Below are 46,458 nucleotides of genomic sequence, written 5' to 3'. Positions count from 1 at the left end.
ACTTCTCTAAGTAAACTTATTGAAATTCTCCGTTCGACTTGCATGTGTTAGGCACGCCGCCAGCGTTCGTCCTGAGCCAGGATCAAACTCTCCAAAAAAAGTTATCTCACTTCAATGAAGAAGATGATTCGCTCATGATTTCTTTTGAAACTCTTTCGAGTTTCTCTCATTGGCTGTCCTTGTTGTTTAGTTTTCAAAGACCATCATTTTCTTTGGCTGTTTAAGGCCGGAATTGTATCTTAGCATTTTCAACTATCGTTGTCAATAGCTAATTTGTGTGGTTGCGATTAAAAACTTTACTATTTTTCAATAATCAGCGTTTAATCGTTGTGCGTCTTTGTGGCACTCAGTTATAATACCATTTTCATCATTTGTTGTCAACAAGTATTTCTTCTTTTCAACATTATCTTTCCTGAGGCTTTACCCCCAAGAGCGACATTGGAAATGTTAACACATCCCTCGTTAAAGGTCAACATATTTGTACACCAGATGTAGTATAACCAATAATATTTTTTATAATTAAAGCGCATCTCTTGTCTTATTTGGAAAAAACAATACTAATATGAAGCTCAAGACAGATACAATACAAACACCGTAAAAGACATAGTGCAACGAAATTGTCAGGCCTGACGTCATCAGATCTATGACACCATTGGGAAGCGCTCCCCTCTTATCTGGGTCAAGTAAGACGTTAACAACATCTACACTATATGCCTCTCCACTCACACCCTTTAAATAGCTAGTCAATTTAGTATTTAAAACTCCGCCCAAAAGAGCTGCACCCATTGTATTCCCTAAAATGTTCATAAACATATTAGAGGCTGTCGCCACTCCACGCATTTGCCACTCCACACTGTCTTGAATCCCAACGATAAAGACCGTCCTAGCAAATCCCATTCCTATCCCAATTAGAAGCGAACCTACTCCGGCCCAGAGCCACCCTCTTTCAGGAGCCATTGTTATTAAAAACATCGAACCCGCAAGGATCCAAAACCCTCCAATAATCGCAATTCGTCTGAAACCGAATTTAAACATAATCTTACCAGCTATCGACGCACCCATCACCCAGCCCATTGTCATAAAAGCAAGAACAAAACCCGATATAATTGGAGACTTCCCCATCACACCTTGAATATAAGTAGGCAAAAATGACGAGATACCGATTATCACAATACCTGTCGTTAAAGTTGCTAAGTTGGAAACTACCAGTAAAGAATCAGCCCAGATCTCCAATGGCATAATGGGCTCTGTAGTATGCTTTTCCTGCAATATAAACAGATAAAACCCAACGACAGATAACCCCAATAAAAGAAGTACCGGGGCAGATGACCACGCCCAAACAGTTCCCGCCTGTATAAAAACAATCATCAAGGCACTGACCGAGATAAAAATCAGCCCCGAGCCAATGTAATCAATAGTATGTTGTTGCTTATGTACTGCCTCTCCAAGAAAAAACCATATTCCTGCTACAGCGAGCATACCGATGGGCACGTTTACCCAAAATATCCAAGCCCAATGAACATATTGCACAAAGAAGGCTCCGAGGGCTGGGCCAATAATTGAAGAAACTCCCCAAACACTAGAAATATAACCTTGAATGCGCGCACGTTCTGACAGGCTGAAAATATCGCCGATAATCGTCGTGGCTATAGGCTGAACAGCTCCAGCACCAATACCCTGAAGCAATCGGTAAATGATCAACATATTCATTGTTTTTGCAAAGCCACAAAGGACAGAACCAATAAGGAAAACTATAATTCCAAAGGTAAATACAGGTTTTCTCCCAAACAAATCAGCGAGTTTTCCATAAATCGGGATTGTAACTGCTTGAGCCAAAAGAAAGGATGAGAAAACCCAACTAAACAGGGAAAAGCCACCGAGATCTCCAACAATACTAGGGATTGCGGTTGCCACAATCGTCCCTTCTATAGCGGCTATGAAAATTGCTAACAGAACACTAGCCAAAACAATAGCTCGATTTGTCTTTATAGATTTACGAATATAAACTTGCTCACTCTCGTGCATTACAACTAACAAACTCCTTCTACTTATTGGATTTTTAAACTCATTACAAAAATACCGCAATTAAGTCCTTCCCTCGCACACGCTTTAGCGAAGGAAGGACTCGGAAGTATAGTTAAACTCTTATCCAGGCACCCATAGACACTTATTGACTGCTCACTTTTTTGTTTTCTATTCTTTATTACCGATAATTTTATGCTTTTCCAAAACTGCCCGGATTGTAAACCACTCCACCTCATCAGTGAGAAGATCTTTAATGGGACGTAATCTTTCTCCACCTACTTGCTTAATTGCCTCCAAGATGTGGGTTTCTTGTTCAAATGGAATAAAATCATCCCACGGAACAGCCTGTCCATCTAGACTGCAGCGCACAAAATGATTTTGAACAGTTATAGGAGTAACCTTCCTTATTTTTGCAATATCTTCTAAAGAGTATCCTTCTTTGTACATTAGAAAGGTCTGCAAATGACTGGAAACTTTCCCGTGAGGAGAATTCTCAAGATTAATTATATCTTGGCAACCATGTTCGCTGTCCGTTTGATCATCACGCTTCTCTTCGAGGGGATTATTCTTTAAGTCCGGCTTCTCTACACTTTCAGAATCCTTACAAAAAATCCTGATTGCCTCCAGAAATTCATCCCCGTATTTTTCTAACTTTCTCTCCCCAACCCCGCTGACGCGAATCATTGATCTGTGATCGATTGGACACGCTTGGGCCATTTCTCTCAAGGTACTGTCTGCAAAAATCATGTAGGGAGGGAGGTTTTCTCGAATAGCTATTTCTCTGCGCAATGTACGCAACCGATCAAATAGGCTAACCTCTTCCGACTCTTTACGATACGGTTTTGGTGACACTTTCCGATCGACTTTCGCTTCCCCTTTTAAGACGGAAACTGCATTGGGCTGGAGTTTAACCACTGGATATTCTCCGGTTGATAATTGCAAATACCCCTCTGCCACTAAATAATTTATTAGATCTTTGATTTCTTGCAACGCAACTTCGTGCATAATCCCATGGGTTGAAAGTTCATCAAACCGAAGTTCCCTAATCTTCGCTTTGCGTGAACCTTTTAAAACCTCAGCCACCATGCCAATCCCAAAACGTTCCCGCATACGATAAATACAGGAAAATACTTTTTGAGCCTCCAAGGTAATATCTACAATTTCTCTCTTATCGTTACAACTGCTACAGTTACCGCATTCTTCTTGTACGTCCTCTTCTCCAAAATACTCTAGAATCGACTTCCGCAAGCAACGGGGTGTATGACAGTAATCAACCATCCCTTGAAGCTTTTTGAGCTCATTCATTTTTCGTTCAGGCTGAAAAATGGTTTGTTCAATCAAATATCTTTGCAACACTACATCTTGAGGAGAAAACAACAAAAGGCACTCTCCCTGTTCTCCATCGCGCCCTGCACGACCTGCCTCTTGATAGTAAGCTTCCATATTTCTTGGCATATTATAATGGATAACATATCGAACATTGGATTTATCAATACCCATTCCAAACGCGTTGGTAGCTACCATGACGGTTACTTCATCAAAGAGGAAATCTTCTTGGCTTTTTAAGCGATCTTCGTCGGTCATGCCCGCATGATATTTTCCAACCTTTAAGCCGCTTTTGGTTAAAAAGCTCTGGAGATTGTCCACTTCTTTACGCGTCCCGGCATAAATAATTCCAGGTTGATCGGCATGAGCTTTGGTATATTCAAGTAAAAAGTCCTTCTTGTTCTCCCCTCGAAACGTAGAAAACATAAGATTCGGACGATCAAATCCTGTGACAAATATACCAGGTTCTCTCAATCCCAACAGTCGGACTATATCAGCCTGAACATCCTCAGTTGCCGTTGCAGTAAAAGCTCCAATTAGCGGTTTCTGAGGGAGGGATTTAAGAAAAGGCCCCAAATGCAGGTAACTAGGGCGGAAGTCATGTCCCCACTGGGAAACACAATGAGCCTCATCAATCGCTAGGAAGGAAACCCGCAAAGAGTCCAGAAGACTTCGGAAACTATCTGACTCAAGTCGTTCAGGTGCAATATATAAGAGCTTATATTTACCACTTGCCACCCTGTCAATCCGGGACCTAACTTCCTTGAGAGACAGAGAACTATTGATAAAGGTTGCTGGAACTCCGTACTGTTGCAATGCATCCACTTGATCTTTCATTAAGGAAATTAGAGGAGAAATCACGAGAGTTGTTCCCTTAAACAATAGGGCTGGAATTTGGTAAGCAAGTGATTTTCCTGCTCCAGTCGGCATAATGGCTAAAGTATCCGAGCCCTGGAGTAAACTTTCAATCACTTTTTGCTGGCCATCTCGAAATTGAGTATACCCGAAATACCTTTGCAATACCTCCAAGGCTTTGTTTATCATAATTAAGAACATCTCCTTAAGGTTGTGTACTTTCGAAGCTGTCCTTATTATAACAAAAAAAGTGTGATAACGGGGTCCTTCTGAAGTAAGTTTCCTATATCTAAAGGCTAGCCGGATCTAACTTCCTGCTTCTGCCTCCTTCCACCCCTTTGTACCAATCAGAGGAACAAAACGTACTGCTCCCAAATCTTCTTCTATTAATTCACTTAACAGTGTCTTCTTAACACGCACCAGATGTTGATCTTCTTTTTTCCCTACCGGTATTACCAAGCGGCCACCCGGAGCTAACTGCTCGATTAAGGAATCTGGAATTTTAGGACCTCCCGCCGTTACTAAAATTGCGTCAAATGGTGCTTTTTCTGTCCATCCAAGCGTGCCGTCTCCCACGCGCACTTCAATATTTTCATAACCTTGACTGTTAAATCGTTCTTCCGCAAGATGGGCGAGTAAGTTATGGCGCTCAATTGTATAAACTCTCTTGGCCATTCGAGATAATATCGCGGCCGAATAACCAGAACCCGTTCCTATCTCTAAAGCTTTATCACTCGTTTTGAGCTCCAACGCTTGAGCCATGAGAGCTACAATATAGGGCTGACTAATAGTTTGCTCTGCTTCTATTTCCAAAGCGGTGTCGTAATACGCAAGCTCTTGCTTATCTTCTTTTACATACCTGTGTCGCGGAACAATTAGCATACTTTGAATTACTGCCTCATCTGTGATGTCTCGACTTCTGAGCTGGGTTCGAACCATCCACTCACGCTCTGCCTCACGTCCATTTAAATCATCTTTCCAATAATCTTTGCCCAAATTCTCCTCACCTTTCAATTATTTTCTTTTATTTTATCCACATTTAATTTTTTTAATTTGTAAGTTCAAGGAAGTTAATGAAGCAAAGACGTAGCGAGAGAAAAACTAACTTTTTGTAGGGTATCAATTGTACGGTCTATTATGTTTATAGTTATTATAGTTGCTAATATTTATCATGATAAGCGTACTTAACTATATATAGTTTTAATTAAAACCCACATTATTGGATAGCCCCCCGTTCAATTGATTGGACGGGGGCTAAACTGTTTGCAACTAAGTTTTGTGATGGCCGAATAGTACTTAATAGGAGCTCATTGCAGGCGTCTCCTTTTAAACTCTTGGCATTCTATAATTATGAAAAAAAAAGAAGGCCTATCCACGTATTTTATAGGCCTTCTTTCTCCAGTTCACGTTATAATACACGATTTAGCATTCAGCTTTTTCAAGCTTCGCAATACCTTTAATAATCTCAACCAACAAATCAGCTGTCCTGTACAGATCCTCTTCCTCAATCGCTTCCTCAGTTGTATGGGGTTTTTTCATCCCAGTACCTAAAACAGCGCACGGTATCCCGTAAACATTATAATAATTGGCATCACTGCCTCCTCCGGTTGCCCCTGTGATGACTTTTAAACCGGCGGCTCGGGCTGCCTGACTAGCAATGACTACGACTTGAGACTCCTCAGCAAGGGTAAAGGGCTCATATAACCGGATCACTTCAATTTCTGCAACTGCGCCCATTTCCTCAGCACAGTGTTTAAACGCTTCACACATCTGGGACGTTTGACGTTCGAGCTTAATCAAGTCTCTGCTTCTTGATTCGCAAGCAATATGGACTTCGTCGGCCACAATATTCGTAGCTCTGCCCCCTTGAATCGTACCGATATTGGCTGTTGTTTCCTCATCTATTCTGCCTGTTGGCATACTTGAGATCGCCTTAGCAGCTACAACAATTGAGCTTATTCCATCTTCTGGAGCAAAACCAGCATGAGATGCTCTGCCTTTAATCATCACGTTAAGTCGATCTTGCCCTGGGGCAGCAAGAATTATTTCTCCCGGTCCACCCACGCAATCCATAACAAATCCCAGATCAGCTTTCAAGAGCGTTTTATCTAAGTTCTTAACGCCGTTGAGACCCCCTTCTTCGGCAACACTGAAAACAACCTGAATATCGCCGTGTGGGATATTTTGCTCTTCTATAGTTCTTAGTGCTTCCAGGATTGGTGCTATCCCTGATTTATCATCCGCTCCTAAGATCGTTGGCCCGGCTGAAGTAATTATTCCTCCCTGAAGTTGCGGCTCGATGTTTAGGCAAGGCTCCACCGTATCCATGTGGGCCGAAAACAAGACGACTGGAGCCTTTGGCAGGTTACCTTTTAAATAGGCAAAAACATTGCCGCAGTTACCTTCGAATCTTTGCCCAGCATCGTCTTCTGATACTGTCATACCAATACTCAGAAGACGATTTTTTAGTATATCAGCTATTTGGCGCTCATTCTTGGTCGGAGAATCAATTCTAATAAGTTCCAAAAACTCAGCCAACAATCTTTCCCGATTGAACATTTTTATGTATGCCACCTCACAGTGCCTGCGTCTCCATTATATCGAGGGATAACATGTATATGCCAATGAAAAACTGTTTGTCCTGCAGCAGTTCCTACATTTGCTCCCACATTGTAACCATCAGGATGGAACCGCTCGTCTAACAACTCTTTAACATTTGTGAGAAGTTCTCCGACACAAGCCATCTCCTCCGCAGTTGCATCAAAGAAACTTGAAGCATGTTTTTTAGGAACAATAAGAACATGTCCTTCACTGACTGGATACTTGTCATAAAATGCCCGGGCTAGTTCGTTCTCTACAAGGTTGACTCCCTCTGGCAGTGTACAAAATACGCACTCGTTCATCCGCATCCTCCTTACAGTTTTATCCCCGCCCAATAAATGGACTTTTATGTTAATATTGCCTGTTTTTTACTCAAAGTCAAGTAATCTTTATAAAACAATTCCTGCTTTATCAATTCCAAGACACCCACTTCTTCAAGTGGGTGTTCCTTATTCTACTTTTTAGTTCTGCCATATACTGCCCAACCAAACAGCATGGATGCTACAATAATAAATGCCGGGTGGATATTAAGGAAATAAAGGAGCGCAACCGTTATAACTGCTATTCCCCACGTGCTGCTGGACGGGAAGGCCTTCTTCCCCATGTCATAAGCAGTCTCAGCAACAAGTACAACTACCACTGGCCGGACTGCCTTCAGCATTGCTTGAAGCTCTGGAGAATCCGAATATTTCACAATCAAACTTCCTAATAAAACTACCACAATTATAGTAGGAGCTATTGTTCCAATTATAGCGGCTAGAGCTCCCATCCAACCTGCAACCTTATATCCGATATAAGCTGCCATCTTTGTGGCAATTGGCCCTGGCAAGGCATTACCGATAGCTAAAGAATCCGCAAACTCTTCGTTATCCACCCAATGATATCGATCCACTGCTTCTGCTTTAACGAGAGGAATTAGTGAAGGACCTCCACCAAATCCCAGGTTTGAAGCCCGGGTAAAGCCAATAAATAGGTCCCATATTTTTCTAAGCACGAAGAGCACCCCTTTTTAACACCGTATTAATAGGAGCATATTGTTAACTTACTCTGAAATATCTCCATCTGAAATTCAGTCAAATCCAAGGGTTTAGCGAAAAACCAACAATCCAAAGCCCATAGATACTAAAATAATTAGCGCAGGATGCAATTTCAACCAAAATACAGAAACCACCGTAGCCAAAGCAATCCCCCATGTTATTAGGTTCGGAAATGAGCCGATACCCATGTCAAGGGCAGTTTGCGCTATTAAAACTACGACAACAGGGCGCACTCCTTTCAACATTCCCTTTAAGACCGGAGAATTGGAGTACTTCATTAACACCCGTGCCAATAAGATGACCGCGAGTGCGGTTGGTAAGATAACCCCAATGTTCGCCACCAAGGCTCCTAACCATCCGGCCTCTTGATAACCAACATAACCTGCTAATTTTGTAGCGATTGGGCCTGGTAAAGCATTTCCAACGGCAAGCGCATCAGTGAATTCAGAGTTGGTCATCCAGTGATACCGCTCCACAACTTCGATCTTAATGAGAGGAATGACTGCCGGTCCGCCTCCAAAGCCTAAGTTGCTAGCCCTGCCAAAAGCAATTAACAGATCCCAGAGTTGTGATAACATAGTGCTCTCCTTTCACTTAGATTTCCCAAATCCCTTTGAGAATGCCTACCTGCCTGGTAAGCTTGAATTCTTAAGTAAGTATATAACCTTAAGTTCAGTAATTCAATACATTTGGTATACCAAATTACTGATTTTTGTATACCAAATATGAATCGTCTTTTTGTAAGAGGAAAAAAGGTTGTCACCTTAACATTCTTAATCGCAATATGCCATTTCCAAAAACGCTTTGCTCGAATTTTTGGCATGTTTTTTCGCTACGGCTTCGGCTTCAGAGCTGTCATGTTTGCTTAGAGCCTCAATAATCGCCTTGTGTTCCACACATACTTCTGCAGGGCGACCAGGTTTAGAATAGGCAACTTGGGTGAATTTTGTTATGTACTCGTGCAAAGTATTAAGAAAACTGTGGACTCGCGGACTTTCAGCTGCTCTATAAATTATCTCGTGAAATTTATCATTCAACTGATTAGACTTTTTTAAATTGCCCTTTTCGTGTTCATCTGAAATCTGTTTAGCTAGCGATTCCAAACGTTTCAATTCTCGAGGTTTAATCTTAGCAGCTGCAATACTGCAAATAAGTGCTTCCAATGATGTTCTAATGACTAGAATCTCTACAATATCGGCCTTAGTAAATCCGGAAACCACTACCCCTTTACGGGGCACATGGGTTACCAGTCTTTCCAATACAAGCTTGTGAATTGCTTCTCGAACCGGAGTTCTGCTAATCCCCAATTCTTCTGCAATACTGCGTTCAACAAGCCTCTGTCCCGGTTCTAACTTTTTATCTAAAATAGCATTTCTTAAAATAGCAAACACTGAATCTCGGATATGGCCTTTGTCATCAAGCTTAATTGGTGAAAAATGATACGCCACTTTCCTTCTCCCCTTTAGAATCTTCATTATGCCCACTTTTAAACCAATTATAATTCCTTATACTGCATAAAGGCAAGGGATGTTGGTATACCATATTCCAAAAACCAAACCAATTTCTTTAGAAACAAAAAGACGTATAATCTTCTCGAAGTGACACCTAACCAAATGATTTCCTAATCATATAATAGATGAAGGAATCTATTATATGAAGGAGGATTAGCATGTTTAGTTATAGCAAACCTCTGTTCTATCCGGTTCAAGTGGAGGCTCGAGACCCAGTGTTTGCCCAAATACTACTTGAGCACTATGGGGGAAAGGATAGCGAATATTCCGCGGCAACCCAGTACCTAAATCATCGCTCAAATATGAGTAATCGTTATCTTCGTGATCTATTGGGAATGATTGCGGCCGAGGAAATGGGGCACATGGAAATGATTGCAGTCGCAATTAACAAGTTAGGAGGGCCACCCTTAAGTTTTGTTGATTCACAAGGAATCCCTTGGAATATATGTTATGTGGATCAAACCTTAGACCCCATTGGGATGCTTCAGGCTGATGTTGAAGCTGAAGTTCGTGCACGCATCCTATATAATCATCATTTCACGATGACAAACGACCCCTGGCTTAAAAAGATGATTCATTTCTTAGGTTGCAGAGAAGATGTGCATAAACTCCTTTTCAAAAAAGCTCAGATATTGATCCGAAAAGGAGCTCCACCGGAACAATTCAACGAACTAATTATTGATTATAAAATGAGTTTGAAGAATAATTGAAGAAAACAACTGCAAATAAATGGTCATAAATTAAAGCAAACTGTATCTGCCATGATACAGTTTGCTGATTTCTCGACCATATTTTTTACCCAACTTTCGTTGTAACCTTTTCTAGACGTTGATTATTATCGGACAATTTCCAGATCGTAGGGATCATATGCAAATTCCCCAGGCAGAATATCTAAGTGTACTATAATAAAGACTCCCATCTCATCGCATTCAATTCGTACAACCGTTCCAATACAGTGACTGCATGTCTCAACACGGTCTCCAACTTGAAACCGGTATTGGTGAAGAAGGGAAGAATCCGATTGGAATTCATGATATTTCTCAATCATAATATCATACCTCCCATTTTGTATCACGATGCCTTTACTATTGTGTTTAGCCTGCACAGAAAAATTCGTTCTCGAATAATGGATAAATATCCACTTACCGTTAGCCAGTAGTTTTATTTAAGTGATTAACACTGATTCATCGTCTGATTAAATTAATAGTTCCCCTTTTTCTGCATTTTGGCCTCATAGCGTTGCAATTGCAGACGCAACTCGTATAAAGCTCCTTGTCCAAAGCGTTTTAACTGCAATAACTGACTGTCATTTTTTTCAAGCAGTTCTTCGATAGTATCTATCCCAGCAATTTTCAGAAGGTTATAGGTCCTTGAGCTTAACCCTAAAACAGATATATCGGGAGACTCAAGTAATTTAGCACAGAGAATTTCGCATTTTTTAGCATCTTCCTTCAGTCTATACGTCCTCTGACAAAGAGAACAAACGTATATAGTAATTTGTGTTTCTAGAATCATCTTGCATCCTTCCCTCTTTAAACTTTTTACGACTTTTCCCACTTTAATAAAAATGAAGAAAAAGGAGTCAATAAACATTAATCAATTTAACATAATTTAAAGTTCAATCCCCTACAATGACTGTTTAAACAGGTTGCTTTGAATCCATTCACTCCCCTCATTTATACTTCAGCCTAACTCAAGTAGAGTCTAACATTGTACTATAACAATGTCTATAGTTTATACATATCGCCATAATCAATAATATTTATCGCAATCCTTAAATTGCAAATTCCTAGGTGAACATGAAAAGTAAGTAAGAAGGCCTCTAGAAAAATCGAATTTTCTAAAGACCTTCTTACTTACTATATGATTACACAAAAAACTTTCTCTATTATCACCTTTTGAAGCAAGTTGTACTGCCTCAATAATTTCTGATGATAACAATGTTATTATCCTTTTCTGAACACAAAAATATCATTTACCTAGAAACAAGTGAACGGTCCATTTCTTCTTCTCTTACTAATTTCCGTTTGATTTGGGATTGAACCGCCACCTCAAAGATTATTGGGTAGATTTTCTTTACTAATTCTGAGGGGAGCTTTAATTCATCACCCAGACTAGTGAGCCTTTGCATAACTTCCTTTTCTCGAGTATTATCCTTCACCCTATCCAAGCGTTTCTTATCCGCAACTTTGCTTACTATCTGCATTCGAGCTGCTAACCGTTCGATAATCGTTTGATCAATGTCGTCAATTTCATTACGCAGAGATTCAAGGGTCTCCTCCTCATTTTTCTGGCTGCAAGTGAAGACTCTATTCACTGCTTCAGCCACAACACCCAATTCCCCTGCCAGCTGAACAAATTGTTCAGGATGCAATGATTGAGGTCCATCACTGACCGCCTCTGCCGGATTCGGGTGCATTTCGATCAACAAACCATCCGCACCAGATGCAATTGCTGCCTTAGACAGGGACGAAATTAAATCTCTTCTGCCTGCAGCATGACTTGGATCGACTATAACCGGCAGATGAGAAAGCTCTTTAGCTACCCCGACTGCACTAAGATCTAAAGTGTTGCGTGTACTGGGTTCATACGTGCGAATTCCCCTTTCACAAAGGATAACGCGAGGATTGCCTGCGGATAAAATATATTCTGCAGCTAAGAGCCATTCTTCTATCGTAGCTGATAAACCCCTTTTAAGGATAATCGGTTTGTTGATTTTACCAGCCATTTTCAGAAGTTCAAAGTTTTGCATATTCCGAGCACCGATTTGGATGATGTCTACCTGCTCTGCTACTAACTCAAGACTTGCAACATCAATTGCTTCAGTAACACAAAGCAAATCTTTTTCTCGAGCGGCTTGCACTAAATAATTAAGTCCCTCTCGACCCAAGCCTTGAAAACTATAGGGGGAAGTACGCGGTTTGAAAACCCCGCCACGCAGGATTTTCCCTCCCGCCTTTTTTACTGTTTCAGCAGATTCCCTCATCTGAATACCAGACTCAACTGCACAGGGTCCACCTATAAGGATAATTTCTTTGCCTCCTATCGTTACCCCATTAACCTCAATTGCACTGCGTTCAGCCTTTAGCCCTGCTAATTTTAAATCTTTCATAATAATAGCCCTCCTTCAAATTTTAAATTAAAAAAGTCCACGGCACATCCCATTTACAGGGACGAAAGCCGTGGACTTCCGCGTTACCACCCATTTTGACCAAAATCGGTCCTCTCAACTAAAGGTACAGGTATATCAAAGACTCGTATTTGTCGAATTCCGTAAGGTCCACTTAAAATAAAAAACTTCTCATCCCATGCAGGGACGAGAAGTTATATCTCGCGTTACCACCCAACTTAAGCCAAAAAGGCCACTCGACAAAGGTACGGGAATTAATAATCCGATACCCCCTTCCTGTTAACGGTGAAGAACCGTCCTAGCCTACTTGATTTCGTTCAGCCGGCAGCTCGGGAGGGAACTTCATCTATCACTACACATAGAAGAGCTTACAGTCGAGACTCTTCCTCCCTGAAAGGTAATAAACAGACTACTTTTCTCCGTCTTAGCCTTTAAAGATTTAATTGAATTTTATTATAACACTGCTGTCAAATTTGTCAACTATATTTTAGAGTATGTGTTTTATCGTTACTCACAACAGAATAAAAAAAGCTAAACAATTCCCTTCTTTATTCAAGAAGAGTTGTTAAACATAAAAACAGAGTCCGGTAAACCGGACTCTGTTGGATGACTTATTCACGTTCTACTTAGGATTTGGACCAAGCCAATAAGGCTGTAGCGATTGTAATCAATGCCAAGGCGGTAATATAACTTGTCAATCAGTCTGAATTTGCCATGAAGTTCATCTCAAAACATAGCATAACCTGTTTTATTTAGTTTTATACATAAGTTCCTAGAGTTTTTTCTATAGTCTTCGAATGCCCTAGCTTAACTGATGAATAAACAATCCGCTTCTTAGTTTGGGTTCAAACCAAGTCGACTTTGGCGGCATCAATTGACCGGCATCAGATACTTCAAATAATTCATTGATTGAAGTCGGAAACATCGAAAATGCAAGCTTCATATCACTGTCAACTCGTTTTTCAAGTTCTTTAAGTCCCCTTATTCCACCAACAAAATCTATTCTTTTATCAGTTCTTATGTCTTTGATATCGAGCACTGAAGTCAGTAAATGATTTTGAAGCAATGATACATCCAGCCCATATACGGGGTCCGTTGAACGGATCTCGTTTTTTGCCGTTAGCTTATACCAAGCTCCTTCTAAGTACATTCCAAATGTGGCCTTTTCTATCGGTTTATAGGGTTCGGCTCCCATCTCTTCAACTAAAAAATCTTTAGATATTTTAGTCAAAAATTCTTCTTTGCCATAACCATTTAAATCTTTCACTACACGATTGTAGTCTAAAATCATTAATTGGTCGTGTGGAAAAAGCACAGAAAGGAAGAAATTAAATTCCTCTTCTCCTGTATATCCCGGATGTTCCGCTCTCCTCTTTAGTCCGACTTTTACGGCTGAAGCTGTTCTATGATGCCCATCTGCAATATAAATGCTATTTATCTTCTTAAATTCATTATATATTGCTTCAACATCACTTGGATTATCTATTTTCCACACATAATGCCTGACCCCATCTGGAGCAACAAAACCGTATAATGGTGTATTATTTTTCACCTTATTTACCAGTTCATTAATAATCTTCTGTGACCGATAGGCTAAAAATATGGGTCCTGTTTGAGCATCACAAACATCGACATGGTTTATTCTGTCAACCTCTTTGTCCTCTCTCGTTTTCTCATGCTTTTTTATTACATTATCCAGGTAGTCATCAATGGCTGCACATCCTACTATACCGGTCTGGGAACGGCCATCCATCGTTAGTTCATAGACATAATAGCAGTTTTGCCCTTCCTTAATGAATATACCTTCCTCTATCATGTCCTGAAGAGTATCTCTCGCTTTCTCGTAGACCATAACATCATAAGGATTAAAGTCCATATCAAACTGAGTTTCTGCTCTATCAATTTTTAAAAAAGATAAAGGTTCCTTCAATACTTCTTCTAAAGCTTCTCGACGATTATAAACATCATAAGGAAGTGCTGCTACTTTGTTTGCAACATCTGCCCTGGGTCTTAGCGAATCAAAAGGTCTAATAGTAGCCATTGCTCTTCCTCCACAGCTATAAAGTTCTTTCCAACAGCAAGTTTCCTGTCCATCGTTCCAGTATATTCAAGGGGACAAATATATCTTGGTCCCCTTGACCCATTCTGGCCTACTTAATGATTCTAACTTTTAATACCCCGTCAATTTCTCTGATTTTCTTTGCTAATTCAGGGGTCGAAGGGGATTCAATATCGAGTACAGTATAAGCATACTTTCCTTTGCTTTTATTAATCATGTCGGGAATATTAATATTTTCTTTAGCGAAGGTTGATGTGAATTGGCTGAGCATGTTCGGAATATTTCTATGATTAATGGCAATACGTCCAGCTTGATTACATACTCCCATGTCGCAATTTGGATAATTAACTGAGTTTTTGATATTCCCGTTTTCAAGGTAGTCCATTAGTTGCTTTACTGCCATAATTGCACAATTATCTTCTGATTCACTGGTTGAAGCGCCTAAATGAGGAACGGTAATAACCCCTTCAACTCCGCACACCTTGGGATTAGGAAAATCCGTCACATATCTGCCGACTTTTCCAGACTTTAAAGCTTCAACAATATCCTCATCAATGACTAAAGAATCCCTTGAAAAATTTAATATTTTAACCCCGTCCTTCATCATCTCAAAGGTTTCTTTGTTAAACATTCCTTTGGTTGAATCCGTTAAAGGTACATGAACCGTAATAAAATCACATTCTCTATAGATTTCTTCTAAAGACTTAGCCTGCTTGATAAATTTCGAAAGCTTCCAGGCCGCATCGACAGAAATAAACGGGTCAAATCCATAGACCTCCATATCCAGCTTATTCAAGGCATTAGCAACTAAAACCCCAATCGCTCCAAGTCCTATGACCCCTAGTTTTTTTCCTTTTATTTCGGTCCCTGCAAACTTTGATTTATTTTTCTCGACGAGTTTAGCAACCTCCGGATCTTCTTTACAGGAATTGACCCAGTTAACTCCTCCAAAAATGTCACGTGAAGCGATAATCAGTGTCGCAATTACAATCTCTTTAACTCCATTGGCATTGGCGCCCGGAGTATTGAAGACTACGACTCCATTTTCTGCACATTTTTCCAGAGGAATATTGTTGACTCCGGCACCGGCTCTTGCAATAGCGTCTAACGAATGGGGCAACTCTAACTCATGGACACTTGAACTCCTTACCAGTACTGCATTGGCATCATTAAATTGATCAACCATTTCATAATGCTTAGTAAATAGGTTTAAGCCCACATTAGCAACAGGATTCAAACAATTTATTTTAAACATAATTATATCCACCCCTAATATTTATTTGCCCGATGGCCCGAAATCTTTTCGCATTTTAAAACGTGATATTGCCTTTAGTGGATTTCCGCTTATGCGTCAGGCGTTCATCAGATGTGATCAGATTTTGTTCTCAGCTTCAAATTTCTTCATGAATTCAACCAACAACTTGACGCCTTTAGTTGGCATCGCATTGTATATACTCGCTCTCATACCGCCAACAGTTCTATGTCCCTTTAAGCTTTCAAATCCAGCTGCTTTAGCTTCCTTAATAAACTTAGCATCCATTTCATCAGAGCCTGTAACAAAAGGTATATTCATTAAAGAGCGATCCTTCTTAACAACCGTACCTCGAAACAACTTACTGGAATCAAGGTAATCATATAAGATTGAAGCCTTTTCCAAATTAATTTTCTTCATCGCCTCAAGTCCGCCAAGATTCTGAACCCACTTAAATACCTTACCGCAAATATAGATTCCATAGGCCGGAGGGGTATTATAAAGGGATTTGTTATCTGCATGCACCTTGTACCGCAACATTGTGGGGGTTCCTGGCAAAACATCCTCCGTGATTAAATCTTCGCGAATGATGACTACCACCACTCCTGCTGGCCCAATATTTTTCTGAACGCCTGCAAAAATAAGACCATAGTTTGTTACATCGACCGGTTCAGATAATATATCAGAGGACATGTCAGCGACTAAGATCTTGTCTCCTGTTTCAGGTAATTGATTGTATTTCGTTCCATAGATCGTATTGTTATGGCAGATATACACATAATCTGCATCGTCAGATATCTTTAAGTTTTTCAAATCCGGTATATATGAAAACATCCTATCTTCAGAGGAGGCAATAACATTGATCTTACCAAATAGTTTTCCTTCTGCGATCGCTTTTTTTGCCCATTGTCCCGTATTAATGTGGTCAGCTACTCTATTTTTCATTAGATTCATGGGAATCATGGCAAACTGTTGGGATGCTCCTCCTTGAAGAAATAAAACCTTGTAATTATCCGGAATGTTCATCAAATCTCTCAATGTTTTTTCTGCCTCAGTAACTATTTGTTCGAAAGCTTTTGAACGATGACTCATCTCCATAACCGACATTCCTGTTCCGTTATAGTCTAGCATCTCCTCTGCTGCCTCTTTAAGCACTTCTTCCGGTAACACAGCTGGACCTGCAGCAAAATTGTAAACTCTTGACATTTAAATTCCTCCCTTTTTCTATGTATTTAAATCCATCAGAATCTAGTAACTCCTAATTTCCTGGAACCAGGACTAGGCCCATTAATAGTAATTACTTATATAATATTCCTCCTTTTTAAAATTATAAATAAAATGGGTAATATTGGTTATTGAGAGAAAAACAAAACCCACCCCAGCATTGGGGCGGGAATTCCGCGGTGCCACCCAAGTTTTAACCGATTATAGGTACATGAAAACAAACGCTTAAAAATATAAAAACCCCTTGTCCCAAATAGGGACGAGAGGTTATTCCCGCGTTGCCACCCATGTTGCCGAATCGGCCAACTTATGTCCGCTTTATCGGGCGGAACCCGTCACAATTCTTCATTGGCCACTCCAGGATGGAATCCTTCAACTCAGCAGACTGACTTGCACCAACCGTCAGTTCTCTAAACTCTATGAGCTGGGGACTTCCCTTCATCGTGTTAAGTGTGTTTTTAATTATTTAGATTCTAATCGATTCCTCCCATCCTGTCAAGTCTTTCCTTTTTATTTTCTTTTTTTATTTGCTTTTATGGTCTTCCTCTTTTCATGTCCTGTCATATTTCATAAGAGCTTTTTGAAACTATCCATGGCTTTCTTAATCTCTTCTAGTACCCCTGCCATCGCTTAGCTTTATCAACGTTAATTCCAAGTTGGTCCAGAATCTTCATGACATGATGATTGATCATGTCTTCGATACTTTGCGGATGATTATAAAAAGCTGGCATGGGCGGAACAATTCTAACTCCAATCCTTGATAACTTCAGCATATTTTCAATATGGATAGCGCTTAGAGGAGTCTCTCTAGGACTCAGTATTAGCTTTCTTCCTTCCTTGATCATGACACCAGCTGTTCGAGAAATCAGATTATCATCATATCCATTGGCAATCGAACTTAAAGTTTTCATACTGCAAGGCACAATAACCATTCCATCTGTAATGAAGGAACCACTCGAGGTTTTTGCCCCTAAGTTCTTATTATCATAGACAACGGCTGCTAAACTTTCTACCTCTTCTAAGGAATAATTCGTTTCTATTTTTAAATTTTCTTTGGCCCAGTCACTCATAATAAGATGAGTATTCACGTTATCTCTGTCTTTCAAGGCCCTTAATAAATTAATTGCGTAAACTATTCCCGTTGCCCCTGAAACCCCAACTATTATCTCCATATTCCATCACCTCCCAGTATGATTCTTTGATTTCATCTTACCCGTTTTCATTGAAGAATGACTTATTCCTGATCCGATTGTAAATTCCTTCTTTAAAATTCTAAAGAGTAATCAATGAGTCTGTGCTAATCTCTCAACAAAAGTAGACTTAACAAATCGCTGTAGTTCCATAAAGGTACGTATAGTTTGTCGATCTTAATAAGTGCTATACTTCTCTATGCCTGCAATAATCCCCTGCCTCAAACTTGGATGAAGTTTCTCGAAGTGTTTGTGATCGTCTTTAATTTCCCATTATTGTGGTGTGCTATTTATTTTTTTGTTTTATTAGCATTTAGCTCTTGCATTAAAGTTTATTCTTGAGATACTATTATAAATATAACAACGACTTTAGTTCTCGCCTTAGGGCGATCATAAGCAAAGCAATGGCGCTTTGAAATCACTCGAACAAACGAGTATTTCTAATGCGCCATTTTTTATTTGCACCTGTTAAAATGTCCTAGCTCATTAATTACAAAAGGAGGTATTTGACATGGAAAGGCCTCAAACTGTAACTACTGGCTTTACTTCTTTGGATAACGTCATTCAACATCTGAGAATGGGGGATAATGTTGTTTTTCAGGTTAGAAACCTTGAAGTATATAAGAGGTTCGTCACTGCATTTATCCAAGCGAATATTGATTCATCAAAAAAGATAATCTATATTCGCTTTACACAGCACGATCCGCTCATAACTAATGACAGCATTGAGGTTTTCCCAGTCAATGCCGATAAGGGATTTGAAGAGTTTTGTTCCCAAATCCATGAGAAGATTACTCTTGAAGGACGAGATGTATTTTATATTTTCGACTGCTTATCTGAGCTCCTAGATCGTTGGGCTACTGATTCAATGATTGGAAATTTCTTTAAGGTTACTTGTCCCTATCTTTATGAGCTAAATACTATTGCATATTTCGCAACTTTTAAGAATCATAACTCCTTCCATACCACAGCCGTCATTCGTGATACAACTCAGGTCTTATTTGATATTTTTCAAGTTGACGCTAAAACCTATGTGTATCCTTTGAAAGTCTGGAATCGTTACACACCCACATTATTCCTGCCCCATCTTGTTCATGGAGACCGATTTATACCTGTAACCAGCAGTGGGGACGTTGCTGCGCTCTATTCTCAACTCGGCGAAAATGATGAAAACCCTGAAAGAGATCTTGATTATTGGGACCGTCTTTTTATAAGGGCCGGAGAACTCCGCACCTCCTCATTAACTAAAAATCAAATAACAGAGCACATTAATCAATTATCTAAAATATTCTTGACCCGCGATGAGAGGATTCTCGAATTGATTTCGGTGCATTTTTCTCTTCAAGATATATTGTCCATAAAGTCACGTTTAATTGGTTCTGGATTTATCGGTGGTAAAGCTGTCGGGATGCTTCTGGCACGGAAAATTCTAATTCAAGCATCTGAAACATGGAGCAGCAAACTAGAACCTCACGATTCATTTTATATTGGCTCAGATGTTTATTACTCTTATTTGGTTGATAATAATTTATGGAAACTTAAAATGGAACAACGACGAGCCCCAAAAGAAAGTCTGGGAACAGCCTTAAACCTCAGAGTGAAAATCCTCCAAGGACAGTTTAATGAGGCAATAAAACACAAATTCCTCAGGATGCTGGAATACTTCGGTCAATCCCCAATTATTGTACGCTCCAGCAGTCTTTTAGAAGATGGTTTTGGAAATGCCTTTCCGGGTAAATACGAAAGTATCTTTTGTATTAATCAAGGCACCCTAGATGAACGCTATCAGCGCTTTACTAAGGCCGTTCGAGAAGTCTTTGCCAGCACACTAAGCGAAGAAGCCTTAGCTTATAGGGAAAAGCATGATCTTAGCAATTCAGAAGAGCAAATGGCCCTCCTTGTCCAAAGGGTATCCGGATCTAATAAGCAGGACTACTTTTTCCCGGATATCGCAGGGGTAGGATTTTCCTACAACACGTTCGTTTGGGACCCACAGATAAATCCAAAGGCTGGTATGATACGACTTGTGGTCGGGCTGGGTACCAGGGCTGTGAATCGCCTAGAAGGAGATTATGCTAGAATTGCCGCTTTAGATCGGCCCCAATGTTTCCCTTATGACGGACTGCGAAGTTTTAAGGCCTATTCACAGCAGAAAATTGATGTACTAAACATCCGTCGTAATCGACAAGAATGTCTTTCAATTCAAGAACTGATGGATCAACCGATCGACTTGCATCAAACAATGATCGCCGAACGAGATCATGAAACTGAACAAAGAATCCAACAACTCGGGCTAAAACGCAAAGAATCCTGGGTTTTTAGTTTTAATCCTTTTTTTTCACACACGGATTTCCCTTCAACCTTTTCTAATCTTCTCAAAACCCTCGAATCCGCCTATCGTCATCCGGTCGATATTGAGTTCACAGTGAACTTCAATAGCAATGGCAACTATCAGATTAATCTCTTACAATGCAGACCCTTACAGGTTCAGGGGTTTAAAAAACGTATAGAATTCCCTAAAGCACTTCCATTAAACCAAGTTCTTTTTAAAAGCAAGGGTTGCTTTATGGGTGGCAACATATATACAAATATCCATAAAGTAATCATTGTCGAGCCACATGCTTATAACCTGCTAAGCCAATCTGACAAATACGAGGTTGCCAGAATCGTTGGCAGGCTCAATCAGCAAATCAATAAAGAGACAACTACTGTTCTTCTCCTCGGTCCCGGAAGGTGGGGATCCCGTATCCCTTCATTGGGAGTTCCAGTTGCTTTTGCGGAATTCAATCATGTTTCGATTTTAGGCGAGATCGGCTACCATAACACCGGATTCCTCCCAGACGTATCGTTTGGAACTCATTTTTTTCAAGATATGATCGAAAGCGAGATTTTTTATCTGGCCCTCTTTCCGGAAAAAAACGAAACAATTTATCAGTTGGATCTGCTTAAAAACTTCGCTGAAACTATAGTGGATATGATTCCGGAAAAATCAAATTTGAGAAATGTGATAAAGGTCTATAATATTACCCCCGGGAAACCCGGATTACAATTAATTTCAGATATTTCAACCCAAGAGATTCAATGTTTTTTCACTGATACCCACCGAAGCAGAGCACGGGGGCCCACTCCCACTTGAAGAAATGCGAGTCTTACGATTGGATAAAAAGGGATACCTGGCTCAAAAAACCAGGTATCCCTCTTATTCGTACTTCTTTATAATCTCTTCCGCTACCAGAACCTGAGGAAGACGCAAGTCCATGGCTTTTTTCTGGATAAGGCGGAAGGCTTGCGGCTCGCTCAAATTTAGTTTTTCCACAAGCATCCACTTCGCCTGTTCAACAATCTTTCGCTCATCCATCCGCTTCTTTAAACTATCCCGTTCAGATACTAACTGGGCCATCGAATTTCGTACTGACAGAGCGAATCGAACAGTTTGCAACAATGTTAAGCGATTAATGGGCTTAGGCAGAATCAGTGCATTAATTTTCTCAAGACTGCATTGCATATCAAGCAGATGTTCCGGCCTTGCGATTACTACTATTCCTGCAGATGTTTTCTCGTGAACATCAAAGACCAGATCTGTACCATGTTCATCGGGCAGCGGAGTACTTATAATTACTATGTCTAATACGGTGTTAAAGAAATTCCTGCGCGCTTCATTGGCTGAATGAGCGCAGCTAACCGGATAAAAACCTTCTTTTATGAGCATCGTTTGCATGCTGCTCGCCATTTCAGCTTTTCCACAAACGATTAAAACACTCCCTGCGCTCACTACAATCACCCCTTTGAGCAGGGATACAATAGTTAATAAGATTTCAGATACTTATCAATCTCCCATGCATGAATGGAGTTATCATAGGATTCCCATTCCAAAGCCTTTGTGGCTAAGTATTTATTAAACGTATGCGCACCAAGTGTCGATTGAATTAAAGGGTCTTTCTTCATCTCTTCAAGAGCAAACAAGAGATTTGAGGGTAACCGCTCAAGCTTAAGTTCTTTCTCCTGTTCAGGCGTCAAATTGTAAATATTAACGTTAACTGGATCAACCAGCGGCAAACGATTGTTTAAACCATCAAGCCCTGCCTCCAGTACTAACGCTAAGGTTAAATAAGGATTACAGGTAGGATCAGGACTTCTAAGTTCGAGTCTTGTCCCCTCCCCCCTAGGCGCAGGAACCCTTAGCAAAGGACTTCTGTTCATATGGGACCAGGCGATATGCACTGGAGCTTCAAAGCCCGCTTTTAACCGTTTATAGGAGTTCACAAGGGGATTGGCGATGGCTGTAATTCCTTTGATATGACTCAACAGCCCTGCAGCAAAATACTTTGCCGTTTCAGATATATCGGTGGTGCCTGGGCCCCCGCTAAAGAGGTTGGAACCATTTTGGGTCAATGACATATTGATGTGCATTCCCGAACCATTGACGCCGGGAAGCGGTTTAGGCATAAAAGTAGCATGCAGACCATTTCGTTGAGCAATGATCTTGACTACCATTTTAAAGGTCATAATATTATCTGCCGCAGTTAGAGCATCGGTGTATCTGAAATCAATTTCATGTTGCCCTGCCGCTGTCTCATGATGCGATGTTTCGATTTCAAACCCCATTTCCTCTAAGACCATGCAAATCTCCCGACGGGTGTTTTCTCCCTGGTCAATGGGTGCCAGATCACAATAACTAGCCGAGTCATGGGTAATCGTGGTTGGTTGACCTTCATCATCGTTGTAAAACATAAAAAACTCACATTCCGGACCAACTTGGAAGGTATAGCCTAAGTCTTGAACTTTCTTCAAGGTTCGTTTGAGAATATAGCGGGGATCTCCTTCAAATTGAGAACCGTCATGGTTTTTAATATCACATATGATTCTTGCAACCTTGCCCTGTTGCGGCCTCCAAGGAATGACTGAGAAGGTACCCGGATCTGGGAAAAGAAACATATCAGACGATTCAATACCGGAGAATCCCGCCACAGCTGAGCCGTCAAACATAACTCCGTTTTCGAAAGCAATGGCAAGCTGTTTATCTGTGATCGCAATGTTCTTCATGTTACCGGCAATATCCGTAAACTGCAGACGAATAAATCGAACATCATTTTCCTTTACAAACTTTAGACAATCTTCTTTTGAAAAATGCAATTGAGGTGCTCTCCTTTCTCAAAGTGAAAAATATGAACTAAATCGCCATTATTAGACTTATTATATCCCATATAAATCTTGTTTGCAGTCATAGTCCATAATCCCTTACAACCACAATAAAGATTGCCAGCAGATCTTTTATTATCAGGAATTAACTCAGAAAATGGTTCATCTAAAATCTGCTCATAATCCCGCTAAAATATCCTGCATAATCTTTAACATAGCGATTAAGCTTTTACGGTGAGAAGGGACCTTCCAGAAAGTATATAACGTAAAGCTATACTTTCTAACTAGTATAAAAAAGACGCTCCTAAGAAACTGCACTTAAATCAAGTACAAAATTTCTTATGAGCGCCTTTGCTCTATACATTAACTAGTTTATACACTTAAAGTAACATAGAGACTACCTCACATTCAACTGTTTTAGCCCATGTATACAATATATATTTTTTACTTGGTAATTTGTCAAATAAATCTTACAAAACCGAAATTAGTGTTTATTCCATCATCTTTTTCTCATTAGATTTCCTGCAATCCCTATTGATTTACTCCAAGGGTCGAGACATTAGGCGGCAGTCTGGAGGATCATCATCGCCCAAAGTTTCAGGTGTACCGTTTAAAATATAATTCTAATCAATCGTCAAACAACTTTTCAACGATGGCAGTAAAAGCAACCGGAAGAGGGAGCAATCCCAACTCATTGGTGGAAACCCACCGTTGCTTATCAAGCTCGTTTACTTCCTTAGTTTCTGCCCAATACTTCTCATCTATTTCTCTCAGGGAGTAAGCGTTCGTCGGTTCTGCCCGAAACGTTTCAGACAAATCAATAATTGACCAGATTATTTTCCAACGCCGATGGCTAAAGGTGTACCAAACTGGACCATTAAACTCTATCCCTTTCTCGATTTGGTCATTCACTTGAGCATCAAACGCTCTGTCAGGCACCGCCTGTTTGAAAAATTCGAAGCACTCGTCCATAGTAATGACAGGCAGACTGTCTTTCAAACTATGAATGTCTCCGAGACTCAATTCCACACCAGGGAACTCCCATAGGTCAGCCAGCAACCCCTTGGAAGGGCGTTTTTGAATATATACCCGGTTGCCTTTACGCAGAACAAAAGTCAACCGAGTAACCTCTTGGCGCTGAGCCTTGAGCTTCTTTACAGGGTAGCGCAGGAAGTCGCCTTGCAAATACCCGTTGCAAACTTCGGCTAAAGGACATCCTTTACAGTCCGGTTTCGTGGGGGAACAAACCATCGCGCCTAGTTCCATCAAGGCCTGATTGAAATCCCCCGGCTTTTGAGCTGATTGCCATGCCATAAGATGATCTTTAAAGTGGCGATAACTGCGAACTGTCTCTACCGGCTCCGACCAAGCTAAGAGACGTGATACAACCCGCTTTACATTTCCATCTATAGCCGCTACTCTTTGCCCAAAGGCAATACTGGCTATAGCTCCTGCAGTATAGTCGCCGATCCCCGGAATTTTCAGAAGTTCATCATAATCTCTCGGCATTTTCCCACCCAGTTTTTGAATCAGATAGTTAGCCCCTTCCCACATACGACGGGCTCTTGAATAGTAGCCAAGTCCGCTCCACATCGTTAATACATCCTCAAGGCTTGCCGTTCCAAGTTTTTCAACGCTGGGAAAGAGTTTTAAAAATCGTTCATAATATGGAATAACCGTTTTTACCTGAGTTTGTTGGAGCATGACTTCAGACACCCAAATTGCATATGGGTCTACGGTCTTCCGCCATGGCAAGTCCCTTTGCTCCGCTGTATACCAAGTTAATAATCGTGCAGATAAACTTAAACCCTGATCCTCCGCTATACCATTTGAGATATCATCTAATAAATCCATCTTATGTCGTCTCCTATAGTTGCTTAAAATTGTTCAGTTTAATAACTATTACTTGTTGATTAGTACCAATCCTACCATGCAAAATACCACCCCAATAATTTGGTTAACTGCAAAACCCTCTTTGTAAAACAATATTCCAATGGGAATAAGCATAATAGCAAGAATAATATTTGCTACCAAAGATCCGACGCTTAAATTCCACCCAGCCCTGTAGGCAAGCAAATAACCTAATTCAAGGCCTATTATAGCAACACCTAGGGCAAAGCTAGTCCAATTTAACTGATGAAAGGATTGAAAAAAACCCTTATCCGTTTTATAAAAAGGAAAGGCTATTAGAGTTAAAACAGCTGCAGTCAAATAGGTAACCAGCAGAGCCGAAAAGGGATTGGCACTGTGAGGGGTAGACTTTTGACACACATTATAAATAATATTTGACGTGACTATAAGTACAATAGGGAAAAAATACATTATCATTATCAAAAACCTCATTCTTTTCGCATATCTGTTCCTCATCTATTAAACCATAAAAACAAGCGCTAAGCCTAGTAGCATTTCGCTTGTTTTAGCAACATTCTAATTCCTTGAAGAAACCCTATTGACCAAATTTAATCTGAGATCCAGAAGTTTTTAATGACAGGAAGCATACTGTCTACCGATCCAGCGTTGCACACCTTTTTCCATTCATCAGGAAACAATTTTCTATAGGATGCTTTTGAGAAGCGTTCATCTATTAGTAAGACAATCCCTTTGTCTTTTTCTGTTCGAATCACCCTGCCTACTGCCTGTAAGACTTTGTTCATCCCTGGATAAAGATACGCAAATTCGAAACCTTGATGGCTTGCTGTTTCATAGTATGTGCGAAGAATTTCTCGCTCCATACAAACCTGCGGCAAGCCAACTCCTACTACTATCGCTCCTGAGAGCCTGTCCCCAATCAGGTCGATACCTTCGCCGAAGATCCCGCCCATCAAAACAAAACCCACTAGGGTTTGCTCGGGGTTATGTGAAAATCTTATTAAAAAAGCCTCTCGTTCCTCTTCAGTCAAACCGGAACTTTGGCAAATTACGTCTACTTGAGGGTTTTGTGCCTTAAATCTTAGATAAACTTCATTCATATAGTGATACGAAGGAAAATAGGCTAAATAGTTCCCCTTTTTGTATAGAACCACCGCCGAAATCGCTTCTGTAACTTGCTCGTAAGTCGCGGCCCGTTGCTTATACTTAGTAGATATACGATCATTTATCAGCAGACAAAGATTCTGTGGGGGAAAAGGAGACGTTAGTTTAAGTTTGTAAGATGTTTGGTCCCCGCCTAAAACGTTCATAAAGTATTCCATCGGACTCAGTGTCGCCGAAAAAAGCACAGCGGAGCGACCTCTTTCCAGAGCTTCCTTTAGGCGCATAGAAGGATCAAGGCAGAACAACTTAATTTTGAAATCATCCCTTGTTAAATACTTATAAGTAACATATCGCTCATTATAACTATCTGCTGTTCTGGTAAAACTTAACGCCTGGAAATAGTGTTCAACCAGTTGTTCCCGCCAAGAAAACAGTTGCTTGTTCGTTTTTAGGAAATATTCAGCCGCTTTAACAAAGTTCCTTAATGCTTGAATCAGTTTTGTTGGGGATTCCTTTTCAACACTCTCCCCATTTTCACCAGCTTCTGTGCAACCCTTTTTTTCTTTAACTAAAGCAGAATTAACTTTTGTCAAACTTTTAGTCAGCCTCAAGTCGTCTTCTTTTGTTAATCTCTTTAAACTCAGCCAAGATTCCTTCCCCAGCTCGGCTGAAAACATATCCCTTGCTCTGTCTACTAAATTATGTGCTTCATCCACCAAAAAGGTGTACTCTCCTCCTTCTAGAAAAAAGCGCCTTAAATAGACGCGTGGATCAAACACATAATTATAATCACAAATCACCACATCTGCCCAATTTGCCATTTCCAAGGAGAACTCAAAAGGACAAACAACGTGCTTGCGAGCATATAGCTCGATTATTTGTCGTGTCCAAGCTTGTTCCTTAAAGACGTCCTCCACAGCTCCTCTCACCCGATCATAATATCCTCGTGCAAACGGACAGTCTTCGGGCAGGCATGACGCTTCGGAAAGAAAACACAGTTTACTTTTAGCCGTTAACGTCAGACGTTTAATATCTAATCCTTGTGACTGTAAATCTGTCAGGGCTTTTTCGGCAACCGTGCGAGTAATAGTTTTCGCTGTAAGATAGAAAATCTGCACAGTAAACCCTTCAGCCATAGCCTTTAAGGCAGGAAACAGTGTGCCAATAGTCTTTCCAATACCTGTTGGGGCTTGGGCAAACAGCTTCTGACTTTGTTTAATCGTCTGATAAACGGCTACTGCTAATTCTCGCTGACCTGGTCTGTAGGTTCCAAAGGGAAATTGCATTGTCCGAATGCTGTCGTCTCTCTTCAGCGCCCATTCTTGCAATTGACATGCCCAAGTCAAATACTGCTCGACCAGATTAAAGAAGAACTCTGTTAGTTCTGTCCGTGAAAAACTTCTCAAGAATTTCTTGGTTTGGACGGTATCAAGCTGAACATAAGTAAGTTGTGTCTCCATTGTTTCTAAGCCTTCTTGCATTGCATACATAAATGCATAACATTGGGCTTGAGCCCAATGCAAATCACTAAATGATTCATCGATCAGATCTAAGTCCAAGGAAGTAGTTTTGATCTCATCAATACAAGCACCGGATTCCTTCATTATGATACCGTCGGCACGCCCTTTAATTTCTAAGCAGAGGTTTTCGCTTATGCTCTTGGGCACCCAACTGTCTTGGGTTTCCTGATTAGGATAAAGGTAACTGAGCGTAACTTCAGGTACATAGTCTGCTCCACTAATTTTTTGGATATATTGATGGGCTTTGATTCCTTCTAAGGCCCTTGAAGCACCTATGGATCCCGGTTGCAAGTCTCCGCGTCTGAGTACAAATTCAACCAAATTACGCACTGAAATTTTGATTATCACAATTGATTAGATCCTTCCTCAGAACATTTTTCTTTTCGCTAAAAAAATAATACCGCCAAAGCAGAGGACGACAGACATGCCAACGATAATCACAAAACCATAGTCAGATGTCTGAAACGGAATTCTTACATTCATTCCGAAAAAGCTGGCCAGCATCGTTGGTAGGGCTAAAACAATCGTAATGGACGCTAAAAATTTCATCACCATATTTAAGTTATTCGAAATAATAGAAGCAAAAGCATCCATCATGCTGCTCGAAATGTTGCTATAGGTTTCCGCCATCTCTACTGCTTGTTTATTTTCTATAATAACATCTTCCAGCAAATCCTGATCCTCTTCATAGATTTTCAAAACCCTTGTCCTTAGCATTTTTTCCATAACCTTTTCATTGGATTTCAAGGAAGTCGTAAAATACAAAAGGCTTTTTTGAAGATTGAGCAACCGAATTAATTCCTTATTCTTCATCGATTTGTGAAGTGTTAACTCAATTTCGTTAGTCTTCTTTTCAATCTCTCTTAGTAAGGTTAGATATAAGGTAGCACTTTTATAGAGGATTTGAAACAAAAACCGGGTCTTTTTATGAGTATTCATTCCGCGGATTTTCCCGGTCGCAAAGTCCTTAAGAACCTCAACGTCCTGCAAACACACTGTCACAAAATGATCTTCTGTCAATATGATTCCAAGAGGAATTGTATCGTAAATGACCGTCGCATTTTGAATAATCGGCACATTAATAATAACTAAGATTTGGTTATTCTCCGACTCAATTCGGGGCCGCTCTTCATCGTCTAATGCATCCCTGATAAAATGATCATTCTCAATTTTTATGGCCTTAGTGACGAGAGCTATTTCGTCTTCCGTCGGATTTATCATATTTATCCAAGAGCCCTTTTCTTCTGGTTTGTCAGTTTTTACGAAATTATTTCCGATAGTATTATAGACTGCTAACATTTTTTCCGCCTCCCACTTTGGATCTTCCAAACCAGTCTTTTGCCTTTTAAAAAGGACGAGAATCGCTCTTTTATTAATACCCTAATTTCTTTGATCAATCACACTCTATAGGTTACCATTAACTAGGTTTGTTTACAATTTTCCCAATAATTTTCATCCTAAAATCAATTATCAACTTTAGACTACATAAAAAGATTCGAAAACCGCAGGAATTTCTATGATCAAGTAGAATTATATATCTAAGCTATATGAAAAGAGAGTAAGAGGTTAAACGATATGTTGGGAATAGGGAAAAGGGATTTTGTCTTATTTTTATTGGCCAGTGCGGTAATAGGCATTACACAAAGTATAGATACTTCTTTCTTTAATAACTTTTTGAATGATAATTATCAACTAACCATATCTCAAAGAACATTTCTAGAAATACCACGTGAATTCCCCGGGTTCGCAGTTGTCTTTGTAACTGGTTTATTGTTTGCCTTCGGAGACGTGCGGACGGCTGCTGTGGCAAACCTCCTTGGAGGTTTGGGGGCTCTCGGACTGGCATTCTGGTCGCCTGAATATCTGCCTATGATTGGTTGGCTGACGCTTTACAGCATGGGCCAACATTTATTTATGCCAATGTCCAACAGTATCGGAATGAACCTTGCAACAGATGGTCAGATGGGAAGACGGTTAGGTCAAATCAATTCGGTAAACACCGCTGTCTTTCTAGCGACAAGTCTGGCAACTGCTTTTTTATTTAGGTTTATGAAAATAGACTATCATTTGGCCTTGTCTATTTCGGCAGGGGCCTTCTTTTTATCCGCTATTCTTATATTATTAATGAAACCCCACTCTGGCAAGAGAGTCGGAAAACGCTTTGTTCTACGCAAGGAATATAAAGTCTTCTATGGACTTAGTATTCTTTATGGAGCAAGGAAGCAGATTTTTATTACCTTTGGGCCTTGGGTCCTGATCAAAGTATTTGATCAAGGAGTAGCTACTTTTGCCGTTCTTAGCTTTCTTATCGCCGGATTGGGAATTGTCTTTAAGCCCTTTATTGGTTATTTAATTGACAGTGTGGGAGAAAGATTTGTTCTGGCTGGAGAAGCTGTGTCTTTAATCTTTATTTGTCTGGGTTATGCCTTTACTCAAGGAATATTTGAAAATTTGGGTATGGACAAAATTGCTCTATACACTATTTGTGGATTATTTGTACTAGATCAAATGCTGGCATCCGTGAGTATGGCCAGAGCTACCTATGTCAAAAAAATCGCCCTTAGTCCAGAAGATGTTTCTCCCACATTGTCTATGGGAATAAGCATTGACCACATAGTCTCTATGTTTGTACCATTTCTAGGCGGTTTTATCTGGACTATTTTCGGCTATGAATACGTTTTTGTGATCGGCGCCGCTATTGCAGCACTAAATTTGTTCTTGACCACCAAGATGCAACCATTTTACAAACTGCCAGATAATGAGTCTGCCATCTAAATCTATTACAGATAGAAATTTTTATTTCATACCGCTCTCAAGGTACCAATAACTTAATGTTATTAATCAGTGAACTCGTTCACCTAAAGCCGAACATCGAGACTTCGGTGACGCAAGTCTCCAGTACGATAGTCTCCGGTGGAGATTATCGCCGAAAGCGCACGGCCCGTAACGAATACAATTGCGCTGAGGATAGACTTATGCCGAAGGGGCATATCCACAGACGAATACATTCGCGCCGTAAGATGGAGTCTACCTCCTTCGCACCAAGTGTTCCTATTGTGAAAGGTGCTCCGCGATACTCTATCCTACGCCGGTAGGCATTCCTATTGGGACCACGGCTTCGGCGATACTCTCCACTGGAGACTATCGTAACCGAAGTAGAATAAGGAACACCCACTTGAAGCGGGTGTCTCGGAATTGAAAAAAGGACCCGCATCACCAACCTTGAACGGTGTTGCGGGTCCTTAATACTTACTTATTTAATGACACTTTTACCCATTAGGTATTTATCGACTTCCCTTGCGGCAAGCTTTCCTTCTTGGAGAGCCCAGACTATGAGACTCTGACCTCTTCTCATATCGCCTGCGGTGAATACCTTATCCACATTGGTCTCAAAAACCTCATATTCTGCTTTCACATTGCTGCGGGGGTCTCTATCAAGCTTAAGCTCATTCGCTATCATATCTTCCGGACCTAGAAATCCCATGGCCAGAAGCACAAGGTCAGCTTTCCAGACTTTGTCGCTCCCTTGAACTTCTTGAGGCACCATTCTTCCAGAAACATCCCTGACCCAGGAGATTTCTACCGTGTGAACTTCCGTGACCTCACCGTTTTCATTTCCCACAATCTTTTTAGTGGATATAAGGTAGTTTCTAGGATCCTTTCCATACAGGCTTATAGCTTCTTCCTGACCGTAGTCCACATTTAGCATCTTCGGCCATTCAGGCCAAGGATTATGCTCTTCTATTCTCTTAGCGGGCGGTTCAGGCAAAATTTCAAACTGGAAGACACTCTCACAACCATGCCGTATAGACGTGGCTACGCAGTCCGTTCCTGTATCCCCCCCACCGATAACGATGACGTTCTTGCCTTTGGCGCTAATGAAATTGCCGTCCTGAAGATTTGAATCCAAGAGGCTTTTTGTATTAGCCTTTAGAAAATCTACAGCAAAGTGAACCCCTTTTAGGTCTTTTCCTTCAACATCAAGTCCTCGCGCTTTGGTTGCACCGGCGCACAGTACAACGGCATCATATTGATCAACTAAATCCCGCGCACTGATGTCTTTGCCCACCTCTGTGTTAAGCACAAATTGGATTCCTGATTCCTTCAGCAGTGTAAATCGTCTTTCCACAATGCGTTTTTCAAGCTTCATGTTCGGAATCCCGTACATCATTAAGCCGCCGACTCTGTCGCTTCTCTCATATACAGTTACGTCATGTCCCACGGCCTTTAAATAGTAGGCAGCAGATAGTCCCGAAGGGCCTGAACCGACAATGGCAATTCTCTTTCCTGTAGCCTTACCCTTCCTGGGTTTTACCCACCCTTCTGCAAAAGCTTTCTCAATGATTTCATATTCGAGACTGTTTATGGTAACAGACTCCATGATATAGCCTTCTGTGCAGGCCCCTTCACACGGTGCAGGGCAGACTCTGGACGTAAATTCCGGGAAAGGGCTGGTTCTGGTCAGCCTTTGGTAAGCTTCCTCCCACTGCCCCTTATAAATAAGCTCATTCCACTCAGGAATAAGATTGTGAAGAGGACATCCCGAAGCCATGCCATTTAACAGCACACCGCCGTGACAGAAAGGGACTCCACAGTTCATGCATCGTGCACCCTGAGTTTTAATTACCTCAGGATCTCGCGGCAACCTTATCTCGCCCCAGTCTTTGATTCTTTCTTCTGGAGATCGTTTTTTCGGTTTGATTCTCTCATACTCTAAAAATCCAGTTGCTTTTCCCATTTCAGTCCCACCTCGCCCTTAAATCCTGGAAACATCTTTAAAATTCTCTTCAAATGCGGCCATCAAGGCCTCTTCGCCGCTTAGGCCCGCCTTGTGAGCCTTAGCAATGTTCTCCAGCATACGTTTGTAATCTTTAGGAATAACCTTAGTGAATCTCACCGAATAGCTTTCCCAGCTGTCAAGAACTCTCCTACCTTGAGGACTGCCGGTACTCTCGACATGTTTTTGTATCATTTCCTTGATTTCATTCATTTCTTCTTCAGATTGAATTTTCTCCAGTGTCACCATCGTCTTGTTGCAGTAAGCTTCATCAAAATCCAGAATATAGGCTATCCCACCGGACATCCCGGCTGCAAAGTTCCTTCCAGTCTTGCCCAAGATAACTACTTTACCGCCTGTCATATATTCACAGCCATGGTCACCTACACCTTCGACTACTGCTTTTACCCCACTGTTCCTGACACAGAATCTTTCCCCAGCTATCCCGTTGATGTAGGCCTCCCCTGAAGTTGCCCCATAGAAAGCGACATTTCCGATCAGAATATTCTTCTCAGGCTCAAAGTCAGAAGTTTTGGGAGGATAAACCACAATTTTTGCGCCTGAAAGGCCTTTTCCTAAATAGTCGTTTGAATCTCCTTCTAATTCCAGAGAAAGCCCTTTCGGAGTAAATGCACCAAAACTTTGTCCGGCTGATCCTACAAAGGTAAGCTTGATTGTATCTTCAGGAAGTCCAGTTTCACCGTATCTCTTGGAAATTTCGCTTCCGATAATTGTGCCGACAACTCGGTCCACATTATTGATCTTGAGTTTAGCTCGGATAGGTGTTTGATTCTCAAGTGCCGGTTTACAGATTCTAAGCAGCTTTTTTAAATCCATTGATTCTTCCAGCATATGGTTCTGAGACTGAGTGTTGAATCGGCTGACATCGGCACCGGCGTACGGTTGATATAGAATTGGGGACAGATCTAAGTGCGCCGCCTTCCAGTGCTTAACTTTCTCTTTGGTTTTAAGACGATCCGAACGTCCAACCATTTCATTGATTGTCCTAAAGCCGAGTTTAGCCATGATTTCGCGCATTTCTTGAGCGATAAATTTCATGAAGTTCTCAACATGTTCAGGCTTTCCTGTGAAGTTTTTCCTTAGATTTTCATCTTGAGTCGCTATCCCTACAGGACATGTGTTAAGATTACAAACCCTCATCATGACACATCCTAGGGCAATTAGCGGTGTAGTCGCAAATCCGTATTCCTCAGCTCCTAGCATTGCCGCAATGACAACATCCCGGCCTGACAGCAACTTGCCATCTGTTTCAACAACCACCCTGTCTCTCAGCTTGTTTAAAACCAAGGTCTGATGAGTCTCGGCAAGCCCCAGCTCCCAAGGAAGTCCCGTATTTCTGATACTTGTTCTTGGGGAAGCACCAGTTCCTCCGTCGTATCCACTGATAAGAATAACGTCTGCTTTACCTTTAGCCACTCCTGCAGCGATTGTCCCTACTCCAACTTCTGAAACGAGCTTGACGTTAATCCGCGCATCCCGATTGGCATTTTTTAGGTCAAAAATCAGTTCAGCCAAATCTTCGATTGAATAGATATCATGGTGCGGCGGAGGAGAAATAAGATTTACGCCTGGGGTTGAATGCCTTACCCTGGCAATTTCCGGATAAACCTTTCGTCCCGGAAGCTGGCCGCCTTCACCGGGCTTTGCTCCCTGAGCCATTTTAATTTGAATTTCCTGGGCATTCACTAAATAGTTACTGGTAACGCCAAAACGTCCTGAAGCCACCTGCTTAATGGCACTGTTCTTCGTGTCTCCGTTTACCATAACCTTGAATCGTTCGCTGTCCTCGCCGCCTTCACCCGAGTTGCTTTTCCCTCCCAATCTGTTCATGGCAATGGCCAGACACTCGTGGGCCTCCTTGCTAATAGATCCGTAGGACATAGCTCCGGTCTTAAACCTTTTAACGATTGACTCAACTGATTCCACCTCTTCAATGGGAATGGTGTCGCCTGCATTAATCTTAAAATCAAGAAGACTCCTTAAGGTGTAGATTTCGTCTTCGTTTATCTTTTTTGAATAATCCTTATAAAGAGGGTAATTTCCTTCTCGGCATGCTCTTTGAAGCATGTAGATGGTTTCAGAATTGTAGAGATGGATTTCCCCATCCTCCTTACACTGGAAGTATCCGCCTATTTCAAGGGAGTCCGTATACAGTGAATTCTCATCATAGGCGCTTTCATGCCGCATTTGATTTTCTAGAGCGATCTCCTCAAGTCCTATTCCTTCCAGTCTGGAAGGTGTCATTGTGAAATACTTATCAATGAGCTCCTTTTTAAGGCCTACTGCCTCAAAAATTTGAGCTCCGTGGTAACTTCTCATGGTAGAAATACCCATTTTAGTGAGTACTTTGAGCACTCCTTTAACCGAAGCCTTAATGAAATTCTTTTTAGCCTCTTCGTAATTCAGTCCCTCTAACAGTCCTTTTCCAGCGAGGTCTTTAATGGTTTCATAAGCCAAATAAGGATTGATTGCCGTAACTCCATACCCAATCAGCGTACAAAAATGGTGTACTTCTCTCGGCTCAGCAGATTCCAGCACAATTCCCAGATTAGTTCGGATTTCTTTTCTGATCAGGTGGTGGTGAAGTCCTGAGGATGCCAAAAGTGCTGGTATTGCTGCCAGCTTCTCATCGGCGCCCCGGTCTGAGAGAATAATGATATTAGCTCCTTCATTGATCGCCTTGTCCGCTTCTCTGAAAACTCTATCTAAAGCCCTTTCCATAGATTTTGCCCCTTCTGAGGCTTGATAAAGTATGGAAAGGGTGGCAGCTTTGAGCCTGCCATCATTTAGTTGCTTAATCGTTTGAAGCTGTTCATTGGTTAGTATCGGTTGCTCAAGGGACAAGCTCGCTGAGTTTCTTTGATCAGGGTCCAGAAGATTTCCGGTATCTCCAAGCAACATGCTTCCCGAAGTGACTATGTCTTCCCTTATTCCGTCAATGGGAGGATTGGTAACCTGAGCAAAGAGCTGTTTGAAATAAAGGTACAGCATCTGGGGTTTCTCAGATAATACGGCAAGAGGGGAATCCATACCCATGGCTCCTATAGGATCTACACCCTCTATTGCCATAGGCTGAATAGTTTTAGTGATGTCCTCAAACGTATAGCCAAAGGCTTTCTGTTGCTTAATAAGGTCTTCCCTTATCTTCTCTTCCTTAGCATTCTCAACCGAAAGATCACTTAGTTTGACGATATGGCGGCTGTTCCATTCTTCATAAGGATGCATCATCGCTACACTTTGCTTTACTTCTTCATCTGAAATGATCCTCTTCGCTCGGGTATCGATAAGCAACATTTTGCCTGGTTCCAGCCTGCCTTTATATTTTACATTTTCAGGCTTGATATCAATTACTCCGACTTCTGAAGCCAGGACAACTTTGTCATCTTTTGTAACATAATACCTTGATGGTCTGAGTCCGTTTCTGTCCAGTACTCCACCAATGACCACACCGTCTGTAAAACCCATGGCAGCGGGACCATCCCAAGGCTCCATTAAAAAGTCATGGAATTGGTAGAAATCCTTTTTGTCCTTAGACATCTGCTCATTCTTTTCCCAAGGTTCAGGGATCATCATCATCACGGAGTGGGGAAGCGACCTGCCGGTAAGGTGAAGAAATTCCAGGCTGTTGTCGAACATCGCAGAATCACTGCCAGACTCATCAACGATAGGGTAGACTTTCGAGAGATCATCAAACAGGGGCGAAGCGATACACTTTTGTCTCGCCTTCATCCAATTTACATTCCCTCTAATCGTATTTATCTCGCCATTGTGAACAATGTATCTGTTAGGATGAGCCCTCTCCCAACTTGGAAAGGTGTTGGTGCTGAACCTTGAATGGACCATAGCGAGTGCTGATACAAAATCAAGGTCGGAAAGGTCAAGATAGAAATCTCTCAGTTGCTCTGCTGTAAGCATGCCTTTATAAACGATAGTTTTGGAGGAAAGGCTGGCAACATAGAATGTCCCTCCCTTATCTTCGCACATCGGGACCATGACTTTTTCTGCTTTTTTTCTTATGATATACAGTTTTCTTTCAAAGTCCATTTCGTCTGATATGCCGGTATTCTTTTCGATAAAAACCTGAATAAATCTGGGCATAACCGCCTTTGCGCCTTCGCCGACTGTAGTCATATCGATAGGAACTTCCCTCCAGCCAAGGATCTTCTGGCCTTCCTCCCGGGCAATTTTTTCGAAGGTTTCCATCTGGATTTTTCTGAAATCATCATACTTATGTGCAAAAATCATGCCTACGCCATAGTTGCCTTTTTCCGGCAAATTAAAACCCAGAACATCACATTCTCTTTTGAAGAAACCATGCGGAATCTGAATTAGTATACCGGCACCGTCACCGGTATTTTCATCCGCTCCGCTTGCACCTCTGTGACTTAAGTTTTCCAATACAGTTAAAGCTTCTTCTATAATGCCATGAGACTTTTCACCCTTGATATTCACAACGAATCCCATACCGCATGCATCATGTTCTAATGCTGGATCGTAAAGTCCCTGTTTCTTTGGCAAACCATAACTTTGCATATAACTCACCCTTCGTTGCGAATTTAATATTTATAAAACAAAAAAGCGCCCTCAAAAGAATGCACCTCTGGTCTGGAAGTACAAAACTTTTTCGAGCGCCTTTGCCCTACATTATTAAATTAATTCAAGATTAAACAATTTAGTTGTTTAATTTAACTTAACATAAGAACACCAATGATTCAACTGTTTTAGCTACATTATACAGTAAACAAGAGAAAAATGTTCTATACCTGCCAACTTACACAAACCCTTTGCTTGGCATCAAATTTCTAATTTGGCTCCTTATTTATCAATTCCGAGACCTACTTCAAATAGGTGTTCCTTATTCTCTTTCGGTGACGTAAGTCTCGATGTTCAGCTATTAGCTGAACGAGTTCACTATTCCTGCTTAAGAAAAACGAATAAATCGGCAACAAAATAATTTAATACTCAAAGCCCTTTGGAATGACAACTCCAAAGGGCTTTGAGTATATGTCTGATTTTCAGGGTCCATTTTACTAAAATGTTCCCCCTCTTTTTTTATTCTATTCAGCTTTGGCTGGCCGCAGCGGCTTGAATTTTCGCCTTCTCCTCTTCTACAAGCTGGCGCCGCAAAACTTTACCTACGATCGTCCTAGGTAATTCATTTCTAAACTCAACAAGACGCGGGACCTTAAAAGCGGCTAATTTGTTCCGGCAATAATCAATAAATTCTTGTTCAGTTGCTTCGGTATTAGCTTGCAAGACGATAAATGCTTTTACCGTCTCGCCTCGATAGGCGTCAGGCACTCCTGCCACAACTACTTCTTTAACTTTAGGATGTTTATATAAAACTTCTTCAATATCACGGGGATATACGTTGAACCCCCCTGCAATAATCATATCTTTCTTACGGTCGATAATATAACAGAAACCCTCTTCATCCATTCTTGCCATATCGCCAGTATGCAGCCAGCCATTACGCAAGGTTTCAGCCGTCTCCTGCGGTTTTTCCCAGTATCCTTTCATTACTTGCGGACCACGAATACATAATTCTCCTATTTCCCCTATGGGGAGTTCCTTATCACCCGTTTCCAGATCAGTGATTATATAATCCGTGTCGGGAAGAGGTAATCCAATGGAGCCGGCTCGCGTAGGGCGGTCAAGCGGATTGCAATGGGTTATTGGGGATGCTTCGGAAAGCCCGTATCCTTCCACCAGATTTCCCTTACCATTCGTCACCATACCAAACTTCTGAGCAACCTCTAAGGGCAAAGGAGCGGAACCACTCGTGCAAACTTTTATTTCAGCTAAGCTCTCATGGTATTCCGCAATGCGGGGGTGCATATTCAAGGCCATAAACATAGTTGGTGCCCCAGGAAACAAAGTAGGCTTGTAGGCACGAATCGTTTCCAATACCTGATCGGGGTCAAAACGAGGCAATATTATCTGAGTAGCGGCTACTGCCACTGCATAATTAACGCAGTCAGTCATACCATAGACATGAAATACTGGCAAGATCGTGAGAATTCGTTCATCTCCATACTTCATGTCAATTGACCATTCAATAACTTGTTGGGTATTAGCACTAAGATTATTGTGAGTGAGCATAACCCCTTTAGAGATACCCGTAGTACCACCCGTATATTGCAAAACCGCCAAATCTTCTGCAGGATCAATGGCTACTTCAGGAAGAGCCGGCTCACATTTGATAAGATCATCGTATGAATACATGTCCGGGGCTGCTTTGACCGGTGCCAAAAAATTAAACACTATAACTCTTTGCAGGGGGGTCTCCTGGAGTACATTCTTTACACGGGGATACATCATTTCAAACACAATGATCGTGGTTGCCCCTGAATCATTCATCTGATGAGCAATTTCCGGTTCAACATACATAGGGTTTGTCTGGACGACGATCGCACCCAATTTGAGCAAAGCAAAGAAAGCGACTTCCCATTGAGGACAATTAGGCCCCATCAGCCCCACACGTTCCCCTTTTGTAACACCCAGATCAGCTAAAGCAGTGGCAAAGCGATTGACCTGATCACCAAATTGTCTATAAGTAACGGTATGACCTGCAAAGATCATGGCAGGAGTATCCGGCATTTTGGAGACTGTCTCGTCAAACATCTGACCTAGTGACTTATTGGGATAATCAATATGGTACCTTACATTGCCAGGATAGCTTTTTAACCATACTCTCTCGTTTTCCGTCATCCCTTTTCCTCCTCTTACTTTTAGGGTATTTAATCATAGGCATAAACAGCGAAAATAGATCTTTTCTAATATCTTCGCCTTATGACCTATAAAACTAATTCTTAAATCTCCTCACCTTTTCTTCTTGGCATTATTCTTAACCACCTAACACAGATAAGACTTGTCAATCAACTTTTTCCCATCGTAGCTTAAGTCCGATGAATAAGGTTTGAAAAAAACTTTTTCATCTCTAAACTCTAATTCTGTTTTTCTTTTAACAGCCTTCGTAACACTTTTCCCGCTCCTGTGGCTGGTAAGGACTCGCGAAATTCTACATAGCGCGGGGCCTTGTATGGGGCCATTCTTTGTTTAGCCCAGTCCATAATGTTCTGATCAGTAATATGAGTGCTCTGACCCGATTTGAGAACGATATAGGCTTTTACTACTTCCCCTTTTTGGGCATCGGGTACACCTGTAACTGCTGCTTGGGCTATCCCTTCATGCCGCATCAGCATGGCCTCCACTTCCTCAGGGAACACACTGTACCCGCTAACCTTAATCATCTCTTTGAATCGTCCGCAGAAGATTAAATAATTTTTCGCATCCAGCTGCCCCATATCTCCAGTGTATATCCATCCCTCACGCAGAGTCTGAGCACTTTCTTCAGGCTTATTCCAATAACCTTTGAAAGCACCTGGAGTGGAGATAACTATTTCTCCCATTTCTCCAACAGGCTTTTCCTTGCCAGTTTCCGGATCAACAATGCGTATCTTTGTTTCATAGGTAGGAATACCTTGTGTTCCCCACTTAACAGCATTTGAAGGCATAAAGGTGTCCGCGGTGTGAGTCTCACTTAGACCGTAGGCCCCCTCACAAATCTGGCAGCCTCCCGTGAACTTAGCCCAAGCCTCAGCAATCTCCTGGGTCAGGTTAATCCCAAAACTGGTACCTCTAGTTGTTCTTAAAGAGGAAATATCATATTGTCCAGCATTTGGTACCTGCATAACTGCGACATTCATAGGAACAACGCTATACCACCACGTACATTTATACTGATCAATGGCTTGCAAAACGGTAATCGGATCAAACCGATACAAAAGCACCATACTCGCGTTAGCATAAATCGGGCAATTAAGCCCCAATAACATCCCAGCGATGTGGTAAAGCGGTACCACAGTAAGAAAAATATCCTTCTCCAATATTCGGTTGCTTTGTGTTGCAGCCGCGGTTTTAAAGAGAGCATTACCGTAAGAAAGCATAGCCCCCTTTGGTTTACCCGTCGTACCAGAAGTGTAAACCATTAGACTAATATCATCCATGTTAACGTCCACAGCGGGTACTGAGCCTTTCACATCGTTAATAACCGAAAGCATGTCTTGAACATCCGATATGATCGGCTTAGGTTTGCAAATCTCGGCTGGGACATTCAACGAAGGTTCATCCGGCAGAAATTCCCCATAATTCGTTAGAATAATCTGTTCGATTTTAGTTTTAGATTGTACCTTAGCAACAACATCGTACAGACTGTCCGCTGCTACAATAACCTTAGCTTCCATGTCAGTTAATTGGTACTCCAGTTCCCACTCCTTAAACAATGGACTGCATGGACTGACAACCGCCCCGATTTTCTGGATGCCATAATGAGCAATAAAATACTGTGGACAATTGGAGAGAAAAAGTGCTACACGCTCACCCTTCTTGACTCCAGAACTCGATAAAAAGGATGCAAACCGCTCGCTAAGATCATCTAACTCCCCATAGGTAATCTCCCGCCCATACCATATAATCGCAATCCTCTCCGGATTTAGACGAGCATTATCCCTCAAATACTCGTGCAAAGGCTTCTGCCCCTTAAAATAAGTCAAGTTCGGATCTAAATTACCAGGCCAATCTTTGCGTATACGTTCATCCATAGCCTGCCTCCTCAAATTTCTTTTGTTAAACTTGACAATACATAAATTGTGCCACTCGCTGAAACTCCCTTTCCAAGTGATGATAGAACAGCATTTTACTTATTAATATGAATTTTCTGATAATTTATATTAAAATTTTTTACACCTTTATAAATCTATTTTAAATTCCTCCCGTTCGTTCCCAAGTCCCCCCATCTCCCTGTTCCCACCCCCGTCAACCAGAAAGCAAGGGGACAATTGCCAAGTGAATCCATTCGTGGAAGTTCACGTTAAAGCGAGTGCCGACGCTGAAGGGCAATTTCGCCCAGGTTCACATCTCGCGCCACCCAGAGGTTGGCGAAATTCCTTCAGCATCCAGCGAGCCAGTGAACGGGAACGTGGGTGAACGGGCAATTTCCCCTGTCTTTCACAAGACCCCAAAAACCAACCCAAGAACCGTCCCCAACGTCCCCCGTTCCCTTCGCCCCAACCCCCGTCGACCAAAAAGAAAGGGGACAATTGCATAGTGAACCCATTCGTGGGAGTTCACGTTAAAGCGAGCTCCGATGCTGAAGGGCAATTTCGCCCAGGTTCACATCTCGCGCCACCCAGAGGTTGGCGAAATTCCTTTAGCATCCAGCGAGCCAGTGAACGGGAACGTGGGTGAACGGGCAATTTCCCCTGTCTTTCACAAGACCCCAAAGACTTATACTATCTCGTAAACCCCAGCAGCCCCCATACCACCCCCAATGCACATAGTCACCATACCATACTTCAACTTCCGCTTGGTCATCTCACTTAAAAGTGTAGCTGTAAGCTTAGCGCCCGTACACCCAAGTGGATGTCCAAAGGCAATCGCCCCACCATTAACGTTCACCTTTGCAGGGTCAATCTCCAGCGTCTTTAAAATCGCCAAGGACTGAGAGGCAAATGCCTCATTTAACTCAAATAAATCGATTTGATCAAGAGTCAAACCTACCTGCTTAAGAACTTTAGGAATAGCCTTGATCGGTCCAATCCCCATAAGTTCCGGTTCCACCCCGGCCACAGCAAATCCGCGCCAAACTGCTAGAGGTTTCAACCCTAAAGCCTTGACCTTTTGCTCCGACATCATAAGAGCCATTGCTGCACCATCACTGGTCTGAGAGGAGTTTCCCGCCGTCACCGAGCCACCAGTCATGAAAGCAGGCTTCAGCTTGCTCAAAGATTCCGCCGTAGTCTCTGGACGAATCCCCTCATCTTTGCCAAACCATTTTTCACCCGGTTTTCCCCATGTCGGCAAGGGAATTGGAACTATCTCATCATCAAAGCGTCCACTACTCTGAGCTGCCCAGGCTTTCTTATGGCTTAAGGCTGCAAATTCATCTTGTTGTTCACGAGTAATTTCATATTTTTTAGCGACATTTTCAGCAGTTATGCCCATTGAAATATACGCCTCAGGTGCATTTACGATCATATAGGGATTTGGGGCTGGTTTAGTCCCGCCCATCGGAACCATAGACATGCTCTCGATTCCGCCGCCAATCATAACGTCCGCTTCACCCAAACGAATTCGATCGGCAGCCATTGAAATGGCCTGCAGACCGGATGAGCAAAAGCGATTGACTGTCACACCGCAAACATCAATTGGAAGACCCGCACGCAAGGCCATGACCCTGGCCGCGTTCATCCCCTGTTCTGCTTCAGGAAAAGAACAACCTATTACACTATCTTCAATATCTTTTGGATCAAGAGCAGGTACATTTTTAAGGATGTCCTGAATAACATATACGCCTAAATCATCGGGTCTGACCTGTGCCAAGGACCCTTTTCCCGACTTTCCAACAGCCGTCCGTTTGGCCTGCACAATATAGGCTTGTTGCATCTTTTTCCCCCCTAATTCCGTAATGGCTTCCCTTTAGCAAGCATATGGCGAATGCGATCCTGGGTCTTTGCTTCGCCAAGCAAGCTCATAAAGGCTTCTCGTTCAAGATCTAAGAGATATTGCTCATCCGCCAGCATCCCTGCAGGCCGATCTCCACCGGTCATAGCGTAGGCCAGCTTATTGCCCAAATACCGATCATAATCAGAGATATAATTTCCTTGGCGCATTCCATATAAAGCTAACTCCAAAGTTGCACGAACACCTGGACCTGCAAGTTTAACTTTAGTTGGCAGATTAGGCCTAAAATTACGAGCCAAATCAATAACTCGGGCCTTAGCGTCCAAAATGACGTGTTCAGAATTCATGCTGTAACGATCATGATCCCGCAAGAAGCCAAGCTGACGGGCTTTTTCAGCGCTCGTCGAAACTTGGGCCATGGCAATTGCCTCAAACCGCTTCCCAAAGAAATAATCCGGTGAAACTTGTATACCCGGCAAAACTCCTTCCATCGCCCTTACTGCCATTTCTTTAGTTCCTCCGCCGCCAGGAATCAAGCCAACCCCCACTTCAACAAGTCCCATGTAAGTTTCTGAAGAGGCCTGAATAGCGTGGGTATGCAAGCAAATTTCTGCACCCCCGCCAAGGGTCATCCCGAAAGGAGCTGCAACCACAGGTTTCTTGGCATATTTCAGAGCCATTGTTTGATTTTGTAAAGCACGTATCATCAGGTCGATCTGATCCCAATTCTGTTCTTCAGCTTCCAAGAGAATGAGCATAAGATTTGCACCCACGCAGAAATTCTTACCTTGATTTCCGATAACCATTCCCAGATAGTTATCTTCAACTTCTTGCAACGATTTTTGGATCATAGTGACGATATCTTCACCAATAGAGTTGTTTGGCGAGTGAAATTCTAAGCAAGCCACACCGTCTCCCAGATCTATCAAGCTTGCTCCATTATTCCCCAATATAACCTTACCTGCTTTATGCGCTTGCTTAAATGAAAAGGAGTAAGGACTCAAGGTTTTTTCATGATATGTTCCGGTATCGTAATAAGCCGTCTGTCCATCTTCTGTCTTCTGATAGAAACTCGTATGTCCTTTAGAAAGCATTTCCTCCACAAGTGTGGGAATCGTGCCACCTTCGGCAAGGATACGGTCCGCAGTTGCCTTGACTCCCAAGGCATCCCACAACTCAAAGGGACCCAGTTCCCAGTTGTATCCCCAACGCATTGCTTGATCGATTGCTGTGATGTCATCCGCAATATCCTTAACGATCGTTGCAGCATATAGTAAGGATGCCTTCAAAACATTCCAAGCAAACTCTGAGCCAATATCATCACCGTTCACTAAGGTACAAAGTTTTTCCGGCAAACCTTTTGCCTGTTTTGCCTTTTCTAAAGAAGCAAATTTCACAGGTTTCTGTGGGCCATATGTCATGGTTTGAATGTCTAGTACTTCAATGACTTTGCCTTTAGGGCCTTTAGACTTTTTGTAAAAGCCCTGTTTGGTTTTATCACCCAACCAACCATTTTTTAGCATGGTTTGGATAAAATCCGGCAATATAAAATCATCTTTTTCTGACGGTACGCCTTCGGCGACGTTATTGTTGGAATGGATAAAAGTATCCAATCCGACGAGGTCTATCGTTCGAAACGATGCACTCTTCGGACGACCCATAACAGGTCCGGTCAAAGCATCAACTTCTTCTACAGTCAGACCTGTTCGAAGCATTTCCTTAAGTATTACTGGAGAGCCGACTGCACCAATCCGATTGGCAATAAAATTAGGAGTATCTTTGGCCATGACAACTCCTTTACCCAAGACCCGCTCTCCGAATTCGCTTAGGAATGTGATGACCCCCGGATCGGTATTAGGCCCAGAAATTATTTCCAAGAGTTTCATATAGCGAGGGGGGTTAAAAAAGTGCGTTCCCAGGAAATATCTAGTGAATTCTTCTGGAAGCCCCTCCACCATAGCTTTCAAAGAAATACCCGACGTATTTGAGCTGACAATTGTCCCCGGACGGACATTGGCAGCGATCTTTTTAAAAAGGTCTACTTTGATATCGAGGCGCTCTACTACAACCTCAATTACCCAGTCTACTTCACTTAAACGCCCCAAATCATCACTTAAGTTTCCTGCCTCAATTCGTTCCGCAAACTCCGGGACTAAAAAGGGGGCGGGATTCATTTTAACCAATTTACTCTTATTAGCTTCAGCAATGCTATTTCGAACCTTACGGTCCTCTAGGGTCAATCCTGCTGCTTCCTCTTTTGCTGAGAGCATGGAAGGGACAATATCCAACAACAGGCTCGGGATTCCGGCATTGGCCAAATGGGCTGCAATGGTACTCCCCATCACGCCTGACCCCAATACCGCTACTTTATGAATCTGCATTTATATCCTCCTCTCATTTCTTCGCTGATGGCGCCTTGGCGCAACAATTAAAAGCTATTCAATCGACCAATCCTTTAACCTGAAACCCTCTTCTTCCTTATAGCGACCAACTAAATAGTCAAGGAAGCCCAAATACTCCTTATAGTTACACTTAATTCCCTCTTCGGCTAACGCCGCTATGAACTTTTCCAGATCGGGCGGACATCCCCAGATTGGGATTGCCTTTTTGATATTGGGATTATTCTTATTCAAGTGACAAGCACATTTTCCAAAGAGGACGGTCTTGTCAAAACCCTCGGCGGCTAGCCTCTGCTTGCCACTGACGACCTCTACATTTGGAAAGGGCTCTCCCTTAAAGGCTGAAGAGAAAAGAATTAACATGGGATTGTACACAACAGAACAGCCCGTACATAGACTACTGTCATATTTTCGGATTGCAAGTCCCGTAATTCCCCGCTTTTCGAACCCTGCCGGACCAGTATCTGCTTCCGACCATTCCCAATCATAGTCAACAAATTCCTGAAGATCTGTAACCTTTTCCCCTTTGACCTCGTAATCTGCCAAATCCATGCTGTATCCGTGACGCTTAGCATAATTAGTTAGATGTTCCACCTCCTTCCCTTGATAGCCTAAGATGGCTGACCCCACAAGGTCGCAGGCAAAAGAATCACGCGACGCTATCAGTACATCCTTGCGAAATGCTCTTCCAGTAGGCCCGGGACCTTTCTCCAAGGTATAAAGGCCATCGATAATGGTCAACGCCACTGGTAACTTTTCAATAATACGGGGGAACATTTGGCTCAGCTCCTTATCCCCCACACCATGACAAGCCTGTTTGGATTTTTTATTCAAGCATCCTTTGAGGTTTTTAATGCCTAAGGACACTTTAGCCTGATTATGGGTTTTTAAGACCGGAACATTGATAATTTTGTCTGCTTCCAACGCTTGTTTGGCAAGATCAATTTGAAAGCCA

At 41.8% G+C, this 46,458-nt stretch carries 32 protein-coding genes, 1 rRNA gene and 1 other annotated feature (1 of these 34 only partly in view); of the genes, 4 read left to right on the top strand and 29 right to left on the bottom strand.

Annotated elements, in window-relative coordinates:
- The 9 genes from BUB11_RS12150 to BUB11_RS12110 all read right to left on the bottom strand — a co-directional run.
- Nucleotides 1-98 (bottom strand): 16S ribosomal RNA (locus tag BUB11_RS12150); the annotation flags it as partial.
- Between the two features lie 421 nt (nt 99-519).
- Nucleotides 520-2,025: an MDR family MFS transporter gene (locus BUB11_RS12145; protein ID WP_073030009.1), complete on the bottom strand. Its 1,506-nt coding sequence runs from the start codon at nt 2,023-2,025 to the stop codon at nt 520-522.
- A gap of 168 nt (nt 2,026-2,193) precedes the next feature.
- Nucleotides 2,194-4,395, bottom strand: coding sequence for a DNA helicase RecQ (recQ, locus tag BUB11_RS12140; RefSeq protein ID WP_073030008.1), 2,202 nt, complete (start codon nt 4,393-4,395; stop codon nt 2,194-2,196).
- A gap of 117 nt (nt 4,396-4,512) precedes the next feature.
- Nucleotides 4,513-5,202: a protein-L-isoaspartate(D-aspartate) O-methyltransferase gene (locus tag BUB11_RS12135; protein WP_143187610.1), complete on the bottom strand. Its 690-nt coding sequence runs from the start codon at nt 5,200-5,202 to the stop codon at nt 4,513-4,515.
- A 426-nt stretch (nt 5,203-5,628) separates the two neighbouring features.
- Entirely contained in the window at nt 5,629-6,765 is a 1,137-nt protein-coding gene (locus tag BUB11_RS12130; protein ID WP_073030007.1) for a M20/M25/M40 family metallo-hydrolase, read from the bottom strand.
- 2 nt (nt 6,766-6,767) lie between these two features.
- Nucleotides 6,768-7,109, bottom strand: coding sequence for an HIT family protein (locus BUB11_RS12125; RefSeq protein WP_073030006.1), 342 nt, complete (start codon nt 7,107-7,109; stop codon nt 6,768-6,770).
- 152 nt (nt 7,110-7,261) lie between these two features.
- The gene (locus BUB11_RS12120) at nt 7,262-7,801 is read right to left on the bottom strand and encodes a chromate transporter (protein WP_073030005.1); all 540 of its coding nucleotides are present in this window, start codon (nt 7,799-7,801) and stop codon (nt 7,262-7,264) included.
- 93 nt (nt 7,802-7,894) lie between these two features.
- On the bottom strand, nt 7,895-8,422 hold the full coding sequence (locus BUB11_RS12115; RefSeq protein WP_073030004.1) for a chromate transporter: 528 nt from the start codon (nt 8,420-8,422) through the stop codon (nt 7,895-7,897).
- 195 nt (nt 8,423-8,617) lie between these two features.
- Nucleotides 8,618-9,292 carry a GntR family transcriptional regulator gene (locus BUB11_RS12110; protein ID WP_073030003.1) on the bottom strand — a complete coding sequence of 225 codons (675 nt, stop codon included), beginning with the start codon at nt 9,290-9,292 and terminating at the stop codon, nt 8,618-8,620.
- A gap of 221 nt (nt 9,293-9,513) precedes the next feature.
- Here BUB11_RS12110 and BUB11_RS12105 point away from each other — a divergent pair, with 221 nt between their 5' ends.
- Nucleotides 9,514-10,065: a manganese catalase family protein gene (locus BUB11_RS12105; protein ID WP_073030002.1), complete on the top strand. Its 552-nt coding sequence runs from the start codon at nt 9,514-9,516 to the stop codon at nt 10,063-10,065.
- A gap of 125 nt (nt 10,066-10,190) precedes the next feature.
- Here the strand turns inward: BUB11_RS12105 and BUB11_RS12100 are convergent, their stop codons facing one another.
- The 7 genes from BUB11_RS12100 to BUB11_RS12070 all read right to left on the bottom strand — a co-directional run bounded on the left by BUB11_RS12100 (nt 10,191) and on the right by BUB11_RS12070 (nt 18,192).
- Nucleotides 10,191-10,403, bottom strand: coding sequence for a hypothetical protein (locus BUB11_RS12100; protein WP_073030001.1), 213 nt, complete (start codon nt 10,401-10,403; stop codon nt 10,191-10,193).
- A gap of 152 nt (nt 10,404-10,555) precedes the next feature.
- Entirely contained in the window at nt 10,556-10,870 is a 315-nt protein-coding gene (locus BUB11_RS12095; RefSeq protein ID WP_159436933.1) for a DNA-directed RNA polymerase subunit alpha C-terminal domain-containing protein, read from the bottom strand.
- 460 nt (nt 10,871-11,330) lie between these two features.
- Nucleotides 11,331-12,467 carry a bifunctional 3-deoxy-7-phosphoheptulonate synthase/chorismate mutase gene (locus BUB11_RS12090; protein ID WP_073029999.1) on the bottom strand — a complete coding sequence of 379 codons (1,137 nt, stop codon included), beginning with the start codon at nt 12,465-12,467 and terminating at the stop codon, nt 11,331-11,333.
- Between the two features lie 197 nt (nt 12,468-12,664).
- Nucleotides 12,665-12,920, bottom strand: a binding site (T-box leader).
- Between the two features lie 367 nt (nt 12,921-13,287).
- Nucleotides 13,288-14,526 (bottom strand): DUF1015 domain-containing protein, encoded by a 1,239-nt coding sequence (locus BUB11_RS12085; RefSeq protein WP_073029998.1) that lies wholly within the window; start codon nt 14,524-14,526, stop codon nt 13,288-13,290.
- A 109-nt stretch (nt 14,527-14,635) separates the two neighbouring features.
- Nucleotides 14,636-15,799, bottom strand: coding sequence for a phosphoglycerate dehydrogenase (locus tag BUB11_RS12080; RefSeq protein WP_073029997.1), 1,164 nt, complete (start codon nt 15,797-15,799; stop codon nt 14,636-14,638).
- A 117-nt stretch (nt 15,800-15,916) separates the two neighbouring features.
- Entirely contained in the window at nt 15,917-17,002 is a 1,086-nt protein-coding gene (serC, locus tag BUB11_RS12075) for a 3-phosphoserine/phosphohydroxythreonine transaminase (RefSeq protein WP_073029996.1), read from the bottom strand.
- Nucleotides 17,003-17,631: 629 nt separating this feature from the next.
- Nucleotides 17,632-18,192 (bottom strand): UbiX family flavin prenyltransferase, encoded by a 561-nt coding sequence (locus BUB11_RS12070; RefSeq protein WP_073029995.1) that lies wholly within the window; start codon nt 18,190-18,192, stop codon nt 17,632-17,634.
- Nucleotides 18,193-18,721: 529 nt separating this feature from the next.
- Between BUB11_RS12070 and BUB11_RS12065 the strand changes: the two genes are divergently transcribed.
- Nucleotides 18,722-21,346 (top strand): PEP/pyruvate-binding domain-containing protein, encoded by a 2,625-nt coding sequence (locus BUB11_RS12065; RefSeq protein WP_073029994.1) that lies wholly within the window; start codon nt 18,722-18,724, stop codon nt 21,344-21,346.
- A gap of 63 nt (nt 21,347-21,409) precedes the next feature.
- On the opposite strand, the gene BUB11_RS12060 is transcribed toward BUB11_RS12065, so the two are convergent.
- From BUB11_RS12060 to BUB11_RS12035, 6 genes are all read right to left on the bottom strand, one after another.
- A complete protein-coding gene (locus BUB11_RS12060) occupies nt 21,410-21,982 on the bottom strand; it encodes an ANTAR domain-containing response regulator (protein WP_073029993.1) in 573 nt (190 codons plus the stop codon).
- Nucleotides 21,983-22,014: 32 nt separating this feature from the next.
- Complete coding sequence (locus tag BUB11_RS12055; RefSeq protein WP_073029992.1) at nt 22,015-23,343, bottom strand: glutamine synthetase family protein; 1,329 nt, start codon at nt 23,341-23,343, stop codon at nt 22,015-22,017.
- Between the two features lie 633 nt (nt 23,344-23,976).
- On the bottom strand, nt 23,977-25,203 hold the full coding sequence (gene mutY, locus BUB11_RS12050) for an A/G-specific adenine glycosylase (RefSeq protein WP_073029991.1): 1,227 nt from the start codon (nt 25,201-25,203) through the stop codon (nt 23,977-23,979).
- A 48-nt stretch (nt 25,204-25,251) separates the two neighbouring features.
- On the bottom strand, nt 25,252-25,677 hold the full coding sequence (locus BUB11_RS12045) for an EamA family transporter (protein WP_073029990.1): 426 nt from the start codon (nt 25,675-25,677) through the stop codon (nt 25,252-25,254).
- Between the two features lie 131 nt (nt 25,678-25,808).
- A complete protein-coding gene (locus BUB11_RS12040) occupies nt 25,809-28,193 on the bottom strand; it encodes an ATP-dependent DNA helicase (protein WP_143187609.1) in 2,385 nt (794 codons plus the stop codon).
- Nucleotides 28,194-28,208: 15 nt separating this feature from the next.
- Nucleotides 28,209-29,141, bottom strand: coding sequence for a magnesium transporter CorA family protein (locus BUB11_RS12035; protein WP_073029988.1), 933 nt, complete (start codon nt 29,139-29,141; stop codon nt 28,209-28,211).
- A 276-nt stretch (nt 29,142-29,417) separates the two neighbouring features.
- Here BUB11_RS12035 and BUB11_RS12030 point away from each other — a divergent pair, with 276 nt between their 5' ends.
- Entirely contained in the window at nt 29,418-30,617 is a 1,200-nt protein-coding gene (locus BUB11_RS12030) for an MFS transporter (RefSeq protein WP_242947531.1), read from the top strand.
- 478 nt (nt 30,618-31,095) lie between these two features.
- On the opposite strand, the gene BUB11_RS12025 is transcribed toward BUB11_RS12030, so the two are convergent.
- From BUB11_RS12025 to BUB11_RS12010, 4 genes are all read right to left on the bottom strand, one after another.
- Nucleotides 31,096-32,580: a glutamate synthase subunit beta gene (locus BUB11_RS12025; protein ID WP_073029987.1), complete on the bottom strand. Its 1,485-nt coding sequence runs from the start codon at nt 32,578-32,580 to the stop codon at nt 31,096-31,098.
- An 18-nt stretch (nt 32,581-32,598) separates the two neighbouring features.
- Nucleotides 32,599-37,173, bottom strand: coding sequence for a glutamate synthase large subunit (gene gltB, locus BUB11_RS12020; protein ID WP_073029986.1), 4,575 nt, complete (start codon nt 37,171-37,173; stop codon nt 32,599-32,601).
- A gap of 528 nt (nt 37,174-37,701) precedes the next feature.
- Complete coding sequence (locus BUB11_RS12015) at nt 37,702-39,351, bottom strand: long-chain-fatty-acid--CoA ligase (protein ID WP_073029985.1); 1,650 nt, start codon at nt 39,349-39,351, stop codon at nt 37,702-37,704.
- Nucleotides 39,352-39,587: 236 nt separating this feature from the next.
- The gene (locus BUB11_RS12010) at nt 39,588-41,243 is read right to left on the bottom strand and encodes an AMP-binding protein (protein WP_084110265.1); all 1,656 of its coding nucleotides are present in this window, start codon (nt 41,241-41,243) and stop codon (nt 39,588-39,590) included.
- Between the two features lie 244 nt (nt 41,244-41,487).
- On the opposite strand from BUB11_RS12010, the gene BUB11_RS27550 reads away from it, so the two are divergent.
- Nucleotides 41,488-41,628, top strand: a complete 141-nt coding sequence (locus BUB11_RS27550; protein WP_159436932.1) for a hypothetical protein — start codon at nt 41,488-41,490, stop codon at nt 41,626-41,628.
- Nucleotides 41,629-41,928: 300 nt separating this feature from the next.
- Here BUB11_RS27550 and BUB11_RS12005 read toward each other — a convergent pair whose 3' ends face one another.
- The 3 genes in view from BUB11_RS12005 to BUB11_RS11995 are tightly spaced (at most 54 nt apart) and all read right to left on the bottom strand, a layout consistent with a single transcriptional unit that may run on beyond the window.
- A complete protein-coding gene (locus BUB11_RS12005) occupies nt 41,929-43,086 on the bottom strand; it encodes a thiolase family protein (RefSeq protein WP_073029984.1) in 1,158 nt (385 codons plus the stop codon).
- A gap of 11 nt (nt 43,087-43,097) precedes the next feature.
- Nucleotides 43,098-45,485, bottom strand: a complete 2,388-nt coding sequence (locus BUB11_RS12000; protein ID WP_073029983.1) for a 3-hydroxyacyl-CoA dehydrogenase/enoyl-CoA hydratase family protein — start codon at nt 45,483-45,485, stop codon at nt 43,098-43,100.
- A gap of 54 nt (nt 45,486-45,539) precedes the next feature.
- A protein-coding gene (locus tag BUB11_RS11995; protein ID WP_073029982.1) for a DUF362 domain-containing protein crosses the window boundary here: on the bottom strand, nt 45,540-46,458 show its 3' portion. The gene runs 383 nt beyond the window's last position; only the last 919 of its 1,302 coding nucleotides appear in the window; its start codon lies beyond the right edge, outside the window; its stop codon occupies nt 45,540-45,542.

This window comes from Desulfosporosinus lacus DSM 15449 (genome assembly GCF_900129935.1).
Taxonomy (GTDB): domain Bacteria; phylum Bacillota; class Desulfitobacteriia; order Desulfitobacteriales; family Desulfitobacteriaceae; genus Desulfosporosinus; species Desulfosporosinus lacus.
The sequence above is the reverse complement of the archived record's forward strand: the minus strand, read 5'-3'. Positions and strand labels throughout refer to the sequence as shown.

Coding starts and splice junctions, on each gene's coding strand:
- BUB11_RS12145 (WP_073030009.1), bottom strand. CDS start 2,025: ATGCACGAGAGTGAGCAAGTTTATATTCGTAAATCTATAAAGACAAAT.
- recQ (WP_073030008.1), bottom strand. CDS start 4,395: ATGATAAACAAAGCCTTGGAGGTATTGCAAAGGTATTTCGGGTATACT.
- BUB11_RS12130 (WP_073030007.1), bottom strand. CDS start 6,765: ATGTTCAATCGGGAAAGATTGTTGGCTGAGTTTTTGGAACTTATTAGA.
- BUB11_RS12125 (WP_073030006.1), bottom strand. CDS start 7,109: ATGAACGAGTGCGTATTTTGTACACTGCCAGAGGGAGTCAACCTTGTA.
- BUB11_RS12115 (WP_073030004.1), bottom strand. CDS start 8,422: ATGTTATCACAACTCTGGGATCTGTTAATTGCTTTTGGCAGGGCTAGC.
- BUB11_RS12105 (WP_073030002.1), top strand. CDS start 9,514: ATGTTTAGTTATAGCAAACCTCTGTTCTATCCGGTTCAAGTGGAGGCT.
- BUB11_RS12100 (WP_073030001.1), bottom strand. CDS start 10,403: ATGATTGAGAAATATCATGAATTCCAATCGGATTCTTCCCTTCTTCAC.
- BUB11_RS12095 (WP_159436933.1), bottom strand. CDS start 10,870: ATGATTCTAGAAACACAAATTACTATATACGTTTGTTCTCTTTGTCAG.
- BUB11_RS12090 (WP_073029999.1), bottom strand. CDS start 12,467: ATGAAAGATTTAAAATTAGCAGGGCTAAAGGCTGAACGCAGTGCAATT.
- BUB11_RS12085 (WP_073029998.1), bottom strand. CDS start 14,526: ATGGCTACTATTAGACCTTTTGATTCGCTAAGACCCAGGGCAGATGTT.
- BUB11_RS12080 (WP_073029997.1), bottom strand. CDS start 15,799: ATGTTTAAAATAAATTGTTTGAATCCTGTTGCTAATGTGGGCTTAAAC.
- serC (WP_073029996.1), bottom strand. CDS start 17,002: ATGTCAAGAGTTTACAATTTTGCTGCAGGTCCAGCTGTGTTACCGGAA.
- BUB11_RS12070 (WP_073029995.1), bottom strand. CDS start 18,192: ATGGAGATAATAGTTGGGGTTTCAGGGGCAACGGGAATAGTTTACGCA.
- BUB11_RS12065 (WP_073029994.1), top strand. CDS start 18,722: ATGGAAAGGCCTCAAACTGTAACTACTGGCTTTACTTCTTTGGATAAC.
- mutY (WP_073029991.1), bottom strand. CDS start 25,203: ATGGATTTATTAGATGATATCTCAAATGGTATAGCGGAGGATCAGGGT.
- BUB11_RS12045 (WP_073029990.1), bottom strand. CDS start 25,677: ATGATAATGTATTTTTTCCCTATTGTACTTATAGTCACGTCAAATATT.
- BUB11_RS12035 (WP_073029988.1), bottom strand. CDS start 29,141: ATGTTAGCAGTCTATAATACTATCGGAAATAATTTCGTAAAAACTGAC.
- BUB11_RS12030 (WP_242947531.1), top strand. CDS start 29,418: ATGTTGGGAATAGGGAAAAGGGATTTTGTCTTATTTTTATTGGCCAGT.
- BUB11_RS12025 (WP_073029987.1), bottom strand. CDS start 32,580: ATGGGAAAAGCAACTGGATTTTTAGAGTATGAGAGAATCAAACCGAAA.
- gltB (WP_073029986.1), bottom strand. CDS start 37,173: ATGCAAAGTTATGGTTTGCCAAAGAAACAGGGACTTTACGATCCAGCA.
- BUB11_RS12015 (WP_073029985.1), bottom strand. CDS start 39,351: ATGACGGAAAACGAGAGAGTATGGTTAAAAAGCTATCCTGGCAATGTA.
- BUB11_RS12010 (WP_084110265.1), bottom strand. CDS start 41,243: ATGGATGAACGTATACGCAAAGATTGGCCTGGTAATTTAGATCCGAAC.
- BUB11_RS12005 (WP_073029984.1), bottom strand. CDS start 43,086: ATGCAACAAGCCTATATTGTGCAGGCCAAACGGACGGCTGTTGGAAAG.
- BUB11_RS12000 (WP_073029983.1), bottom strand. CDS start 45,485: ATGCAGATTCATAAAGTAGCGGTATTGGGGTCAGGCGTGATGGGGAGT.